This window comes from Shewanella subflava (assembly GCF_025971955.1).
Lineage (GTDB): Bacteria > Pseudomonadota > Gammaproteobacteria > Enterobacterales > Shewanellaceae > Shewanella > Shewanella subflava.
Genome location: NZ_JAPDMX010000005.1, coordinates 57,672 through 115,342, shown reverse-complemented (window position 1 = coordinate 115,342; position 57,671 = coordinate 57,672). Strand labels below are relative to the sequence as shown.

At 41.4% G+C, this 57,671-nt stretch carries 52 protein-coding genes, 6 tRNA genes and 1 riboswitch (2 of these 59 cut by a window edge); of the genes, 47 read left to right on the top strand and 11 right to left on the bottom strand.

What is annotated here, in order from left to right; all coding sequences use genetic code 11:
- From htpX to OHT75_RS04545, 16 genes are all read left to right on the top strand, one after another.
- Window positions 1-483, top strand: the 3' portion of a protein-coding gene (gene htpX / locus OHT75_RS04620; protein WP_264725300.1) for a protease HtpX. 381 nt of this gene lie to the left of the window's left edge; only the last 483 of its 864 coding nucleotides appear in the window; its start codon lies beyond the left edge, outside the window; the stop codon is at window positions 481-483.
- Between the two features lie 321 nt (window positions 484-804).
- Window positions 805-1,140: a tetraheme c-type cytochrome CctA gene (gene cctA, locus OHT75_RS04615; protein ID WP_264725280.1), complete on the top strand. Its 336-nt coding sequence runs from the start codon at window positions 805-807 to the stop codon at window positions 1,138-1,140.
- A gap of 290 nt (window positions 1,141-1,430) precedes the next feature.
- A complete protein-coding gene (locus OHT75_RS04610) occupies window positions 1,431-4,244 on the top strand; it encodes a nitrate reductase (protein WP_264725279.1) in 2,814 nt (937 codons plus the stop codon).
- Window positions 4,244-5,134 (top strand): uroporphyrinogen-III C-methyltransferase, encoded by an 891-nt coding sequence (gene cobA, locus OHT75_RS04605; RefSeq protein ID WP_264725278.1) that lies wholly within the window; start codon window positions 4,244-4,246, stop codon window positions 5,132-5,134. The genes OHT75_RS04610 and cobA overlap by 1 nt, the downstream gene beginning before the upstream one ends.
- Complete coding sequence (locus OHT75_RS04600; protein ID WP_264725276.1) at window positions 5,127-6,326, top strand: glycosyl transferase; 1,200 nt, start codon at window positions 5,127-5,129, stop codon at window positions 6,324-6,326. The genes cobA and OHT75_RS04600 overlap by 8 nt, the downstream gene beginning before the upstream one ends.
- Window positions 6,314-6,997, top strand: coding sequence for an ANTAR domain-containing response regulator (locus OHT75_RS04595; protein ID WP_264725274.1), 684 nt, complete (start codon window positions 6,314-6,316; stop codon window positions 6,995-6,997). Before OHT75_RS04600 ends, OHT75_RS04595 begins: the two co-directional genes overlap by 13 nt.
- A 201-nt stretch (window positions 6,998-7,198) precedes the next feature.
- The gene (nirB, locus tag OHT75_RS04590) at window positions 7,199-9,805 is read left to right on the top strand and encodes a nitrite reductase large subunit NirB (RefSeq protein WP_264725273.1); all 2,607 of its coding nucleotides are present in this window, start codon (window positions 7,199-7,201) and stop codon (window positions 9,803-9,805) included.
- Window positions 9,802-10,128, top strand: coding sequence for a nitrite reductase small subunit NirD (gene nirD, locus OHT75_RS04585; protein WP_264725272.1), 327 nt, complete (start codon window positions 9,802-9,804; stop codon window positions 10,126-10,128). Before nirB ends, nirD begins: the two co-directional genes overlap by 4 nt.
- Window positions 10,129-10,142: 14 nt before the next feature.
- Complete coding sequence (locus OHT75_RS04580; protein WP_264725270.1) at window positions 10,143-11,609, top strand: NarK family nitrate/nitrite MFS transporter; 1,467 nt, start codon at window positions 10,143-10,145, stop codon at window positions 11,607-11,609.
- Between the two features lie 132 nt (window positions 11,610-11,741).
- Window positions 11,742-13,550, top strand: coding sequence for a bifunctional protein-serine/threonine kinase/phosphatase (locus tag OHT75_RS04575; protein ID WP_264725269.1), 1,809 nt, complete (start codon window positions 11,742-11,744; stop codon window positions 13,548-13,550).
- A 376-nt stretch (window positions 13,551-13,926) separates the two neighbouring features.
- Window positions 13,927-14,463, top strand: a complete 537-nt coding sequence (locus tag OHT75_RS04570) for a curlin (protein ID WP_264725268.1) — start codon at window positions 13,927-13,929, stop codon at window positions 14,461-14,463.
- Window positions 14,464-14,483: 20 nt separating this feature from the next.
- Window positions 14,484-16,145 (top strand): beta strand repeat-containing protein, encoded by a 1,662-nt coding sequence (locus OHT75_RS04565; RefSeq protein ID WP_264725266.1) that lies wholly within the window; start codon window positions 14,484-14,486, stop codon window positions 16,143-16,145.
- A 132-nt stretch (window positions 16,146-16,277) separates the two neighbouring features.
- Entirely contained in the window at window positions 16,278-16,910 is a 633-nt protein-coding gene (locus OHT75_RS04560; protein WP_264725265.1) for a LuxR C-terminal-related transcriptional regulator, read from the top strand.
- Window positions 16,907-17,485 carry a curli production assembly/transport protein CsgE gene (locus OHT75_RS04555; RefSeq protein WP_264725264.1) on the top strand — a complete coding sequence of 193 codons (579 nt, stop codon included), beginning with the start codon at window positions 16,907-16,909 and terminating at the stop codon, window positions 17,483-17,485. Before OHT75_RS04560 ends, OHT75_RS04555 begins: the two co-directional genes overlap by 4 nt.
- A 12-nt stretch (window positions 17,486-17,497) precedes the next feature.
- Window positions 17,498-17,902 carry a curli assembly protein CsgF gene (locus OHT75_RS04550; RefSeq protein ID WP_264725263.1) on the top strand — a complete coding sequence of 135 codons (405 nt, stop codon included), beginning with the start codon at window positions 17,498-17,500 and terminating at the stop codon, window positions 17,900-17,902.
- 2 nt (window positions 17,903-17,904) lie between these two features.
- Window positions 17,905-18,756, top strand: a complete 852-nt coding sequence (locus OHT75_RS04545; RefSeq protein WP_264725299.1) for a CsgG/HfaB family protein — start codon at window positions 17,905-17,907, stop codon at window positions 18,754-18,756.
- A gap of 183 nt (window positions 18,757-18,939) precedes the next feature.
- Here the strand turns inward: OHT75_RS04545 and OHT75_RS04540 are convergent, their stop codons facing one another.
- On the bottom strand, window positions 18,940-20,700 hold the full coding sequence (locus OHT75_RS04540; protein ID WP_264725298.1) for a M61 family metallopeptidase: 1,761 nt from the start codon (window positions 20,698-20,700) through the stop codon (window positions 18,940-18,942).
- A gap of 217 nt (window positions 20,701-20,917) precedes the next feature.
- Here OHT75_RS04540 and hinT point away from each other — a divergent pair, with 217 nt between their 5' ends.
- The 10 genes from hinT to OHT75_RS04490 all read left to right on the top strand — a co-directional run bounded on the left by hinT (window position 20,918) and on the right by OHT75_RS04490 (window position 28,657).
- Complete coding sequence (hinT, locus tag OHT75_RS04535) at window positions 20,918-21,271, top strand: purine nucleoside phosphoramidase (RefSeq protein WP_264725261.1); 354 nt, start codon at window positions 20,918-20,920, stop codon at window positions 21,269-21,271.
- Complete coding sequence (locus tag OHT75_RS04530) at window positions 21,271-21,783, top strand: PaaI family thioesterase (RefSeq protein WP_261299608.1); 513 nt, start codon at window positions 21,271-21,273, stop codon at window positions 21,781-21,783. Before hinT ends, OHT75_RS04530 begins: the two co-directional genes overlap by 1 nt.
- A complete protein-coding gene (locus tag OHT75_RS04525) occupies window positions 21,776-22,252 on the top strand; it encodes a PaaI family thioesterase (RefSeq protein ID WP_264725260.1) in 477 nt (158 codons plus the stop codon). Before OHT75_RS04530 ends, OHT75_RS04525 begins: the two co-directional genes overlap by 8 nt.
- 22 nt (window positions 22,253-22,274) lie before the next feature.
- Window positions 22,275-22,670: a YcfL family protein gene (locus OHT75_RS04520; protein ID WP_264725259.1), complete on the top strand. Its 396-nt coding sequence runs from the start codon at window positions 22,275-22,277 to the stop codon at window positions 22,668-22,670.
- Window positions 22,671-22,772: 102 nt separating this feature from the next.
- Window positions 22,773-22,899: riboswitch (TPP riboswitch) on the top strand.
- A gap of 59 nt (window positions 22,900-22,958) precedes the next feature.
- Entirely contained in the window at window positions 22,959-25,160 is a 2,202-nt protein-coding gene (locus OHT75_RS04515) for a TonB-dependent receptor (RefSeq protein WP_264725257.1), read from the top strand.
- Between the two features lie 79 nt (window positions 25,161-25,239).
- Window positions 25,240-25,500, top strand: a complete 261-nt coding sequence (locus tag OHT75_RS04510; RefSeq protein ID WP_264725297.1) for a YkoF family thiamine/hydroxymethylpyrimidine-binding protein — start codon at window positions 25,240-25,242, stop codon at window positions 25,498-25,500.
- A 6-nt stretch (window positions 25,501-25,506) separates the two neighbouring features.
- On the top strand, window positions 25,507-26,175 hold the full coding sequence (gene pnuC / locus OHT75_RS04505) for a nicotinamide riboside transporter PnuC (RefSeq protein ID WP_264725256.1): 669 nt from the start codon (window positions 25,507-25,509) through the stop codon (window positions 26,173-26,175).
- Window positions 26,168-27,211 (top strand): phosphotransferase, encoded by a 1,044-nt coding sequence (locus OHT75_RS04500; RefSeq protein ID WP_264725254.1) that lies wholly within the window; start codon window positions 26,168-26,170, stop codon window positions 27,209-27,211. The genes pnuC and OHT75_RS04500 overlap by 8 nt, the downstream gene beginning before the upstream one ends.
- 200 nt (window positions 27,212-27,411) lie before the next feature.
- Window positions 27,412-28,014, top strand: a complete 603-nt coding sequence (locus OHT75_RS04495; protein WP_264725253.1) for an HvfX family Cu-binding RiPP maturation protein — start codon at window positions 27,412-27,414, stop codon at window positions 28,012-28,014.
- Window positions 28,015-28,108: 94 nt separating this feature from the next.
- Window positions 28,109-28,657: an NAD(P)H nitroreductase gene (locus OHT75_RS04490; RefSeq protein WP_264725252.1), complete on the top strand. Its 549-nt coding sequence runs from the start codon at window positions 28,109-28,111 to the stop codon at window positions 28,655-28,657.
- Between the two features lie 513 nt (window positions 28,658-29,170).
- Here OHT75_RS04490 and OHT75_RS04485 read toward each other — a convergent pair.
- Window positions 29,171-29,839, bottom strand: coding sequence for a glutathione S-transferase (locus OHT75_RS04485; RefSeq protein WP_264725295.1), 669 nt, complete (start codon window positions 29,837-29,839; stop codon window positions 29,171-29,173).
- A gap of 303 nt (window positions 29,840-30,142) precedes the next feature.
- Between OHT75_RS04485 and trhO the strand changes: the two genes are divergently transcribed.
- Entirely contained in the window at window positions 30,143-31,171 is a 1,029-nt protein-coding gene (gene trhO / locus OHT75_RS04480) for an oxygen-dependent tRNA uridine(34) hydroxylase TrhO (RefSeq protein ID WP_264725250.1), read from the top strand.
- 226 nt (window positions 31,172-31,397) lie between these two features.
- Here trhO and OHT75_RS04475 read toward each other — a convergent pair whose 3' ends face one another.
- Complete coding sequence (locus OHT75_RS04475) at window positions 31,398-32,180, bottom strand: hypothetical protein (protein ID WP_264725249.1); 783 nt, start codon at window positions 32,178-32,180, stop codon at window positions 31,398-31,400.
- A gap of 435 nt (window positions 32,181-32,615) precedes the next feature.
- Between OHT75_RS04475 and cysB the strand changes: the two genes are divergently transcribed.
- On the top strand, window positions 32,616-33,590 hold the full coding sequence (gene cysB / locus OHT75_RS04470) for an HTH-type transcriptional regulator CysB (RefSeq protein WP_264725248.1): 975 nt from the start codon (window positions 32,616-32,618) through the stop codon (window positions 33,588-33,590).
- Window positions 33,591-33,677: 87 nt separating this feature from the next.
- Here the strand turns inward: cysB and purN are convergent, their stop codons facing one another.
- On the bottom strand, window positions 33,678-34,322 hold the full coding sequence (gene purN / locus OHT75_RS04465; protein ID WP_264725247.1) for a phosphoribosylglycinamide formyltransferase: 645 nt from the start codon (window positions 34,320-34,322) through the stop codon (window positions 33,678-33,680).
- Complete coding sequence (purM, locus tag OHT75_RS04460; protein ID WP_264725246.1) at window positions 34,322-35,359, bottom strand: phosphoribosylformylglycinamidine cyclo-ligase; 1,038 nt, start codon at window positions 35,357-35,359, stop codon at window positions 34,322-34,324. Before purM ends, purN begins: the two co-directional genes overlap by 1 nt.
- A gap of 238 nt (window positions 35,360-35,597) precedes the next feature.
- On the opposite strand from purM, the gene upp reads away from it, so the two are divergent.
- The gene (gene upp / locus OHT75_RS04455; RefSeq protein WP_264725245.1) at window positions 35,598-36,224 is read left to right on the top strand and encodes a uracil phosphoribosyltransferase; all 627 of its coding nucleotides are present in this window, start codon (window positions 35,598-35,600) and stop codon (window positions 36,222-36,224) included.
- A gap of 106 nt (window positions 36,225-36,330) precedes the next feature.
- On the opposite strand, the gene OHT75_RS04450 is transcribed toward upp, so the two are convergent.
- Complete coding sequence (locus tag OHT75_RS04450) at window positions 36,331-37,656, bottom strand: Na+/H+ antiporter family protein (protein ID WP_264725244.1); 1,326 nt, start codon at window positions 37,654-37,656, stop codon at window positions 36,331-36,333.
- Window positions 37,657-38,029: 373 nt separating this feature from the next.
- Between OHT75_RS04450 and OHT75_RS04445 the strand changes: the two genes are divergently transcribed.
- Entirely contained in the window at window positions 38,030-38,635 is a 606-nt protein-coding gene (locus OHT75_RS04445) for a peroxiredoxin (RefSeq protein WP_261299624.1), read from the top strand.
- A gap of 87 nt (window positions 38,636-38,722) precedes the next feature.
- On the opposite strand, the gene rnt is transcribed toward OHT75_RS04445, so the two are convergent.
- Entirely contained in the window at window positions 38,723-39,409 is a 687-nt protein-coding gene (gene rnt / locus OHT75_RS04440; RefSeq protein ID WP_264725243.1) for a ribonuclease T, read from the bottom strand.
- A gap of 188 nt (window positions 39,410-39,597) precedes the next feature.
- On the opposite strand from rnt, the gene OHT75_RS04435 reads away from it, so the two are divergent.
- From OHT75_RS04435 to OHT75_RS04365, 15 genes are all read left to right on the top strand, one after another.
- Entirely contained in the window at window positions 39,598-40,467 is an 870-nt protein-coding gene (locus OHT75_RS04435; RefSeq protein ID WP_264725242.1) for a flagellar protein MotY, read from the top strand.
- Between the two features lie 1,188 nt (window positions 40,468-41,655).
- Complete coding sequence (gene ybgC, locus OHT75_RS04430) at window positions 41,656-42,057, top strand: tol-pal system-associated acyl-CoA thioesterase (protein WP_264725241.1); 402 nt, start codon at window positions 41,656-41,658, stop codon at window positions 42,055-42,057.
- Window positions 42,047-42,736, top strand: a complete 690-nt coding sequence (gene tolQ / locus OHT75_RS04425) for a protein TolQ (RefSeq protein WP_188839346.1) — start codon at window positions 42,047-42,049, stop codon at window positions 42,734-42,736. Before ybgC ends, tolQ begins: the two co-directional genes overlap by 11 nt.
- Entirely contained in the window at window positions 42,736-43,164 is a 429-nt protein-coding gene (gene tolR, locus OHT75_RS04420; protein WP_264725240.1) for a protein TolR, read from the top strand. The genes tolQ and tolR overlap by 1 nt, the downstream gene beginning before the upstream one ends.
- A complete protein-coding gene (gene tolA, locus OHT75_RS04415) occupies window positions 43,165-44,136 on the top strand; it encodes a cell envelope integrity protein TolA (RefSeq protein WP_264725238.1) in 972 nt (323 codons plus the stop codon). It begins immediately after the preceding gene.
- A gap of 42 nt (window positions 44,137-44,178) precedes the next feature.
- Complete coding sequence (gene tolB, locus OHT75_RS04410) at window positions 44,179-45,507, top strand: Tol-Pal system beta propeller repeat protein TolB (protein WP_264725237.1); 1,329 nt, start codon at window positions 44,179-44,181, stop codon at window positions 45,505-45,507.
- Window positions 45,508-45,532: 25 nt separating this feature from the next.
- Window positions 45,533-46,072, top strand: coding sequence for a peptidoglycan-associated lipoprotein Pal (gene pal, locus OHT75_RS04405; protein ID WP_264725236.1), 540 nt, complete (start codon window positions 45,533-45,535; stop codon window positions 46,070-46,072).
- A 51-nt stretch (window positions 46,073-46,123) separates the two neighbouring features.
- Window positions 46,124-46,864, top strand: a complete 741-nt coding sequence (gene ybgF / locus OHT75_RS04400; protein WP_264725235.1) for a tol-pal system protein YbgF — start codon at window positions 46,124-46,126, stop codon at window positions 46,862-46,864.
- Window positions 46,865-47,209: 345 nt separating this feature from the next.
- Window positions 47,210-47,285: transfer RNA gene (locus tag OHT75_RS04395), tRNA-Lys, on the top strand.
- A gap of 124 nt (window positions 47,286-47,409) precedes the next feature.
- Window positions 47,410-47,485: transfer RNA gene (locus OHT75_RS04390), tRNA-Lys, on the top strand.
- Between the two features lie 207 nt (window positions 47,486-47,692).
- A tRNA-Lys gene (locus OHT75_RS04385) sits at window positions 47,693-47,768 on the top strand.
- 207 nt (window positions 47,769-47,975) lie between these two features.
- Window positions 47,976-48,051 (top strand) — tRNA-Lys (locus OHT75_RS04380).
- Between the two features lie 206 nt (window positions 48,052-48,257).
- A tRNA-Lys gene (locus OHT75_RS04375) sits at window positions 48,258-48,333 on the top strand.
- A 124-nt stretch (window positions 48,334-48,457) separates the two neighbouring features.
- Window positions 48,458-48,533 (top strand) — tRNA-Lys (locus tag OHT75_RS04370).
- 349 nt (window positions 48,534-48,882) lie between these two features.
- Window positions 48,883-50,037, top strand: a complete 1,155-nt coding sequence (locus OHT75_RS04365; protein WP_264725234.1) for a DcaP family trimeric outer membrane transporter — start codon at window positions 48,883-48,885, stop codon at window positions 50,035-50,037.
- A 75-nt stretch (window positions 50,038-50,112) separates the two neighbouring features.
- On the opposite strand, the gene OHT75_RS04360 is transcribed toward OHT75_RS04365, so the two are convergent.
- From OHT75_RS04360 to OHT75_RS04350, 3 genes are all read right to left on the bottom strand, one after another.
- Complete coding sequence (locus OHT75_RS04360) at window positions 50,113-50,373, bottom strand: GrxA family glutaredoxin (protein ID WP_264725233.1); 261 nt, start codon at window positions 50,371-50,373, stop codon at window positions 50,113-50,115.
- A gap of 240 nt (window positions 50,374-50,613) precedes the next feature.
- A complete protein-coding gene (locus OHT75_RS04355; RefSeq protein ID WP_264725231.1) occupies window positions 50,614-52,401 on the bottom strand; it encodes a DEAD/DEAH box helicase in 1,788 nt (595 codons plus the stop codon).
- 49 nt (window positions 52,402-52,450) lie between these two features.
- Window positions 52,451-53,302 (bottom strand): LytTR family transcriptional regulator, encoded by an 852-nt coding sequence (locus tag OHT75_RS04350; RefSeq protein ID WP_264725230.1) that lies wholly within the window; start codon window positions 53,300-53,302, stop codon window positions 52,451-52,453.
- A gap of 189 nt (window positions 53,303-53,491) precedes the next feature.
- On the opposite strand from OHT75_RS04350, the gene OHT75_RS04345 reads away from it, so the two are divergent.
- Both OHT75_RS04345 and OHT75_RS04340 read left to right on the top strand, forming a co-directional pair.
- Window positions 53,492-54,010: a DUF2141 domain-containing protein gene (locus OHT75_RS04345; protein ID WP_264725229.1), complete on the top strand. Its 519-nt coding sequence runs from the start codon at window positions 53,492-53,494 to the stop codon at window positions 54,008-54,010.
- Window positions 54,011-54,060: 50 nt separating this feature from the next.
- The gene (locus tag OHT75_RS04340; protein ID WP_264725228.1) at window positions 54,061-55,575 is read left to right on the top strand and encodes a carotenoid oxygenase family protein; all 1,515 of its coding nucleotides are present in this window, start codon (window positions 54,061-54,063) and stop codon (window positions 55,573-55,575) included.
- 266 nt (window positions 55,576-55,841) lie between these two features.
- Here the strand turns inward: OHT75_RS04340 and acs are convergent, their stop codons facing one another.
- A protein-coding gene (gene acs, locus OHT75_RS04335) for an acetate--CoA ligase (RefSeq protein ID WP_264725226.1) crosses the window boundary here: on the bottom strand, window positions 55,842-57,671 show its 3' portion. It continues 123 nt past the right edge of the window; only the last 1,830 of its 1,953 coding nucleotides appear in the window; its start codon lies beyond the right edge, outside the window; the stop codon is at window positions 55,842-55,844.

Here is a 57,671-nt window from a genome sequence, read left to right as displayed (position 1 = left end):
ATGACTCAAGATGAAATTGAAGGCGTACTTGCTCATGAAGTTAGCCACGTAGCTAACGGTGATATGGTAACCCTGACGTTAATTCAAGGTGTGGTTAATACCTTTGTTATTTTTGCGGCACGTGTTGTCGCTGGCATTATTAATAATGTGGTTTCAAACAACAGCGAGGACGGTGAAGGATTAGGCACGTTTGCTTATATGGGTGTGGTATTTGTACTCGATATGCTATTTGGTATTTTAGCGTCGATGATCGTTGCTTACTTCTCTCGTATTCGCGAGTTCAGAGCCGATGAAGGTGCTGCACGCTTGGCTGGCAAAAACAAAATGATTGCTGCGCTTGAACGATTGAAGCACGGTCCTGAAACCGGTGCGATGCCAGCGCAAATGTCAGCATTAGGTATTAATGGTAAGCGTTCAATGGCTGAGTTTCTAATGAGTCACCCACCATTAGAAAAACGTATCGCAGCATTGAAAAACAGCTAATTTAAATTGCCTTAATTAAAAATGCTAAAAAACTGGAGCCATGTGCTCCAGTTTTTTTTGCTTTTGTTAAATGTAGCGCTAATTGAGTTAGTTCTCATTTTCGGGTTTATCAGCATGATAAAGTGTTGTTATAGTGTAAATCGTTGTTTAAAAACTATGGGTTAATCCATTGGCGCTAAGTGGAACACTGTTAACACGACGCCACTAAGCTTAGAGCAACACGACTGGCTTTTAAAATAACAATGCCAAGGATAATAATGAGTGTGAAAATGAGCGCCATCATTGTTAGTCAACTTTATACCCTGGTTAAGGTGGAGTGATATGAAAAATCAATACTTATACGCAATATTAGCTGCTTGTCTGATGGCGTTAATATTTTCAGCTGCAACATGGGCTGAAGGCGAAAATCTAGCAGATTATCATGCGGGTATGAATGGCTGTGAAAGTTGTCATGCCAATGAAGAGCCCTCAGCGGATGGCGCCTATGAGTTTGAACAATGTCAAAGCTGCCATGGTTCGTTAGCTGAAATGGACGATAATCATAAGCCCCATGAAGGGATGCTGATGTGTGCAGATTGCCACGCGGTACATGATGTGAATGTGGGTGATAAGCCTACCTGTGAAGCCTGCCATGATGATGGCCGTATTGCTAAATAATCGTCACCCAAATGAAATAGCCACAATGCTGACATGATGGTCAGCATTGTCATTTTTTAGGATAAAAAATTTACTTACTTAAATAAAGTATACCTCTAAAGTGGTATTTAAATTTGTTTTATTTCAATAAGATGCGCAAATTTGGTGCGATTACTTGCACTTGTGTTGCACAAATCTAAACTCTTTTTATTGCTCTATCTATAAAACTCCTTAAATTTCAATTCGATAAATATTTGGCACATATGTTGCGATATTAAAAGCAATTAATGGGTGAACAAATAGGTATAGAAATGGCGGAAATTCAATCAAGTTGTGCATATTGTGGGGTGGGTTGTGGGCTGACCATAAGCCATCATTCTTCACAGACACTTGCTGAATCCAATCTATCTCTCACCCTCAAAGGCGATAGCTCACATCCTGCTAACTTTGGTCGTTTATGTGCCAAAGGTGAAAAGCTTTTACTGAGTCTTAACCAACCCAATACCCTACGTTATCCCAAATTACGTTCGGGCAAACCGCTTGAGTGGGATGTCGCAACACGATTAATTGCCGACAAATTTCAACAAACAATTGCACAACATGGTCCTAACTCCGTCGCCCTGTATTTGTCAGGTCAGTTACTTACGGAAGATTATTATGTCGCCAATAAATTTGCTAAAGGCTATTTAAAAACAGCCAATGTGGATACCAATTCACGCTTGTGTATGTCATCTGCAGTCAGTGCAATGCAACGGGCCTTTGGTGAAGATGTGGTGCCTGGATGCTATCAAGATTTTGAACAAGCAGAAGTTATCGTGTTAATCGGTGCCAACACTGCATGGACTCATCCGGTGTTGTTCCAGCGAATGCTTGCTGCAAAGCAAACCCATGGCTGTAAATTAGTGGTGATCGACCCGATCTCGACCGCAACCGCAAAACAAGCAGATTTACATCTTGCAGTCAGTCCAGGTGCCGATTTAAGTTTATTTGTTGGATTACTAGGGTATCTAGCTGATAACCAATGTCTTAATGATGAATATATTAAAAACCATACTGAAGGATTTGAAACTGTTATTGAACATGCCCAAAGAGTCAGTGGTAATTTAGCCGCACTGGCTAACACTGTGGGTGTATCAGCTGTTGATCTCACAGCGTTTTATCATTTATTTAGCTCACATACAAAAGTGGTTACCGCATCGTGTCAGGGGGTTAACCAGTCAGTAATCGGTACAGATACCACTAATGCCATCATTAATTGCCACCTTGCGCTAGGGCAAATAGGCCAAGCAGGCGCGGGATTCTTTTCGTTGACCGGACAGCCAAATGCCATGGGAGGGCGAGAAGTCGGGGGGCTTGCTACACAATTAGCCAGTCACATGGGGTTTTCTGAGCAAGAGCAAGCGTTGCTTGCTGACTTTTGGCAATGCGACCATGTTGCTACTAAGCCTGGATTAGCAGCGGTTGAGATGTTTGATGCACTCGCCAAGGGCAATATAAAAGCGATTTGGATAATGGGAACCAATCCGGTTGTGTCTTTACCCGAAAGTGACAAAATTGCCAAAGCACTTGCCGATTGCCCCTTTGTGGTGGTTTCAGAGGTGAGCCCCGACTCCGATACGGCAAAACTGGCAGATGTGCTATTGCCTGCTCAGGGCTGGTCAGAGAAATGCGGCACTGTGACCAACAGTGAAAGATGCATTACCCGCCAACGAGGATTCATTGCGGCAAAAGGTCAGGCTAAACCCGATTGGTGGGCGCTATCTCAAGTTGCCATCAACATGGGTTTTAGTGGTTTTGAGTACCAAGATAATGCCGCAATTTTTTCTGAATATGCTTTATTGAGTCAAACAGTTAATCATGCATTTCCGCATAAGCGATTTAATCTAGGAGGTTTGGCTGGGCTGACAAAAGCACAATACGATACATTACCTCCGACACAATGGCCTGTGGCAACCCAGCAACAAATTGGTCAACAGCATCAAAGGGTGTTTACTGATGCTCAATTTTCGACCCCCAGCGGTAAAGCGCAATTTATAGCACCGGCGAAAAAGATTGAGGTGTTAAATCATCACCAAGGGGATTCACTTGATCAACAACCGTTAACCTTGTTACTTAATAGTGGTCGCAGTCGTGATCAATGGCATACCATGACCCGAACTGGGCATATTGCTAGTTTGCGTGCAAATGTACCTGAGCCAACGCTGAGTTTACATTCTCGTTTGCTTAAACCATTTGATTTAGTGGCAGGTGAACTTGCACAGATCCAATCGGCTACTGACACATCATTTACCCTTGCTCGGGTGACGGTTGATGATGATTTGCCCCTGAGTCTCGCCAATATGTCGATGCATTGGTCTGAACAGTTTTCACTGGGCAAAGGGGTCAATCAGGCTATTGATAATCGATTTGATCCTGTTTCAAAACAACCTGGTTTTAAATGTCAGCCAGTGAGATTATTTCCCGTTAAGCTGGCTTTACAAGGTGTCGTATTTGGTGATCATGATGCACAAGCTCAAGGACTAACTTGGCAGGTTGCACAAACACTGACGACAGGGATTTGTTATCACCTTGGTTTTGCTGATCAGCAAGAGGGGTTTGCGTATCAGGCTTCGCCATTTTCGTTGAAATGGACTGTGATGCTTGATGCTAACACCGGAAAAAGCCAGCAATTACACATCCAATGCAATACCGATAAAGGCCGATTAATTGCACTTAAAGTCCTATCAAATCAACCGGTAAATATCGCGTTAGAAACGATGAACGCGCTTATTGGTCAAACGTTAACCCCCAAATTGCTAAACCAACTACACCAACAGCTAAAAGCCGGAAATAGTCCCGTTATTTGCAGTTGCACTGGGATAACCGATGCAGCGATTGGCGATGAGGTTAATCGTCAATTTAATCAACAAGTACTGCTTAAGGGCATAAAGCATGTTCAATTTGAGCAGATTTTAGATGCCACACAATCAAGCTTAGGGTGTGGTCGAAAGTGTGGCAGCTGTAATAGTGAAGTAAGGCAATGTGCTCAAAAACATTGGGAGGAGGCGTTAACATTTGCTCCCTCAATTGATGAGTCAGAAGTTGGACATGAATATGCTAAACCCATTAAAGAGGATGTCGCTTAATGAATAACGTCGATGCAATGATTAATCATTCCCCCGTGACATTTGGTCAAACAGATGCCTTTAACGCTGGCGATGTTGCGATAGTCGGTGCGGGCTGCGGTCAATTAGACTTGATGACCATTAAAGCGGCGCGCATTGTGGCTCAGGCAGATGCTTTGGTATTTGATAGCCTTGTTAGCAGTGACATTTTGACCTTAGTTAGTCCTCAATGTCAGCGACACTTTGTGGGTAAACGATGCGGTCAACCCAGCGTTAAACAAGATGATATTAACCAGCTATTAGCAAAATTAGCGCGACAAGGGTTAAAAGTCGTGCGTTTAAAAGGCGGTGACCCGCATATTTTTGGCCGAGGTTGTGAAGAGGCTTTATACCTTGCAAAGCGGGGCATTCGTTCGCAGTTTTTTGCCGGTGTGACCGCAGCATTAGGATGTGCATCAAGTACGGGGATCCCGCTAACCTTTCGCGGAATGGCGCGCAGTGTCACTTTAATCACAGGCACAAGAATGACTGATGGGGCTAACGCCAGTGCCCCTAAGCAGTGGCATGCATTATTAGCGGCGCAATCGACTTTAGTTTTTTACATGGGAAAAGAACAAGCAGCCTCGATTTCATCAGGCTTAATGGCAGCTAAATGCACGACTCAGCTTCCAGTGGCATTTGTGACTAATGGCGGTCGCAGCAATCAATTAATTACTTATTCAAACATCGCTGATATGGGCGCTGATGCGTTAACCATTAAAGATTCAGGGCCAACCTTGATCATCATTGGTGAAGTGGTTGCTGTCGGTCAGCAACTGAGTCAACTGTTAGCCAGTATTGAGCATGGGCAAGACAAATGTATCGGTGCTCAGCAAGATGAAAGCTATTTGAATGAGGTGCGTTATGCCTAAAGCGGAATTTGAGTTAGCTCCTGTAGACGAATTTGATTTTAGATTATTCATTAAGGCATTAGGGAAAGGAGAAAAAGGTGCTCGTACTTTAACATTTGCAGAATCAAGTTTGCTTATTCAAGGGTTTGCCAAAGGCAAAGTGACGCAAGCTCAAATGGCCAGTGCCATGATGCTAATGCGAGTGAGAGGCGAGACAGCAGCTGAGGTTGCTGGGGTCGTTAGCGGATTAAAACACACCATAGATGCTCGCTGGCAAGCAATACAGGTTGATGTTGATTGGCCTGTATATGCAGGCAAACGTGAGCAATTGCCCTGGTTGCTGCTGGTGGCAAAAGTGTTGGCCACAAAAGGTTTACGGGTGATGTTGCATGGCGATAGCTTGGCATTACCGCATCGCCGTCATGTTGAGTCGTGTATTGAAGCGCTTAATATTGCCAGTGCTAAAACCGTCATGGAAGCCGAACAAGCATTGCAAGCTAACGGTATCGTTTATGTGCATGCAGGTGTTCTTGCCCCTGTACTTGATGATTGCCGTTTATTACACCAAGAACTAGGGTTACGCAGCCTTATTCAAACGGCATCCCGGTGCATGAACCCAGCCAATGCAGTACTCAGTTTAAGGAGCTATTTTCATCCAGGTTTAGATGACTTGCACCAAAGCATTGCAGAAATGCTTTTTGCCGAAGGTGATTACCAACAGGGGACTATTGCTATTTTTAAAGGGCTGCAGGGGGAAACCGAAGTTAATCCCCGCGTGACAACCGATGTGCGTTTTATTAAAAAATCATCAGGTAGTAAGTTGCAATTTAGTGCATGTGCTTTACCCACGGTATTAGAAGGCTTTAGTGGTGCAAAAGTGGGCCAGTCTGAATTAGCTGCCCAGAGTCTTGCCCACCTTTGGCACACCATTTTGCCTTTTGAATCATCCATATTGGCAGATGAAATGACCGACTCCATGATTGATCAAGCCCTTAGCAGTGTAGAAGCAACCTTATGTTTAGTCTTATGTTTACAGCAAGTATCGTCTTCAAAGCCGCTCGATGTAAAAGAGAACCTATTATTGGCACAACAATGCTGGTCTGAAAGACTTTCTTTTACCGCGCCTAATCGTATTGAACGTGTCAACAGATTGCTAAAACATTCCCCTGATGATGCATCTTTCGATGCTAAGGATAGAGTATGCGCAGTTTAATATTATATGACGCTACCTTTCTAAAACTTAATGACGCAGCTTTGCGCCTAGAACAGTATCAGGCGGTGTTAAATTCAATGGGCGAAGTTGATCATATTGGTTCTATTAGCACAGCAGAAAAAAACTATCAGCAGTCAAATTATGACATGATTTTAGTCTTGGTTGACACATTAACACACCCAATGCAGGGGTTTATACAACGCGCTTTAACGGTTAAACCGAGCGTATTTATTGTCAACGCTAACCATTGGCATTTACAACAACTGACTGAATTACTGGCTTGTGGCAGACTGACTTTTGTTCCTGAAAGCTTGGCAGCCAGTAGGTTAAGCGATTTAGTCCGCTTGGCAAAAGTGCGTTTTGTGGCGGCGAATAACACCAGAAATGAATTTAAAAAACTAACCGATGAAATGAAGCAATTGAAACTCATCGCACAAGCCAAATTGATCGTAATGCATCAAGGTTTTACTGAAGATAAAGCGCACCAAATTATTCAACAACAAGCGATGCAAAAAGGGCTGACGATAGCGCAGATGTCGGCCCAAATTGTTGCCCTGATGACGCCACAAACGGTTCAACACGCTTCGAGAGATTCGGCCGTGTCTGAAAGTGGTGCGCCTCATTTTGGTGCGAGTGCGCATAAGGAGAGCGCGGTCTGTGCGGGCATGTAACTGAATTTGATTTAAGTTACTGTTTTTATGATGTTAATTATTTTTATATTAGATGGGTTTTGTGGCATGTTGCCTGCAATGACACCATTAGCATTAAAAGTCTAAATTAAAATCTGGTTTGTATTAGGCAATGGCGCCAACTCTTTAAGTGGAGTTGGCGCTTTTTTGTTTTTTGCATCCATGGCATGAAGGAGCCGAAAAATGGCAGTCACAAAACCCAAGTTAATGGTCGTCGGTAATGGCATGGTTGGCCATCACTTTATTGAGCAATTGTGTAGCCTTGGGCTAAATAAGTTGTTTGATGTGCACGTGTTTGGCGAAGAGCCTCGTCCAGCCTATGACAGAGTGCAATTATCGAAATATTTTGAGACTAACAGCGCTGACTCTTTAATGTTAACCAGTGCACAAGATTATGCCGATTGGAGCATCACGCTGCACTTAAATACCCAAATTACCGCCATAGATACCAAAACCAAAACGCTCACCAGCGCGCAGGGTGATGTGTATGACTATGCGCGTTTAGTGCTATCAACGGGCTCATTTCCTTTTGTGCCGCCAATTAGTGGTAATAACCGCGCTCAATGCCTGGTGTATCGCACCATTGAAGATTTAGAAGCCATTCAAGCCTCTGCCCTGAATAGTAAAATAGGTGTTGTGGTTGGTGGTGGGTTACTAGGATTGGAAGCTGCCAATGCCATGCAACAATTGGGTGTGAAAACTCATGTTGTTGAATTTGCCCCGCAATTGATGCCCGTTCAGCTAAATGATAAAGCCGGCGAATTACTGTGCCATAAAATTGAGCAGCTAGGGGTGAGCGTACATACATCAAAAGCCACCACCGCCATTATTGATGGTGAAACCGCCTTACATCGCATGACATTTAGTGATGAATCGTACCTTGAAACCGACATGATTGTGTTTTCAGCAGGGATCCGCCCACAAGATGCGTTAGCTAGAGTGTCTGATATTAATATTGGCGAGCGCGGTGGCATTGTTATCGATGATTACTGCTTAACTTCTGCTGCCGATGTTTACGCCATTGGTGAGTGTGCGTTATGGGATCAAAAGATTTTTGGTTTAGTGGCGCCCGGTTACCAGATGGCCCGTGTTGCGGCGTCGCATATTGCTTCAGCGGTGTCAGACGTTACCCCAATGGCTTTTAAAGGTGCCGATATGAGTACCAAATTGAAATTATTAGGGGTTGATGTTGCCGCTATTGGCGCGAGTCGCGGCTTCGATAATGCTCAATTTGTTGAGTTATCAGATAACCAAGCCGGTATTTATAAAAAATTGTGGCTTGATGAAAGCGGTAAGTTTTTAAAAGGTGCGGTGTTAATCGGTGACAACAGCGATTATAGCCGTTTACTGGATACGTATTTATCGCAAGATGAAATTCAAGGCTCTGCAGTGGAATTATTGCTGGCGGGAGCAGAGTCTGAATCGGACTTGAAAGACACTTCTATTGTGTGCTCATGCCATCAGGTAACTAAGGGCGATATTGTTGACGCGGTTAAAGCGGGTAATCACAAAATGGCTGAAATTAAGTCATGCACCCGTGCGGCGTCGGGTTGTGGTGGTTGTGCGCCATTAGTACAAAAGATTATTGATCAAACCTTGCAAGCTGAGGGGTTAGATTTTAATAGCGGTATTTGTGCTCACTTTGATCATAATCGTCAGGCCTTGTACCACATATGCCAAGTGGAATACATTCATGACTTTGAAACCTTAATTCGTCAGCATGGTAAGCCTTCTGCTGATGGTCATCATTATGGTTGCGATATTTGTAAACCTGCTGCGGCCTCTATTTTTGCCAGCCTAACAAATCACTATGTCTTAGATCACGATAAAGGCCATGTGCAACTGCAAGACACTAATGATGCTTACTTAGGTAACCTGCAAAAAGACGGTACCTACTCAGTTGTTCCGCGTGTTGCTGGTGGTGAAATTACCCCTAAAAAATTAATCGCCATGGGAGAGATTGCACAAGAATATGACCTTTACACCAAAATTACCGGAGGGCAGCGCATTGATATGTTTGGCGCCAAGTTATCGCAATTACCTGAAATTTGGCGAAAGCTAATCGATGCTGGTTTTGAAACGGGTCATGCTTACGGTAAATCTTTACGCACGGTGAAATCCTGTGTTGGCAGTACATGGTGTCGTTATGGTGTGCAAGATTCTGTTGGTTTAGCTATTGATTTAGAGAACCGTTACAAAGGCTTGCGCAGCCCTCATAAAATTAAGTTTGCGGTATCGGGTTGTACCCGAGAATGCGCTGAAGCCCAAAGTAAAGATATTGGTGTGATAGCCAGTGATAAGGGCTGGAACTTATATGTTGCAGGCAATGGCGGTATGCGTCCACGCCATGGTGATTTATTTGCTACCGACTTGTCGACACAAGATTTGTATAAATACATAGATAGAATTTTGATGTTTTACATCAAAACGGCTGACAAGTTACAACGCACGTCTACTTGGATGGAATCGCTTGAAGGCGGGCTCCCTTACTTACAATCGGTTGTGGTTGACGATGCTTTAGCCATCAATGCTGAGTTGGAAAAACAAATGGCTCACATCGTCGGTACTTATCAATGTGAATGGAAAACCAGTCTTGAGCGCCCATCATTCTTAGCGCGATTTAACGAGTTTGTGAACCCAGATGCGGCACCTGCGGCAGAGTTTAACGCTTATGAACGTATTCGAGAGCAGCGTTTTCCTGCATTAAGCAAAAATGCAGGAGCCGGCACAATTGCCATCAAAGATGTCACAGATGAACTAGAAACTGCCACAGAGGAGGTTGGAGTATGAGTTGGGTCAATGTATGTGATGAAACAAGTTTGCCTCAAAATACTGGGGTTGCTGCCTGGGTTGCGGGTAAGGCTGTGGCGATTTTTAATTTAGGAAAACATGGACTATTTGCGATAGATAATGTCGACCCTGCTACTGGTGTGAGTTTATTAGCCCGTGGGTTGATTTGTGAAATGGAAGGTCAACTTTGCGTTGCATCGCCTTTATATAAGCAGCATTACTGCTTAAAAACCGGTGTGTGTATAGAAGATCCACAATTGGTTGCTAGCCCGTTTGCGATAAAAACTGAGCAAGGCAAAGTGTTTGTTATGGCCAAAGGATAAGGATGGGATTAATCATGAGCGCACAAAAATTTAAGCTATTTTCTTTTTCTGGAAAAATGAAAGTTTTACACCTGAGCTGGATGGCATTTTTTATCACCTTCGTTGTGTGGTTTAACGCCGCACCTTTGGTGAGTGTCATTGCAGATAGCTTAGGGTTAACAAAGGATCAAATTAAAACCTTACTGATTTTAAACGTGGCTTTAACCATTCCCGCCAGGATTATTATCGGAATGGTAACCGACAAATATGGCCCTAAGGTCACTTATTCTGCCTTGCTGGCCATCTGTTCTATTCCGTGTTTTATGTTTGCAGTTGCCGATTCTTTTGAACAACTTGCGCTAGCGCGATTTTTAATTGGTTTCATTGGTGCAGGTTTTGTTATTGGAATTCGAGTTGTCAGCGAATGGTTTCCGGCTAAAGAGTTAGGCACAGCAGAAGGCATATATGGTGGTTGGGGCAACTTTGGTTCGGCCGCTGCCGCATTTACTTTACCCGCTGTTGCTTTAGCTTTTGGTGGCGAAAATGGTTGGCGTTTTGCCATTGGTTTAACTGGATTGATGAGTTTAGCATTTTCCTTTGTGTACTATTTCAACATCACTGACACACCAAAAGGCTCTACCTATTTTAAACCTAAAAAAGCGGGTGGATTAGAAGTTACCAGTAAAAAAGATTTTGTGTTGTTAATCATCATGAAAATACCGATGTACGCTACATTGGCTTTGCTGGCATGGAAGCTTTCACCTGCTGGTGTCAGTATGTTTACTCAAAATGTCACCGAACTGATTTATGGCTTATTAGTGTTGGTCTTTATTGTCGACTTTTATCAAACTTATCAGGTAAACAAGCATATATTTATTCGCGAGGTACCTGAGTTTGAACGTTATGAGTTTAAGCAAGTTGCGGTATTGAATGTACTGTATTTCACCACCTTTGGTTCAGAGCTTGCTGTGGTGTCGATGTTGCCATTATTTTTTGCCGAAACCTTCGGATTAGGTATGGCGCAAGCGGGTATGGTGGCTTCAAGTTATGCTTTCATGAACCTCATGTCTCGCCCTGGGGGTGGGTGGCTAAGTGATAAGTTTGGCCGTAAATCTACCTTATTAATTTTAACGGCAGGATTAGCTATCGGATACTTTTCGGTTGCGCAAATTGACTCAAGCTGGAGCTTACCGATCGCCGTGGTCGTGGTGATGGCGTGCTCGTTCTTTGTCCAAGGCGGTGAAGGTGCAGTATTTGCCGCAGTGCCATTAATTAAACGCCGATTAACGGGACAAATTGCTGGTATGACAGGAGCTTATGGAAATGTGGGCGCGGTATTCTTTTTAACAGTTTATTCAATGGTTTCCACTCAAATGTTTTTTTACGTGATTGCTACCAGTGCCGTGTTTGGCTTTATTACTCTGCTGTTTATGAGTGAGCCTAAAGGACACATTGCTGAGGTGAATGAACAAGGTGAAGTCACCTTAATTAGCGTGAGTTAGTGATAGGGCAGATGTTGCCGCGAGGAGTGTCATGGCTCGCGGCTATTTGTTGATGGTTGATAATACGGTTGAGCATTATGGAACCAACGAGATATTGTCAATCAATATCGCTAATCACCAGAGTAAAAAAGTATGCATAAACAAGTGGATAATCAGGTTGATAGCATGAATGTAGAGTCAAGCGGTGATGATGTATTGCCTACACTGCAATCTAATCAGTTAAATATTCATGTCGGTCAGACCTCAGACAAAGGAGTTAAAGCATCGAATGAGGATGCCGTTGGCATTCGTATTCCATCTGGATTAATGCTAACAACTAAAGGCATTGTTACCGTGATCAGCGATGGGGTGAGTACGGCTGAAAATGGCGCACAAGCTTCATCGATTAGTGTCAGTAACTTTATTAGTGATTATTACTCCACTCCAGACACCTGGAGTGTGCAAACATCAAGTAATAAAGTATTAACATCCTTAAACCGCTGGTTGTATGGACTAGGGCAAGATTATAGGGATGCCCGCAGAGGTTATGTGTGTACCTTTTCTGCATTGGTGTTTAAGTCCTGCACCGCACATATGCTCCATGTTGGTGATTCTCGAGTGTATCGTTTTAGAGCCGGAGAGCTAGCCAAATTAAGTCGAGACCACAGTACCAGTGTCAGTGAAACTCGGCATTATTTGACCCGAGCATTAGGGATGGATGTGAATTTAGAGGTTGATTACAAAGCCATTTCGTTACAAGAGGGCGATGTATTTTTACTGACAACCGATGGTGTACATGATGTGCTGACCGATCATGAAATGAGCCAGTTTTTACTTGGATTTATGAGTAAACATCCTCAGTTATCCGATCAACAATGTCAGCAATTTTGCGATCAACTAGTACATAAAGCCCTGCAATTACAGAGTCAAGACAACCTCAGTGTTCAGCTATTGTATGTTGCAGGTTTGCCGAATCAAGCCATTGATGATGTTTATCAACGCCTAGCCAGTAAGCCGTTTCCGCCGCCGCTGGATGTAGGAATGAAACTTGATGGTTACCAAGTGACACATATTGTGCATCAATCGCAGCGAAGTCAGGTATATCGCGTGGTTAACCAAGATGGCAAAGCTTTTTGTATGAAAACGCCGTCGGTTAATTATCTTGACGACGCAGCTTACATAGAACGTTTTATGCTAGAAAGTTGGGTCGGTAATCGTATAAACAGCCATTATGTGGTCAGTATTGCTGAGCAACAGCAAGCTAAATCTGCTTTATATTATCTCACTGAATTTTTAGATGGGCTGAGTTTAGCCGAGTGGCTTGTTCATCATAAAAAAGCGCCGGTGGAAGATGTACTCAAATTAGTGCGACAAATTGAGTTGGGTGTAAGGGCATTTCATCGTAAAGAGACACTTCATCAAGATTTAAAACCCGATAATATTTTTGTTACTCGGCAAAATACCGTAAAAATTATTGATTTTGGTTCTTGTTACATTAAAGGTATCGCTGAAATCAGTACGCCGCTTATTAGAGATCAAATACTTGGCACTGCAGATTACACCGCACCTGAAGTGATACTGGGTTATCAAGCCGATGGCCGAGCTGATTTATTTTCAATTGCTGTGATTGCTTTTGAAATGCTAGCGGGAGCGTTACCCTTTAAAGGTCAACTGAGAAAGTGCCGTACTCGACAAGATTTTTTGAAATTAGAATATGTTTGCGTACATACACTTAACCCTATGGTGCCCGAATGGATGGATAAAGTGCTTAAGCAAGCGATGAATATTGAACCCACATTTAGACAGGCTGATACCTGTGAGTTTATTCACCAACTGAGTACGCCAAAACAGGAGGGAGCGACAAAAGTCAGTGTGCCGCTTATTGATCGAAATCCACTTAAATTTTGGCAGATCACGTCAATTATTTTATTTATATCTTTGGTTATTTCTCTGGTTAATTAATGCAATTTAGTATTATTCAGCTTTTGTTACTGGCTTGAAAACTTCTGTCTATGAATTAGGACGTTAGGTTCTAAAACTCCCACATCATCTGTGCCTTCAGATCTTTAATCTGCTTGTTTCTCACATCGTTATATATATTTTACATATCTTAACATTATGATTTTTAGATAATTACGTCTACTTACTAGTAATAAAGTGGGGGGGTGTAAAGCTCATTTAGTCTGAAGGTCTATGGTGCTTTCATACTGTGGGGGGACTCATTGTGGTTCATGCAGCGTCATAATATTGACACTACCGATAGCACAAGGCTCAGAAATAAATTGTCTGAGAGTGCTAAAGAATAACGGATTAAATGAATACCCTAGGGGCAGGAAGCATGACCTTGATTAAGCGTCAAACAACAGGTGGCATAAGAATAAACGCAGGTTTGTTAGCGTTGATAATGTGTTTTTTTTCCTTCCCAGGTCTGAGCCAAGACATTAGTGATATTGATGAGTTAGCTGTAAGAGGAAATCGAGCCAATGTTGTACAGCTTGGCGATGACCTTAACGTTAACCTCAATCAACAGGGGGCAGATAATCATTTTATTTCAACTCAATCAGGATTTGGTAATCAACTTTCTACCACCCAGCAAGGTACAAATAATCATACCATTGCGAATCAGTCAGGAAGCGATATCGAAGCCAATATTTTGCAATCCGGTTTTAACAACGTGGCGTTAGTTAATCAAGTGGGTGTAAGCCTGATGGCTGATTTAACACAAATTGGTATTGATAACGTTGCGATTGTGAATCAAACCGGTAGTGAGAATGCGATTTGGATCCAGCAGTATGGCTCCGGAAATGCTGTAGGTGTAACTCAATGGGGTACATCACAACATGTTGTTGTGACCCAAGGTAATTTATCTAACTAAGAGTATAGGGAAAGACAAAGATGAAACATTCTAAATTAGCGATATTAGTTTCGACAGCTCTATTTGCATCAGCGGGTGCTTATGCAAGTGATGGAAATGAAGCGGATGTTACTCAAAATGGTTCTAGCAACGTTGTAGAAGTAACCCAGTCAGTAAATAGTAATAATAACGACGCCACGGTTTCGCAAGATGGCACATCAAACGAAGCATATGTCACTCAATCTGACACTTCAGATACCCATGCATTTATCACCCAAGCAGGTGAATTAAACGAAGGTACAATTACACAGCGTAATGCGACTCAAACCGCTGTAGCCACCATTGATACCGATGGTGTAGACAACAGTGCGTTTATCGACCAAAAATTCAATAATGGTGACAACGCGGCTGCAGATATTAATCAAGTCGGTGATCGCAATGATGCAACCATTTTACAAGATAATGCAGATGCCGCTAATTCGACCATCAATCAAAATGGGTCAGATGATATCGCAGAAATTAAAAACCATTGGTCAGATTTTGCCGATGCAACCATTACTCAAAATGTAGGTGGTGGTAATAACGCATATATTGAACAGGACTCTGCAGATGCAGCTTCAGCTAGTTTGACACAAACCGGCGCTGGTAACAATGGCGATATCATACAAGCGACAGCTAATTTTGGTTATAGTGCAACAGCCGATGATACCGTGGCATCATTAACCCAAACAGGTGATGATAACCGTGGTTATATTTCTCAAACGGCAAACTCAAGCGATGCAACAGTTAGCCAAGTAGGCGACTTTAATGAAGCTGAAGTTTATCAAAGTGGTGTAAACAATACCGCTAATGTACAGCAGTCGGGTAATAGTGATGATGCATTTGTGTATCAAACTGGTCAAGATGGTAATGTTAGCGTCAACCAAAGTGGTAACACAGACAGTCTTGCAACTGTTAATCAAAGTGGTTTCAGTAATGATGCCATGATTGACCAAGAAGGAACTAACTTAACCGCAACTGTGACCCAATCTGATTATGATAACGTGGCTGATATTGACCAATCTAATTTGGGTAATACAGCGACTGTAACTCAAAGTGGTTCTGCAGTGGGATTGGGTAACCTTGCGACAGTGATGCAAAATGGTGAAAGTGATATTGCTACTGTGATTCAAACTGGTGACGATAATACTGCATATGTAGATCAAGATGACTCAAGCAATGCAAATACAATTGCTATTTCTCAGTTGGGTAACACTAACTACGCAGGTGCAGCATCTGATTTAGGCGGCGGCAATACAATTACCATTAATCAAACGGGTGATCGCAACTTTGTAGGTAATACAGCTTCAGGTTCGGCTAACTATTATGGCACAGCAATTGGTGCTGGTACGTTTGGTGCAGAAAACACTGTATTGATTACACAAACAGGTAGTGATAACAAAGCTTATGCTGACTCTGCTGATTATTCTTCAGAGGTAGATATTTCACAAACTGGTGAATTAAACAATGCGATAGCTGAATCTTGGGCAGGAACTGACAATGACATTACTATTGCACAAACGGGTACATTGCATAATGCAGATGTTTATGTAAATGGAGCAGGTAACAACACTGTTTCTATCACGCAAACGGACGCTAGTAACACTGCTAATGTCACCTCAATGGGGTTGGGAAACACTGTCACTGTATTACAAGGTATGTAGTACAAAAGTCTAACAAAGGGTGCGCAAGCACCCTTTTGGCTAATTGTGATACCGTAAAAGCATTGTTAAGCTTGCAAAGTATTGCTACTGGTTTTTTATCAATTCTTGCAAACAGAACACATGGAGTGTCAGATGTTTAAAATCGTAAATTGGATGATTGTTTCACGATCGCAGTTACTGATAGATTTACTTGATTGCCGCTGGCCACAAGAGTTTTTGGTAAAGCTTGCTAAAGCCCAGCCAAGTAACATGGTGAAAATGCTAACGGTGCAAGATAATTCGTTAGTCATATTTGATTTATCAACGATAGATCTTCAGCAAGCTTATCAACTTCAGCGCGTCATTGAACGTGAACATAATGGTATTCACACCGTTTTTATCAACTTTCCTAGGCAAATGGATGCTAAGTTTTTAGTTCATCCCGCCACGACTTCTGGCGTGTTTTATTCTGATGCGACACTTGCTGAACTGAGCAATGGATTCAATGAAATCCTCAAAGGTCGCAGTATTATTCCACAAGATTTACATCAATCTATGCTGAATCTAGACAACGAGGACGACAGTGAGCAACTCACTATACGTGAACGTGAAGTGCTACAAGCTTTATTGTCAGGCAGTACTAATTTAGATATTGCCAATCAATTGTTTGTGAGTGAGTCAACAATCAAAACCCATTTATACCGCGCATTTAGAAAAATAGGGGTATCGAGTCGTGGCCAAGCTATTGCGTGGGCACAAACTCACATTCATGAGGTTAGAGTGTGACCAACAATACCATGATTTTCGCACTAGCATGTTTATCTTTGTTAGTGATGAATAACGGGTATGCAGATGAAAAAAGCGCCAGTGAGGTCAATGTCGCTGAGTTTACCCAAGCTGAAATTGCTTCAAATCCTGATGATGTCATTCCTGAATCAAAGGCATCGATTGCTCAAGAAAATTCGCTTAAACAGTCTGTTGATAAATTGGTTGATGTTAGTGATGCTAAGCCTCAGCGTGAAACCGATTTAGTTGATGGGCTTATATTGAATCGAGCCATGACTCGATTTGGACACAGATTTTATCGAGAATTTGTCAGTGCTTATCGTGATATCAATGGTATGAGTGAACATAGCGGCTTAACCATTGTCGAGCAGGCAACCGCAAGAAGCGGCAGTAAAATTTTAGTTCTACATAATAGAAAACCTATTTTTGTTACGTTTGTGTCTCCAGCCTCACGCAACTTAGACGAACAAGCCGATATGGCAGCAAAAAGAGTGAATGTTTCTCTACTGCAATATCAACAACAAGCACAATGGAATGCATTTTCAGATCCTGATCTTGCATCCGATGAGTTTTAGCAGGGAAAGCAAATGAAAAAGTTAATCCTATCTTTGGCTATTTCAGCCTTAAGTTTACCCATTAGTGCCACAGAGTTAGTTTATACCCCCGTTAATCCGTCATTTGGTGGCAGTTATCTTAATGGCGGCTACCTTTTAGCGAATGCATCAGCTCAAAATAAGCATCAAGGTGGATCCAGTTATACTCCACCAACCGCATTGGAGCGTTTAGCTGGCTCGTTACAATCTAGACTGATGAGTCAGTTATTTAATGATGCGGCCAATGGTGGCGAAGGATATTTAAAAACCGATGATTTTGAAATTAATGTGGTAAATGAAGATGGTGCTCTTATTGTCCATATCACTGATTTGTTGTCTGGTGAGACGACAATCATTGAAGTCGGCGGCATTGTCGGCAATGGCACAGTAGGGGGTTAATGATGAAACGGATATTTGTCGGTTTGTTAATGCTTTCACTTACTGCGTGCTCATCAATTGAAAGTGAGTTTGATAATATTCAAGCGTCCACCAGTTTGATGCCAAAAGGTGAGACTTACTACGATCTAGTGAGTTTACCACCGCCACAGGGGAGCATGGTTGCTGCCGTTTATGATTTTAGAGATCAAACGGGTCAATATAAGCCTATCCCATCGAGCAACTTTTCAACCGCAGTTCCGCAAAGTGGCACGGCTTTTTTAGCTCAGGCATTAAATGACTCAAGCTGGTTTATTCCGGTTGAGCGAGAAGGGTTACAAAACCTACTGACTGAGCGCAAAATTGTCAGAGCGGGATTAAATGGTGATGCGGGGAAGCTCCCCCAATTAAATAGCGCACAGGTTTTAATGGAAGGTGGGATTGTGGCCTATGATACTAATATTAAAACAGGTGGTGCAGGTGCCAGATATTTGGGCATTGGGGCTTCAGGCCAATATCGAGTGGATAGCATTACGGTGAATTTACGGGCGGTGGATATTCGTTCAGGACGTTTACTTAGTAGTGTAACAACCACTAAATCAGTGGTGTCGATAGAAATTACCGCTGGGGTATTTAAATTTCTTGATGCTCAAGAGTTACTTGAAGCTGAAGCGGGTTACACCTCAAATGAACCTGTGAGTTTATGCATTGCCGCCGCAATAGAAAGTGCCGTAGTGCATTTAATTGCTGATGGTATTTGGAAAGGCTCTTGGAATTTGTTGGATCAATCCTCTGGTGTTAAAAATCCAACACTGCAAAAGTATTGGTTAGAGGCCCATAGTGAACAACAGGTCAGCGCACGTATAAAACAAAGTTAGCAAAATGAATTATTTTTAGATTCTTATTAACAGGCATCCACATTGGATGCCTGTTTGCTTTATTTGAGCAACTACATCTGAATGAGTAAACCTGAGCTATTTAAACTCAGCACTCAATCTTTGTTTGTTTATTTAATTTAATGTCGCTAGCTTTGTAAAGCTCGCTAAATTTTTATCTACTGCTCAACCTAACCATATTCTTGCTAGTTGTTTATCTTTTAAATTCAAGGTCACAGTGTCTTTTATAGCGGCCTGAATGATTAACTCACCTTGCATTAACTCATCGCGTCTAAACCAGTGCAGTTTAATGGTTTCACCGACCTTGTAATGCTGCAGTAATTGTTCAAATTGCCCATTAACTTGCAAGTTATCAGCGGCAATCAGTAGGTCTCCTGCACTGAGTCCAGCTTGATGGGCTGGACTGTGCTGATTAACCGAGAGCACTTTTAACCCAATTCCTTCAGATTTTACTTTTGCTCCAAAACCAATATTAAAGCCTGCTGCTTTACCACCACCGTTATCGTTAGCGCCTTCACTGCTTCTAAATTGCATTTCAACCCCGACTTTAGCCAATAATGGGGCCAAGGGAAGGTCGTTGGTGTGATATAAAAAGCTGAAAAGCTCATCACAATTGCGATTCAGCAGTGATTCAACGATGCGTTGATGACTTTGATTGTCTGTGCCGATACCGGTTAAACCATACTCTTGCCAGAGTGTGCGCATGACATCATCTAAACTTTTTTGTCCCTCGGTTTCTAACCTGATGGTTAAGTCTAGCAGCAGCGCAAATAACGCACCTTTAGTGTAATAACTGACAATGGCATTCGCAGCATTTTCATCCTGTTTATAAAATTTTGTCCAGGCATTAAAACTGGAAGACGCTAAACTTTGTTTAAAGCGCCCTTGACTGCGGTAAACCCTGGTCATGGTTTCACTGAGTAGGGTTAAATAACTGTCTTGATCTATGCAGCCACTGCGGTAAGTAATGAAATCATCAAAGTATGACGTGATCCCCTCATACGCCCATAGTTGCTCTGTATAACTTTCTTTGGATAAATCAAATGGCGTAAATTGAGCCGGTTTGATGCGTTTAACATTCCAACTGTGGAAATATTCGTGACTACAGAGTGACAAGTAAGTGCGATAACCTTTATCAACTTCACCATGCTCATTTTGGGGTAAATCGTTGCGAGAACACATTAACGCAGTAGAAGATTTATGCTCTAATCCGCCAAAGCCATTATCTAATACCGTAGTCATAAAAACGTAGCGTTCAAATGGCGCTGGGGTGTTAAAAAAGTGAATTTGATACTCGCAAATGGCTTTTAAGTCTTGCTTTAAACGGGCCATATTTGCGCGGTGCTTACCACTTAAAACGATATCATGTGGGACGCCAGCGGCGATGAATGTGTCAATGGTTAAGTCACCCATCTCAACGGGGTGGTCAATTAAATCATCGTAATTTTCAGCACTGAATTCACCAAAGCCAAATTGTTCACCAGATACTCGTGACATGCTGGTGGCTATTTTCCAGTGCGCCAATTCGCCTAATGCAGGAGGCGCAATAGTGACATGCTGTATCTCTTGCTCTAACCCTTTTGCCGCAAGAAACACCGAGCTGCCATTGAAAAAGCCATGGTTGGTGTCTAAATGAGCGGTACGAACGGATAAATCCCATGCATAAACTTGATAACGCAGGGTGATTGCCCCAGTTTGATTAGCCACCTGCCAAGTTTGTTTATCTAATTGTTCAAATGGAATGGCAAGATTGTTTTCATCAAAAAATTGAATATCTGTGATGTTTTTAGCGAAATCTCGGATCATATAACTGCCGGGAAGCCAGGCGGGTAAACTGAATATTTGATTGCTTTGGGCATTGTTTAACGTGGCTGTTATGGCGAATAAATGGGCTTTGGGATCGATGGCATGAATATGATGATGCATAGGAAATCCAGTCACTAGAAACGATAAAGAAGACATGCTGCCAAAATTGGCGCGTTTACGCAAACAAGCATGATGAAAAACCACCATTAGCGGTTATCTTTATTGAAAAATACGATAAACTTAACCCATCGGTACCTTGGTATACACACTACGGCACCTCAAATATGTATTTCAAATTGCGTTGTATAGATGCAATCATTGCAAAAAGGACAAGCAAATGGCCGAAGAAACCATTTTTAGTAAAATTATTCGTCGTGAAATTCCTGCCGATATTCTTTACCAAGACGAGTTAGTTACTGCGTTTCGGGATATCGCTCCCCAAGCTCCTACGCATATTTTGATTATCCCGAATCATTTGATTGCAACGGCGAATGATGTAAAAGCGTCAGATGAATTAGCACTGGGTAGGATGATGACGGTTGCGGCAAAATTGGCTGAAGAAGCCGGCATTGCTGAAGACGGTTATCGATTAATCATGAATTGCAATAAACATGGTGGCCAAGAGGTTTACCATATTCATTTGCATTTAGTGGGTGGTAAGCCCCTTGGTCCAATGCTGAGCCGTGGCTAATGAAAATTAATTCTGATTTTTTCCCATTAACGGAAGTTGCTACTCGATTTGTTAATCAGTTAGCACAATGTCGCCGCTTAGGATTGTCTGTACAGGAAGCGAGTGAACATCATGTATTGATCAAACTGCCTTATAGCCAAGATATTATTGGTTATCCTGATACTGGCGTGATTCATGGCGGCGTGATCACCACGTTAATTGATACCACGTGTGGTACTGCTGTAGTGTGCGCCATTTTAAAAAAATATCAGTCATTAGAAATCTCTCCCACACTCGATTTACGAGTTGATTACATGAAGCCTGCTGAGCCACATAAAGCGGTGTATGCTTTTGCTGAATGTTATCGATTATCATCAAGTGTGGCGTTTACCCGTGCCATCGCTTATCAAGATAGTATCGACGAGCCGATAGCCCATGCTGTGGGAACATTTATGCGGATCAGCCCTGAAATGGTTGGTGAAGATTTTCGACAAGCATTAATGGGTAATTTGCCAGAGGTGAAAAATGACTGAGATTAATAAGCCTTCTGAGCCTGTAGATTGTCCTTCTCTTGATGTGCAGGATGTGGTGAAAAGAGCCATTGAACTTAATGATTATAGTTACTTGCTCGCACAGGTGCCTTATTCGCAATTTATTGGTATGTCGGTAGCGCGTTTTGGGGATGAAATGGTGTTTAAGCTCCCCGCCAAAGATGACAATATTGGTAACCCAGTATTACCGGCTATTCACGGCGGCGTGATTGCTGGATTTATGGAAATGTCTGCCATTGTGCAATTAATGGTATTCATGCAAGCCAAAAAAGTGCCTAAAATAGTTGATTTTTCAATTGATTATTTACGTGCTGGTTTACATCAGGATACCTTTGCAGAGTGTAAAATCACTCGGCAAGGTCGACGTGTTGCCAATGTGAATATCAACTGTTGGCAAAATAATCGTAAGCAGTTAATTGCCACCGCTAGAGCCCACTTTTTGATTGATTGAGTCAACTGATAAAGGAATGAATATGAAACACATTAGCTATTTTATAATATTGTCCATTGGCTTATTCCTAAGCGCCTGCGCCAATCACACCTCCGGTATTTCGGCCAATTCTCAGGGTGAGGTCAGGGTAGATAACAGTACGTTTAGTCGTGAAGTCTCGGTTTCAAATATCACTTCTCGTCAGTCCGCAGATTTAATTCAGGCCGCAGCGCAAATTAATAGCTTAGTGGCCACCGATCTCCGTTTGCAATACAAGTTTACCTGGTTTGATGCCAACGGCTTTACCATAGAAGATGAAGCAACAAGCTGGAAATCGTTAAAATTGCACGGAAAACAACAAATTCAAGTCAATGCCGTTGCGCCGAATGCAACCGCTAGCCGATTTGAAGTGTATGTACGTAAAGCATTTTCCAATTAGAAATTGATTCACTCTCCAATAAAGCCTGATTATCGGGCTTTATCTTTAGTGATAAAAAAGTACGAGTTTTGTCTGTTACCTTGTTAAATTTAAGATATAATCCCTGACGCCAAGGGGTGTTTTCTGATAGTCCATCATTGACTGCAATAAGAAAACTGAGATATCGCAAGATGAACCCTTAGAACCTGATCCGGCTAATACCGGCGTAGGAATGGGCCACTTCGATGTCATGGATGTGCACTTCTTTATCGCTATCTGCCGGATCTCAAAATACATATTTGAGGTCCTATGCTCCCTGTAAACACAAAATCTTTGCTTAAATCACCATTAACATTGGCAGTTTTGTCTGCACTTTATGCTGGTAATCTTTTAGCCGCAACTGAGTCAATTGAACGTGTGGCGCCTGAATCCGAAAAAATGGAAGTGATTGTCGTTAACGCTGATTTTAGTCATGTTAGCTTAGATAAAATGCCTTCAAGCGTAACGGTTATTGATGCACAACAACTGGCAGATGAAGGCGCGCAGCATTTTGAGGATGTGTTAAATTCTATTGCCAACTTTAACTGGTCAGGTGGTAGCTCTCGTCCTAAATACTTTCAAATTCGTGGTGTGGGTGAGCAAGAGCAATACCAAGGCGCTCCTAATTCCTCTGTAGGATTCATTGTTGATGATATCGACTTGTCAGGACTTGGCATGGTGTCAAGCATGTATGATATGCAACAGGTTGAAGTGTTACGAGGCCCGCAAGGAACACAATATGGCGCTAATGCACTAGCGGGTTTGATTTACCTTAAAAGTAATGACCCCACAGACACGTTTGAACACGGCGTTAAAGTGAGTTTAGGTGATGATGACTTACAGACATTTTCGGGCTTTAGTTCAGGGCCGGTGACCGATTCGGGCAAGCTGTTATATCGTGTATCGGTAGAAAAACATGATCAAAATGGATTTAAAAATAACACTTATTTAGACCGTGATGATACAAACAAGCGGGATGAATTGAGTGCGCGTGCTAAATTACGTTGGTATGCGACTGATGATTTTCAAGCGGATTTAACCTTTATATACGCCGATTTTGACAATGGTTATGATGCCTGGACATTGGACAATAATGGCACAAACACCTTAACCGATAAGCCTGGTGTTGATAATCAAAAAACCACGGGTGCTGGACTCAAGCTATCCTATACAGGTGCGAAATATTTCGAGCTGACATCGTTAACATCATTTGCAAATACTGATCATCAACATGCTTATGATGGCGATTGGGCTAACCCTGAATATTGGGCCAGTAAGCAATGTACGGCATATGATAGTGATTGGAATGAGTCAGGCACAGAGCCATGTGTTTATGATTATATTTGGGATAAAACCGGTAAGCGCAAAACAATATCACAGGAGTTTCGTTTATCTTCAAATCAAGCTGGCCGTATTTTTAATCAATCGACCGATTGGTTAGTGGGCGTATATGCCATGAACTTAAAAGAAGATAACGACTTATATTCAGAATATAACACTTGGCCAGATGAAGTCTTACAATCTGATTACGAAGCAACAAATTACGCCGTTTTTGGTCAACTAGACACTCACTTAGGTGATGACTATTTATTATCCACAGGTTTACGATTTGAGCGCCGTGACAGTGAATATTCGGACACCAATCAAGATAACTTCAAACCCTCTGAAGATATGTGGGGCGGCCATATTGCTTTGTCAAAAGCCTTAAATGATTCCCATAATGCCTATGCAAAAGTGGCCCGTGGATATAAAGCCGGTGGGTTTAATATGACCTTGCCAGCGGAATTAGCCGATAAAAAAGAATTCGATACCGAAATCTTGTATAACTACGAAATCGGTCTTAAGTCAGTGTGGTTTGATGGCGCATTAGACAGTAATTTTGCCCTGTTCTTTATGGACAGAGAAGACCAGCAAGTGGCGGCATCATTACAAGATCCTGAAAATCCTCAGCGATTTGTATTATTTACCGAAAATGCAGGCAGCTCCAACAATTATGGTGCCGAGCTTGATATTAATTGGTACGCCACTGAAAACTTACAAGTGTATGGTAGTTTGGGCTGGTTAGAGACCGAGTATGGCGATTACCGTTATCAAGACAAATATGGTAGTACCATCGATTTATCCGGTCGTGAGTTAGCTCATTCACCTAATGTGACTTACAGCGCGGGGATAACTTATCTGGCTGACTCAGGTTGGTTTGCTAATATCAATACCAGTGGTAAAAGTGAGTTTTACTACTCAGATAGTAATGAATCTAAATCGGATCCCTATAATATTATCAATGCGCGTTTAGGTTATGAAACCCAAACTTGGTCAGCTTATCTTTGGGGCCGTAATTTGTTTGATGAAAAATATGGCGTGCGTGGCTTCTATTTTGGTAATGAGCCTGATTTAGATTGGGCTGACAAGCAGTACATTCGTTATGGTGATCCCCGTCAGGTAGGTGTGACGTTCGACTATAAGTTTATGTAATTGAATGAATGGCTTGCTGAAGTAGCAAGCCTTTTTGACACCTGTTGTGGGTGTCGTAGATGTATTTTAAGGTGTAATGATGAAATTAACTGCAGAAATAAGCATGTATCCATTTAATGAAAACTATTTGGATCCCATTAAGTGGTTTATTGGCCGGGTTGACAGCTATAGCAATATTGAACGTGTGACAAATGCCATGGCAACGCAAATATGTGGTGAATATTCTGATGTTATGTCGATGTTGGCTATTGAAATGCAGGCTGCCCATGAAAAGTGGGGCAAAGCGGTTTTTGTGTGTAAATTTATTGGTGGTGAACTTAATTTAGCCCACAGCGAGTAGCAATAAATGTCCGAAATTAGCCAGTCTATTAGCCAAATCATCAGTGAAGCGGGAGTGATGACAGCCTGGGAAGCGATTGCTGTGTTATTGGCCATTGTCTATTTAGTATTGGCTATGCGAACGAATATTTGGTGTTGGGCAGCGGCATTTATCAGCACAGCAATATACACAGTGCTTTTCTGGAAAGTTTCATTGCTAATGGAGTCTGTGCTCAATGTTTATTATATGGCAATGGCGCTTTACGGTTATTGGATGTGGATGCAGCAACCAGACAATGGAGAAGCACATCATATCGATGATAAAGGCTCACCGATCATTAGCTGGCCTGTGAGCACGCATTTTCTACTAATATCCATTACGTTACTTGTTTCTTTGGTTGTAGGGTATTTGATGGCCAATTATACCCAAGCTTCCTTCCCATATTTAGATTCAGCGACAACTTGCTTTGCGGTAATGACCACCTATCTAGTGGCCAAAAAAGTGCTGGAAAATTGGTTTTACTGGATGGTGATTAACACAGTATCTATCTATTTATATTTCAGTAAAGGACTTATGCTCACCACGGCATTGTTTGTCGTTTATGTGTTTATGGCGATAGCAGGATATTTCATGTGGCGCAAAATTTGGGTGATGGATCTTCAATCAGATGCTCAGCTTGCTCATCAGCATGGCTAGTCTCACTCCTGGGTTAAAATGTTCTGCATTAGCTGAATTACCTGCAAAGGTGATGCAGCTTTTGGTTGAGCGACTGCCTGCAGATAAATTAAGTCAGCTAAGTAAAGGTTGTAGCCATGTAGACCTGCTTTCTGCCGGTTTAAGTAATCAAAATTTTGTGCTAAAAAGCCAGACTAAGTATGGCGAACAAGCGCAAGTGTTGAGGATTAATCATGCAGAGGCAATGTGGTGTAGCCGTGTTGATGAGGTCACCAGCTGGCGAGCCGCACAGTCGATTGGTTTAGCCCCCAAATTATATTATTGTGGTGTTAATAATGAGCTTTATCTCAGTGAGTTTATCAGTGAGTCCGAACCTTGGAGTCAATTTTATTGCCAACACGGCGCTAACACGCCCCGTCGACAACAAATCAACATTGATGGTTCGACTACCGAACCGGTAAAACAATTATTAACTGTCTTACAAAGTCTTGCGACGCTTCCTTTACCGAGCAAACAGGTAAGTATGTTGCAGCAATGGCAAGAATATCAGTTACAATTAGTGACCGATAAAATACCTTCGAAGCAATGGCAATCCTGTTTGCTGCAAATTAACCAGCTAACAGATAAAGTGCTGCAGTGGTTTGATGCATTAGACAAATGTTTGATCACACCGTCGTTTTGTCATCGTGATTTATCCCCTTTCAATCTTCTTTTAAAAACTGATAAAAATGCGATAACAGCTGAAAGCCATTCAACGCTAATGTGTATTGACTTCGAGTATGCGGCAACCAGTCATCCACTTTTTGATTTAGCCTCAATATTGGCTACCCATGATTTATCTTCAATGCAATATGAATCGTTACTTGATGATTATTTTCAATGGCAAGCAGCGTTGAGTCCACCTTATCTGAATGAAAAGGCAAAACAATGTGTTGGTCATGCGATTAATTGTTATTGGTTATTTTGTGCAATGTGGGCATTAATTATGGCCAAATCTGAGCCTGAGAAATTTTTAGGTTATTTTCAGCAGTATTTTGCATTAATCGATAGCAATTAATGTTTTGCCTGTCGCTCCCCCAGTGAATGAGTTGGCAGTGTTGAAATGTTTTCCTGATATGTCAGGTCTTATTCGCTACTACTTTATAAACGTACATTTCTTCGATGATGTTAATGTTAGTCTTAAATTTAGCCAATAGACTAGATCAAATTGCATTTTGAAGTTTGTCAGTGAATAAATCATTTCATAAAGGAATTAGCATGCAAGCACTCTTTGCCATGTATCAAAATCTACTTCATAAATTGTCTTATTTAGAAGGGTTAGCACCGTTAGCGCTGCGTATTTACCTCGCGCCCGTGTTAATGCAAGCTGGCTATAACAAATTATCTTATTTTGATGACACTGTTGCTTGGTTTGGCAACCCTGATTGGGGACTGGGTTTACCTATGCCTGAAGTGATGACAGCATTAGCTGCTGGATCTGAATTTTTTGGCGGATTGTTATTATTGATAGGGCTTGCAACCCGGTTTATTGCGCTGCCGCTGATGATTACCATGCTTGTGGCGGCATTTGCGGTGCATTGGTCAAATGGTTGGTTAGCCATTGCTGATACGAGCTCGTGGTTAGCCAGTGACAAAGTGGCAGAGACTGGTGAAAAACTGGCTGCGGCCAAATCTATTTTACAACAGCATGGCAATTACGAATGGCTTACAAGTTCAGGTAATTTTGTGATTTTGAACAATGGTATCGAATTTGCGATAACCTATTTTATTATGTTGCTCGCATTACTCTTTACAGGCGGAGGTCGTTATTTTAGCCTAGATTATTATATTAATCGTTATCTGGGCCAGCTCCATCATTAAGCTGGTATTATTTGTCATCATTTTGCAAATACTCGAACAAAAACGGGGATATTTGATATGATATATCGCATTAAAAATCAATAGGATAAACACTTTGAAAGCATCTGAATTATTGTTAACTCGTCAATCTTCTCCAAGATTAGAGGCCCCTGCACCGTCAGCTGAACAACTCGAATTTATTCTTAACGCTGCAGCTAGAGTGCCTGATCATGGGGCATTAACACCTTGGGAGTTCATCATTGCTCAAGATGAGGGATTGAGTCGCTTGGCTAAGGTGTTTGTTTTTGCCGCAGAGCAATCCAATGCTGATGAAGCTTTTATCCAAAAAGCAGCAAAAATGCCATTTCGTGCACCTATGGTCATTACTGTCGTTGCCAAAACACAAGACCATCCCAAAGTGCCCGTTTTAGAGCAACATATTGCTGCAGGATGCGCGACCATGGCGATGCAACAAGCCGCCTTTTCGTTAGGTCTTGGTGCGGTTTGGCGGACAGGTGATTTTGCCTTTGATAGCAATGTACATCAACAACTAGGATTAGCAGAGCAAGATCAGATTATTGGTTTTCTGTATATAGGCACACCTTCGGTACAAGCCCCGATAAAGCCTTTGAAAGAAGGGCGTCAATTCGCCAGATTTTTATAAGCAATGTGCTCATGCTTTAATGAAAAAGGCATGAGCAATTTAATCATTGGCTTTGTGATAGTTACTCAAGGGCGTCTAACGGTAATAAGTTTTGAAAAATGTAAAACCCTAAAGGTCCCAAAAACAAACTTAACCCGCACCAAAGTCCACGTTTAAAGTTGCTGATATGCGCTTTGGACGTCATTGCGTTATAGCAAAATAGAATATGTAACAGTATGACTGCAGTGACTAAAAAAATCAGTGTTATATCCATTGTATTCATGTCATGTTTTCCTTTGCTTTGTCGCAATGACTCTTTTAAGCATAATCGATAATTGAATATCTGCTCAAATAATAAAAATCCCTCTTATTATTTAACGTCAATTAATGATTAGATTTTATTGATATTGACCATAAATTTACGTGAATTTTACAGTGTTTAAAAGTGATTTATGGATTAATCATATAAATTGATTACATTTTTTTAAATATTGTCTTTTAGGCTCCTATACGGTTTAGATTTTAATCTCGCTGTCACTTTAGATGGATTGTTGCTTTGTCATCTAGCCATAATGGGTATTTTGTCATGACCTGCTTAAATAGCTCGCTTTCAATTAACGAGTTTAACCAAACACGCACTCTGGGGTATGGGCAAGATGCGAACCAGATGCTGTCAACGCCTGCAAATTGTCTGATGAAAGGGAATATTGCGTAGTCGGCAAAAGTAGGGTGATTAGCAAATAGAAAGGCATCTTGACTGAGTTGTTGTTCAAGGCTAGCGAGAAATAGCTCCGCCTGTTGTCGATAGGCGAGTTGGGACATTTCTGGATGCCTATCGGCATATTTATACTTATCTAACCAAGGTTTAAATACAACATCGTTTTGTTGAATCAGTGTTTTAGCGTCTATTGAATCGAGACTTTCAATCAAAGTGTGGTATTGCGCGTTAAGTAAATATGGGCCGTTTGATTGTGGGAACTGTTTTAATGCAAATTGGAATATATCTAAGCTTTCTGCGATCACTTGCTCTTCATAAACCAATACCGGCACTGTGCCTTTAGGTGAAATGGCAAGCATTTCAGCTGGTTTATTTTTTAAAATGATTTCCCTCACTTCTGGGTTTAGATGGCTCAAGTGCAAGCTTATTCTAGCTCTCATAGCATAGGGGCAGCGACGAAAAGAGTATAAATAATTCATGATTATGGCCTGTAATATCTGCAGTGATTGAATGATGGATAAACTTTGCCTGAAGTATCATGCCATTAAAGAAAAAAACGGGGCGATAAACTCAATATACAAAGCCATATATATCAGTAAAGTGGAGATGATTTTACCGTAAAAATCATTCGGATTGATAAAAAAGGGTATTTTAAAACCCCATTGAGAGATTAAAAACTGTTATTTGGGTGTGATTTAGTTATAATTTCGGCCGTTTTTTTAGCTATAGCTCACATTTGTGCGCCAGTAATATGCACTGGAAATTAAGTTCCAGCCAGCGGAGAGATCATGTTAACCAACACATCAATACCTTCAGATTTATCAACACCAACCACTTTTGTCGTATGTGCACTGTATAAGTTTGTTGCCCTACCAAATTTTGAAGCAATCCGACAGCCGTTACTTAACGTGATGGAACAGCATGAGGTTAAAGGTACCTTGTTACTGGCGAGTGAAGGCATAAATGGCACCGTAGCCAGCAGCAAAGCGGGTATAGAGGCATTATTAGCTTGGTTGGATAACCAGCCAGGTTTAGACCATATTGTCACTAAATTATCTTTTGACGATGAAATGCCATTTTATCGCACCAAAGTGAAGCTGAAAAAAGAAATTGTGACTATGGGCGTTGAGGGTATCGATCCACGTAAAGTGGTAGGTACCTACGTTAAGCCTAAAGATTGGAATGCGTTAATTTCTGATCCCGATGTGTTATTAGTCGATACTCGTAACGATTATGAAGTGCAAATTGGTACATTTGAACATGCGGTAAACCCTGTTACTGAGACATTTCGTGAGTTTCCTGAGTACGTGAAACAAAATTTGGATCCTGCCAAACACAAAAAAGTGGCCATGTTTTGCACCGGCGGTATTCGTTGTGAGAAATCAACAGCCTATCTAAAAGAACAGGGTTTTGAAGAGGTTTACCATTTAGAGGGCGGTATTCTTAAATACTTAGAAGAAGTTCAGCCTGAAGAGAGCTTGTGGAAAGGGGAATGTTTCGTATTTGACAATCGAGTTGCAGTCAATCACGCATTAGAAAAAGGTCAGTACGATCAGTGTAATGCTTGTCGTATGCCCATTACTGAAGCGGAAAAAAGTTCGACAGCATATGTGCAGGGGATCAGCTGTCCACACTGTATTGACAAAATATCTGACGAACAACGCCAGCGATTTATTGAACGTGAACGTCAGGTGCAACTTGCTCTGCAACGTGGTGAAGCTCATATTGGTAGTGACGTGAATCAAGTGATTGAACAACGCAGACAAAAGAAAGAAGCATTAAAAAAAGCGCAAGAAGCGAAAAATCACAAGTCATAAAACCTATCACAGTAAATAAGTGTTCAGAAAGAGTGAAGGGTAAGTTGATAATAAAGAATATTTTTGTGAGTAGTTATTCTGCAATCTAAACATTCAACGCCGTATTGCTTATTTTACAAGTTAGCATGAGCCATTATTTAGAACGATTGGTATCATATTGACTCGGTAAGCCGTGAATAAAAAAGCCTCAACAATTGAGGCTTTTTTATGTTGCAAACATAACCCATTACCACTTCTTCTTGGGTTGGAACAACATATCAAGATCGTCTTCTTCATTTTTCTTCGGCTGAGGAACACTGGGGCCAGAGCTTTTTTGTGCCCCCATTATTTCATCGAGTAATTGTTTTGCCTCATCCACTTTACGAGTAATGAAAGGGTCATTAGGTGTCTGTGCTTTGATTAAATGCAAGGTAGATAGAGCTTTAGTTACCATTTGTTTACTCGAACCATATTGCTTCATATAACATGCGGCTCTAGCTCGGGAGATCATTGATTCTACATTTATACGTTGCTGTAAACTATCGATACGGCTTTCTTCGCTACTGAAAATAACCGAGTCTACCTTTCCCTTATTGTGCTCGGCACGTAAAATGGCTTTAAGTTTTTTCAGGGTTTTGACTAACTCTAATACTTGACGGTCATTGTCAGGTAAACGAAAGTTTTCAACCGATGGCACCTGCGCAGGCGCCCCCATCATATTACTAATTTGTGCGTTTAAGTCCCCTAGACGGCGTTGATAATCATTAAGCACCTGTCCAGAAGAAAAGGATATTGATTGTTCTAGCGCTTCTTGAATACGTTTATATAAAATTAAAGTGATATGACTAGAGCATGAAGCCATAGCCGTATTAGCTAATACGGCTTCCGTTTCATCAATAATGGCTCTTTGACGTGATGCTTCCAGTCTGCGTTCTGCTTCAGCGCGTTCTTTTTGTTGCTGAATAATGCTGAAGCCGATTATTAGCAGTAACAAAGCGCCAATCAGCAGTAATATGAGAATTAAGGACATAGGTTTTCCGTATGGTCATAGTCATTGCAGGTGTCGCATTAAAAAATAATGCCCAGCAACACAAGCTTATTTCGGTTTTATCATCATTTTTTAATTATAGGTGAATAGCGAAACCAAAATTACTTTATATCTTAGCGTAAGTTATGTCGACTGTCGTTGAAAACTAAGTCATTTTAATGAGAAAAATAATGTGAGTAATAACACTGAGTATAATTCAGTTGGTATTTTTCTTATTCTATCAACAAGTCTGCTCTTTCCTGCTGTGCATTCACCGATCTGAAAGCGATTAACGTTAATTGTTTTCACTTGTTATATATTCCATATTGGGCTACATTTGCAGTTATGTATAACAATTAGTTATAGATATACAGTGGTTAAACACCGCTTTGTACCATTGATGTTAACTTCTCAATTTAAAGCGCAAGGAAATATACCATGAAGCTACAGCAACTTAGATACATTGCCGAAGTGGTAAAACATAATCTGAACGTGTCGACCACGGCTGAAAACTTATATACCTCACAACCAGGTATTAGTAAACAGGTGAGGATGCTTGAAGATGAGCTCGGTATTCAAATATTTGGTCGTAGTGGTAAACACCTTACCCATGTTACTCCTGCGGGGCAACAGGTTATCGAAATCGCTAATGATATTTTGAGTAAAGTTGAGAGTATTAAAAAAGTTTCGGAAGAGTATACCAAACCGAATCAAGGTGAATTAAATATTGCCACGACTGATACTCAAGCACGTTATGCATTGCCCAATATCATTCAAGAATTTATTAAGCGCTACCCAAAAGTTAACTTGCACATGCACCAGGGAACGCCAAGCCAGATCAGTGAGCAAGCTGCACGGGGGTATGCTGACTTCGCGATTGCAACAGAAGCGATGCACCTCTATACAGATTTAATTATGTTGCCATGTTATCACTGGAATCGTTCGATTGTTGTGACTCGAAATCATCCTTTAGCCAACATCGTCAAACCGAGTATTGAAGAGCTTGCCAAGTATCCATTAGTGACTTATGTGTTTGGTTTTGATAAAGCGTCAGAGATTGAAAAGTCATTTAACCGTGCAAACTTAGATCCTCGAGTTGTGTTTAGTGCCACAAGTGCTGATGTTTTAAAAACCTATGTGCGTTTGGGCTTAGGGGTAGGGGTTATAGCGTCGATGGCCATAGATGCCAATATTGATAAAGATCTAGTTGCAATTGATGCAAGCCATTTATTTGCGCATAGCACCACAAAAATAGGATTTAGACGTGGTAGTTTTTTACGTGGTTATATGTATGATTTTATGCTGCATTTTGCGCCACATTTAACCCGAACGGTTGTTGAAAATGCTGTGGCTTTACGTGATCAGCAGCTTATTGATGAAATGTTTGCTGACATGAAATTACCGGTGCGCTGATTTTTGTTTATATTCAAATAAAAAATCACGCCTCGGCGTGATTTCTATTATCGATATTTGGTAATCGAATTATGCTTTTAGATAAAATTAATCAGGAGCATAACCGCTTTCGCCAATGACTTCACCATCCAGAAAGGCTTGATTTCTGTTCATTGATAATCGCCCCAAGCTGAACCATTTTACAACTAATGGATAGATAGCATGTTCTTGTTCATGCACTCTTTCCGCCAAGGTTTCGGCATCATCTTCAGGATAAACAGGCACTTTGGCCTGTAAAATAACTGGACCAGCATCTAACTCAGGGATCACAAAATGCACACTGGCACCGTGCTCTGTATCTTGAGCATCAATTGCGCGTTGATGAGTATTTAGCCCTGTATACTTTGGTAATAATGATGGGTGAATATTGATCATTTTACCTAAATATTTGCTAACAAAGTTATCGGATAAAATCCGCATGAATCCCGCTAGCACAATTAAATCCGGTTGATACTTTTCAATCGCAATGCTCAAACGAGCATCATACTCTTCACGTGACTCACCTTTGTGGGCAATTACACAACTGGTGTCAACTTCACTATGATGAGCACGAATTAAGCCATAAGCGTCAGGTTTGTTACTGATAACGCCAACGACTTCAGCGTTTAGGTTGTCATCGCAACCGTCTAAAATCGCTTGAAGATTACTACCGTTACCTGAAATTAACACCACTACGCGACAGCTTGCAGACATTAGATGATCTCCACTTGCTCTTCATCGTTACTGCGCTGTGCAATTTGACCAATTAACCAAGCATTTTCGCCTTCAGCCGATAATAGCGCTAATGCTGCATCAACTTTGTCTGAAGGAAGTGCGATAACCATTCCCACACCGCAGTTAAAGGTGAGGTACATTTCACGCTTTGCAATATTACCGTTGGTCATCAACCAATCGAATACCACTGGCCAGTTCCAAGAATCGCCGTTAACGACCGCTTTACAGTTTTCAGGTAATACACGAGGAATATTTTCCCAGAAACCACCGCCTGTGATATGTGCCATTGCATGTACTTCAGTTTGCTCAAGCAACTTAAGTAATGACTTTACATAAATCTTAGTTGGCTCAAGTAAGTGGTCGATTAATGGCTTACCATTCAGATCTTGTTTAGGATCGGCTTTACTGACTTCTAATACTTTACGGATCAGTGAATAACCATTTGAGTGTGGGCCACTTGAACCAAGGGCAATTAACGAGTCACCTGCTTTTACTTTTGTACCATCAATGATGTCAGCTTTTTCAGCAACGCCCACGCAGAAGCCTGCAAGATCGTAATCTTCGCCTTCGTACATGCCTGGCATTTCTGCAGTTTCGCCACCAATTAACGCGCAACCAGATTGAAAACACCCTTCAGCAATGCCGTTTACGACTGAGGTTGCTGTTTCAACATCTAACTTGCCTGTGGCGTAATAATCTAAGAAGAATAAAGGTTCTGCACCCGAAACAATTAAATCATTAACACACATAGCCACTAGGTCTATACCGACAGTGTCATGTTTTTTATGATCAATCGCCAGTCTAAGTTTGGTGCCAACACCGTCAGTACCAGAAACAAGTACAGGGTGTTTATATTTAGTTGGTAATTCACATAATGCGCCAAAACCACCCAGATTGCCCATAACTTCAGGGCGGCGGGTGCGTTTTACTGCAGACTTTATGTTATTAACTAATGCGTTACCTGCATCGATATCAACGCCGGCGTCTTTGTAACTTAATGGTGTAGGAGTGCTCACGGAGGATCCTCTCGGGTACATCGTTTAAGGAATTTTATGCGGCGCTATTCTACCAGCTTGTGCCGTTTGTCGAAAGCCATGATTTGGCTTTATCCGCCAGATAAAACACCAAATTGTGCTATTTTTATTGGGTTAGCTCACGATTTACAGCATTTATGAAACTTTATGTTTTATAGAGGGGATAAATGCACTAACATTTGTTAAATTTGGCTGTAAATAGACAAAGCTGGGAGAGAAAATGAAAGTCGTTGAAGTAAAACACCCTCTAATTCGTCATAAAGTAGGATTGATGCGCGAAGCTGATATCAGTACTAAACGTTTTCGTGAATTGGCGACAGAAGTTGGCAGTTTGTTAACCTATGAAGCCACTGCTGACTTTGAAACTGAAAAAGTCACTATTGATGGCTGGAATGGCCCAGTAGAAGTTGATCAAATCAAAGGTAAAAAGGTCACAGTAGTACCCATTTTACGTGCAGGTTTAGGCATGATGGACGGCGTCCTTGAGCATATTCCAAGTGCGCGCATTTCTGTTGTCGGTATTTACCGTGACGAGAAAACGCTTGAGCCAGTACCCTACTTTGAGAAGCTGGTGAGTAATGTTGATGAGCGAATTGCCTTAGTGGTTGACCCAATGTTGGCAACGGGCGGTTCAATGATCTCTACCATCGACCTATTAAAAGCGCGGGGTTGTACCTCAATTAAGGCATTGGTGCTTGTCGCTGCGCCTGAAGGGATTAAAGCATTAGAAGCGGCTCACCCAGATATTGAACTGTACACCGCTGCCATTGATAAATGCTTGAACGATCAAGGGTATATTTTACCTGGTTTAGGCGATGCGGGTGATAAAATTTTTGGTACTAAATAATGTAGTTACCAACATTTGAACAGTCATAAAAATGGGAACCTAAGTTCCCATTTTTATTGTTAGTTTTTTATCACGTTCATCAATTAAATCGCTTCACTAAATGAGATTACAGCACCATTGCCGCTATCCAACCAAAGCCTAGCAAGGGAATGTTGTAATGCATAAATGTTGGGATAACACTGTCACGAATATGATCATGTTGTCCATCAGCATTTAAGCCTGCAGTAGGCCCTAAGGTTGAATCCGATGCGGGTGAACCTGCATCCCCCAATGCCGCTGCAGTACCCACAAGGGCAATAGTGGCAGGAATTGAGAATCCAAAACTTAACGCTAACGGTACGTATATTGTGGCAATAATTGGAATGGTCGAGAACGACGACCCAATGCCCATGGTGATCAGTAATCCCACTACCAGCATCAATATTGCCGCTAGGGCTTTATTGTCACCAATAATATCGCCCAAAGATGCCACTAAGGTACTGACTTCACCCGTTGACTTTAATACTGCGGCAAACCCCGCGGCTGCGATCATAATAAAACCAATATTGGCCATCATATGCACACCTTGATTAAACAAATCCTGCCCAATGCTGCGCTTGATGATTCCGGAAAAGCGGAAAATGATAAAACCGGCTAACGCGCCAAAAATCATTGAATTGGTTTGAAGTTGCACTATTAAAGTCGCCAAAATGGCGATGATAGAAATGACAATACTTTTGCGGTTTATTCCGTGTTCAGCTGTTTCATGATTGACTTGCTCAGCGATGATTTGATATTCACGAGGTTTACGGTAACTCACAAACATCGCAAACAGTAAACCACACACCATGCCAAGCGCTGGAAGCAACATGGCTTTGGGGATTTGGCTATGCACAGCGGCTAAGCCATTATTATTTAAATTGGCTAGCAAGATGTCGTTCAAAAAAATTCCACCAAAACCAATTGGCAAAATCATATAAGTTGTGACTAAACCGAAGGTCAGCAAACAAGCAATAAGTCTTCGATCAATTTTTAACGTCGACAATACATGTAATAGTGGCGGAATAAGAATGGGAATGAATGCAATATGAATAGGGAGCACGTTTTGTGAAGAAATCGCCATCGCAAGTATCGTTAGTAATAACATCCATCTCACCACATTGGTATTGGTGCTGTTTGGCTCTTTACCAAGCTTTTTGATGATGGAATGAGAGATTAACGTAGTCAACCCTGAGTGAGATAACGCTGCAGCAAAGGCACCGAGCAAAGCATAACTTAATGCGATTTGAGCTCCACCACCCAGACCATCATTAAAAGCCGCAATGGTTTGGTTTAAATCAAGCCCACCGACTATGCCCGCGACTAATGCACTGATCGTCAGTGCGATAACTACATTGATTCGAGCAAAACTTAATGCAAGCATCAAGCAAACTGCAATAACAACAGCATTCATATTAAAATCATTCTATTTGTATTTCTAAGGCGTTTATTTATGACGTTATTTGCTTGTCTTGTCCAGTAATGCATATAGTTTTGCACTTTTTTATGGATCACAAAAGCGGATGTAATAGCCGTTTTTCTTTATTGTATAATCCGGTGTAACGAGTTTGTGTTATGGCACTAACATTCCACTCAATTTGTTTTGGTATGCAAAATCCTTATAAACAGTAAGGCTGCAATGCAGGGTTTTTCAGCAGGTAAAACAAATTTCATTCAAAAACGCTTATCTCCAACACAAATAAAAGGTATGGTATAGCACATTACGGAATGATGGTGCCCAGCACCTTAACCTTATGTTTTAATCAAGCCATTAATGGAGATATAAAATGAGCGTATTAGTAGGCCGTCCAGCCCCAGATTTTACCGCAGCAGCTGTTTTAGGTTCTGGTGAAATTGTTGATAACTTTAATCTTGCAACTGCGATTAAAGGCAAGCCAACAGTGATCTTTTTCTATCCTTTAGATTTTACATTTGTATGTCCATCTGAGCTAATTGCTTTTGATCACCGCATGGAAGAGTTCACTAAGCGTGGTGTGGAAGTGATTGGTGTGTCTATTGACTCACAGTTTACCCACAACGCATGGCGTAATACCCCAGTTGAAAAGGGTGGTATTGGCCAAGTTAAATACACTTTGGTTGCTGACGTTAAGCATGAGATTTGTAAAGCTTATGATGTTGAGCATCCAGAAGCGGGCGTTGCATTCCGTGGCTCTTTCCTTGTAGACAAAGAAGGTCAAGTTCGTCACCAAGTAGTTAACGATTTACCATTAGGCCGTAACGTAGACGAAATGCTACGTATGATCGATGCGCTTCAATTCCACGAAGAGCACGGTGAAGTATGTCCTGCTGGTTGGTCTAAAGGTGATAAAGGTATGACTGCAAGCACAGATGGTGTTGCTGCATACTTAAAAGATAACTCTGACAAGCTGTAATTCGACTTGTTAATAAAAAAGCTGCCTAGGCAGCTTTTTTTGTATGTGTTTTACCCATCGGAAAATTTAGCAGCAAGAAAATCGAGCTTATTCTGAATCGGTTTGTTCCAAATGAGCATCCTGCACGTCGTTTTCTTCCATTGATGGAATTGGCCATCCACCTAACGCTTTCCAGCGATTGACAATATAACAAAATAATTCAGCCGTTCTTTCTGTGTCGTACAAAGCAGAATGGGCTTCTTTATTATCAAAGTCGATGCCTGCCATTTTGCATGCTTTAGCCAATACCGTATGGCCAATCGCTAAACCCGCTAGTGAAGCCGTATCGAAGCTTGCAAAAGGGTGAAAAGGTGAACGTTTCAGTCCATTACGTTCAATACACTGATTGACAAAGCCAAGATCAAAGGCTGCATTATGCGCAACCACAATACTTCTATGACAACCAACTGCTTTTTGTGCTTTTTTCACTTCTTTAAATATTTCTAAGAACGCACTTTTTTCATCAACAGCACCACGCAACGGATTTGTGGGATCAATTCCATTGAAAGCTAGTGCTTCTGGCTCAAGGTTCGCACCTTCAAAAGGTTCTATATTAAAGTGTAACGTTTTATCTAAACTCAAATAACCTTGGTCATCCATTTTTAGCATGGTGACCGCTATTTCTAACAAGGCATCTGTATTGGCATTAAAACCTGCCGTTTCAACGTCGATAACAACGGGAAAGTAACCACGGAAACGATGTTTAAATTTGTTGCTGTCACAAATGTCACTCATGTAATTCTATTACCCTGTTTAACTTGACTACTGCTGCAATTGTAAAAATGAAAATAAAACCCTAGCAGCTTTTAGGCCGAGTATTATACCCAATCGGCATCAAGATGCTCGTTTCCTCGCTAAATTAAGCTCAAGAAAATTTTTCTAATGCCGATATAGAGAACAGGTTAGATTTATTAGGTGTCATCATGTGGCGTAATTTGTTGTTAATATCAAGTTTGTGCATCAGCACCTCAGTGAGTGCTGATTTGCGTCATTATGTCGCCTCTCTAGACAACTCTGCATGGCGCGTGGGTGAAAACTCTCCCATCGAGTGTCGCTTAGAACACGATATACCTGATTATGGCAAAGCGATTTTTTCAAGCAAAGCAGGAAAGAATTTAAATCTATTATTTACCCTTGATATGTGGGCCAAGCCTGATGCCGTGACGAATGCAAAATTAATCAGTCGCGCGCCTCAATGGCGGCCAGGTGATGCAGCAAAAGAAATTACCGTACTCAAATATCAAAAACAATTTAATGGTGAAGTGCCTAAAAAAGCGGCTTGGCGCATGCTGAATGAATTAAGTCAGGGAAGGGAGCCAACCTTTTATTATTCAGATTGGTACGATGCATCACAAAAGGTTGCTGTTGGCATTTCTGCAGCAAATTTTGCTGGCAAATATAGAGAGTTTCGTTCATGTCTTGCTAATTTACTTCCCTACAGTTTTGATGACATTGCCTTTACGGTATTGAACTATCAAGATGGCGGCACAGAGCTAACACGCTTCTCAAAGTATCAACTGAAAAAAGTTCAAGAATACTTGTCATTTGATCCTGAGGTCGAATTGGTTGTCGTCAATGCTTATACAGATAGTTATGGTGGTCGTTCAATTAATCAAAAGGTATCCGATAAGCGTGCTGATTCTGTAAAAGACTTATTGGTTGCTAGCGGTATCGCTCAAGATAGAATTATTACTGAAGGTCATGGTGAAAAACGTCATGTGACGGGTAATGATTTGGCTTCAGAGCGTCAGGTTAACCGTAGGGTTGTTATCAAGATCACCAAACCAATATAAACATGCAATAGATGCTGCAAAAAGCCTGAATTTTATTCAGGCTTTTGTTTTTAGGATAAAAAAAACCCACTCAAACCGAGTGGGCTAAATAATTTGCAATCAACAAATTGAAGGAAGGAAGTCAAGCATAAGAACTGGGATAAATTAATGTTTCACAAACACTAATTAGAAGTTCATTGTTTTCTACATCAAACTGATGTCCTGAAAACAACGCTATAATAGATTTTATGTTCTAGATTAACAAACTAAAAAAATTTCGATTAATGATTAGTTTTTCTAATGAATCTGTTCGGTTTATAAATGTTGAAAGTGACTCTTAACCACTGTTACGAGTGCTTTCAGGCAATATGTGATATTTTTATGCATAAATACTCGGATAAGTTGCATTGCTGCGCAAATTTAATTGTTAATAAACGTCGATACTCTATTCATAAGCTTATTTAATGGCTCAAGTGTAATAATTATTTTCACTTTTATTTGGCTTAAAACAGCTCGTAATATCTTAAAATACATAAACTGCGAACACCAACTTGCGTTCTAGAGGGGACAGCTAATCATGTGTACGCTTTTTGCAATGGGTTCCAATGGGCGCGGAAGTAGACATTTTGTGAAACCAAAGCTAAGACCTGCTATTGACCCACAAAGTTAACTTATCCTTACAACAGTATCTTGCTAGGTTTTATTGAAGACATATATGCATGGCAGGCTTCAAATGATTCACTCTGATAAATGTCTAGGCAACGATATACAACGTGGTGGAATTGTCGGTAGGCTATTTTTGCGTGATATTAGCGTGAATAGTGTTAATTATTGACGATATTATTCGATTTCATTGCACTTTTGTGATGAATTCAATTTCTACTAGGCTGGCACTCTTTTAACAAACTCATCTTGTACGATTGATTTTCTGTTTTATTCATTCATTTACATGAGAAAAACGGACAATTAAGCTCATCAAAAAATGACAATTTTAAGGTTAAATATGTTGTTTTACTCAAGGGCGTCTTCAGCGTTATTGTTCGGAAAACATTAAAAAATCTTCATTTATCCTAATTTAAGCCATGATTAAGTCGTTTTAGGGTATTTTAGTGAAAATAAAGTCGGTTTTTAGGGTGTGAGATGATTCACAACTGACTTGCTACTCGGTATAGTAAGCGAAATTTTGTCAGCTGAAAAAAGAGTCATCTAATGACGTTTAATTGGCCAATAACTGTGTATTATGAAGACACCGATGCTGGTGGGGTTGTCTACCATTCAAATTACTTGAATTTCTTCGAAAGAGCACGGACAGAATGGTTAAAATCGATAGGTGTTAGCCAAACTAAACTACTGGCAGATGACATTGCGTTTGTAGTAAAACGTGCGGAGTTAGATTTTGTACGCGCAGCTAGGTTTGAGCAAGATTTAACGATTGAATCTTGTATTACATCATTAAAAAAAGCGTCGTTGGTGTTCCAACAGCGTTTAGTTGATGAGTTCGGAGCATGCTATTGTGAGGCATCGGTGATTGTCGCTTGTGTGTCTTTATCTAAAATGCGTCCCAGAGCCATCCCAGAGTTTATAGTTCAGGAGTTTGAAAGTGCACGCTGATATGTCTTTTATTGGTTTGTTTTTACAAGCCAGTGTGTTGGTAAAATTGGTTATGTTGACCTTGCTAGGCCTCTCGATTGCGTCATGGGCGGTAATCATCCAACGCCGAAAAATGCTTAATTCAGCAAGGCTTAAGTCGGCACGTTTTGAAGATACTTTTTGGTCAGGTGTCGATTTAAATCGTTTATACAAAGAACTTACCGCAAGAGGTGAAAGTGTTGCTGGTTTAGAAGCGATGTTTGTTGCTGGTTTTAAAGAATACTCAAGGTTAATCAAAGTTAACAGTAAATCACCTGATGCGGTGATGGAAGGAACATCAAGAGCAATGCGAGTGAGTTTGTCTCGTGAAATGGAAAAGCTTGAAAATAACTTACCTATGTTAGCGACCATTGGTTCAACCAGTCCTTATATTGGTCTATTTGGTACAGTATGGGGAATTATGAATTCATTCATTGCCCTCGGAACCGTTGAAAATGCCACATTAGCGATGGTTGCTCCAGGTATTGCTGAAGCATTAATCGCGACTGCGATGGGCTTATTTGCCGCGATCCCTGCAGTTGTTGCTTATAACCGTTTTGCAACCCAAGCTGAAAAACTCGAGATGGCATACGCAAACTTTATGGAAGAGTTTTCTAATATTTTACAGCGCCAAGCCTATAGTGAAAAGGAAGCGGTGTAATGTACCAACGTAAGCGTAAGCGTCCAATTGCGGAAATTAACGTTGTACCTTATATCGACGTTATGCTGGTACTACTGATCATTTTTATGGTTACGGCGCCAATCGTTTCGCAGGGTGTTAAAGTTGAATTGCCGCAGGGCAAAGCAGAGGCTTTACCACCAGACAGTAAACCGCCTATAGTTGCTTCAATAGATGCAGCTGGTGAGTATTATTTAAACGTGGGTTCAGGCTCAAATAGCGAGCCATTAGACCTAGAAGAGATTTCAGTGCAAGTGGGTGCAATGATTCAGCTTGAGCCGTTAAGGCCCGTTGTGGTTAAGGCGGATAGAAGCATAGCATATGAAAATGTCATTCAATTGATGGTGAGCTTGCAGCAAGCAGGTGTTCCCGCAGTTGGTTTGATGACAGATTCCCCCAAGGAGAAATAGGTGGCAGATCAATCTAATATAAAAATACCGTTGGCGATATCTGGCGGTATTCACATTGGGGCGATAATCATCCTTGCAATAGGCCTAAGCTTTGATGATAAACCGAAAAATATGCCGTCGGCACCTAGCGCGCCAGCAATTCAAGCCGTGATGGTTGATCAACAGAAGATTAGCCAACATGTCGAGAAACTGAAGCAACAAAAGCAAGAGGCTGAAAATAAAGAGAAGGCGCGACAAGCAGAGTTAGAGCGTAAAGCTCTTGAAGCACGCAAAAATCGTGAGCTTGAACAGCAACGAATTAAAAATTTAGAAATTGAACGTAAGCAAAAAGAAATTGAAACACAAAAAGCGAACGACGCGGCTAAAGCAGCACAGATAAAAGTGCAGCAAGAAAAAGAGCGCGCACAAAAAGCTGAAGCTGTTCGTAAGCAAAAAGAACAAGAGCAAAAGGCTTCGGAAGAAGCAGCCCAAAAGGCCGCTGAGAAACGTAAGCAAGAAGAAGCTGCAGCGAAAAAGGCTGAGGAAGAGCGAAAACGTAAGGCTGAAGAAGATGAACGCAAACGTAAAGCCGAAGCCGAACGTCAACGCAAGGCGAAAGCCGAAGCTGATGCGAAAGCACGTCAAGAGCAAGAAATGGCTGATGCATTAGCAGATGAACAAGCTGCACTATCACAAACGCGTAATAAACAAGTTATGTCTGAAGTTGATAGGTTTAGGGCTATGATCAGTGCAACCATTCAACGCAACTTGGTGGTGGATGAATCTATGCGGGGTAAAAGTTGTCGGGTGTTTATTAGATTGGCACAAGATGGTTTCGTTACTTCAAGCCAGACCTTAGACGGCGATCAAGTCGTTTGTCGTGCAGCCAAGGCGGCAATCAATAAAGCTGGACGTTTACCTGTTTCAACCGAAGCCGGTGTATATGACAAATTAAAAGAAATTAATTTAACGGTTTCACCTGAATTTAATTAATTTCTTACTGCATTAATAATGCGAAGGGTATAAAGGAGTCTCATGAAAAATTTGGTTAAATGGTTCGCACTGGCGTGTATCGTGTTAACGACCCCAGTGCGTGCAGCATTAGATATTGTGATTACTGAAGGGGTTGACCAAGCACGCCCTATCGCAGTTGTGCCGTTTGTTTGGTTAGGTGAGGGGCCTGCTCCAGCATCAATTTCAGACGTGGTTATGTCTGATTTAGCGCGTAGCGGTACTTTTAAACCACTGGTTGCGCGTGCATTACCTCAAGTCAATATTCACACAGCAAGCCAGTTCACTGCAGATAGTTGGCGAAATATTTCAGCCGATGGTTTAGTGGTAGGTTCCATTAAGCCGTATGGTGCAGGTCAATATTTGGTTAGCTTTGAATTGATTGATTTGGTAAAAGCTCAGTTACAAGCTGGCAAAGGCCCTGTAGCGGCAAGCGAGCTTTTATTAGAAAGTCGTGAAACCGTTATTAGTGCTAATCAATTTAGACAATATGGTCACCGTATTAGTGATGTTGTATATGAAAAACTCACAGGTATTCGTGGTGCGTTCTTAACTCGTATTGCTTATGTTGTAGTGAAACAAGATCAAAAATCGCCATACCATCTAATGATTGCCGACTATGATGGTTACAACGAGCAAATGTTATTACGTTCTCCAGAGCCTTTGATGTCACCGACATGGTCACCCGATGGCCGTCGTTTAGCTTATGTGAGTTTTGAAAATCGTAAAGCAGAGATCTTTGTACAGGATATCTATACTCAAGCTCGGGTATTAGTGAGCAGCTTCGATGGTATTAATGGTGCGCCATCGTTTTCACCTGATGGTAAAAAACTTGCTGTGACGCTATCCAAAGATGGTCAGCCAGAAATTTATACTATTGATATTGCAACTAAAGCGATTAAACGTATTACAGATCATTATGCTATTGATACTGAACCATCATGGTTTCCTGATGGTAAATCTCTTCTATTTACTTCAGAACGAGGTGGAAGACCACAGTTATACCGTGTAAGTTTGGAAACAAACAAAGTCAGTCGAATGACTTTTGAAGGCGAATGGAATTTAGGTGGTTCAATTACCCCTGATGGTCGCAGCATGATTTTTGTGAATCGTACAAATGGACGTTTCAATATTGCCAGAATGGACTTGGCAACACGCTTTATGCAGGTGTTATCGTCAACCCGTTTAGATGAATCACCAAGTGTCGCACCTAATGGCACTATGGTTATTTACGGTACGACTCACGAAGGTAAACAAGTATTGGCAGCGGTTTCTACCGATGGCCGCTTTAAGGCAAGATTGCCTGTCGGACAAGGCGAGGTGAAATCACCTGCCTGGTCTCCATTTCTTTAATTTAAGATATTGATAAGGATTTAACATGGATCTGAATAAGTTGTTCAAAGCTATGATGGTTGCAGTTCCGCTTATGGCACTGGGTGCTTGTAGCTCAACTTCAGACTCTGAAACAGATGCAAGCGGTTCTACTTCTGGTTCATCTAGCAGCCAATATGGCAATGGTGGAATTGAAACTGGTGGTGCAGGTGCAGTTTTAAGCCCTGCTGAACAGCAACGTTTAAAGGAGCAAGAGTTACGTCGTCAAAATATTATTTATTTCGACTTCGATCGCAGTGAAGTGCAAACTGAAAATGCGGAAATTTTGCTAGCTCATGGTAATTACCTCGTTGAACATCCAAATGTTCGCGTGTTAATTGAAGGCCATGCTGACGAACGTGGTACCCCTGAGTACAACATTGCGTTAGGTGAACGTCGTGCTAAAGCGATTGCGAAATACCTTCAAGGTATGGGTGTACAACCTAGCCAAATGAGCATAGTTAGCTATGGCGAAGAAAAACCATTAGACTTTTCTCGTTCTGATTCAGGTTTTGCTAAAAACCGTCGTGGTGTTTTAGTTTACTAAACATTATTGAAGGAAGGTCAATCAGATTGATTGGCCTGTTAGGAGTTTACAATGAAACATGCCGTATTAGTTGCGGCAATGTTCTTAGGTATGGGAGCTGCAATTGCCGCTCCTGCACCAGTAGAGGATATTGCTAGTGGTTCAAGTGACGAACGTATTGCACGTTTAGAGCGCATTTTAAAAGCGAAACAACAAGGTGAATTTGAAATGCAACGTCGTGTTGATGCATTACAAAGAGAAGTGTTGGATTTGCGAGGTATTACTGAACAACAAAATTATCAGTTAAACCAGGTTCTACAACGTCAACGTCAACTTTACGAAGACATAGCCAATTTATCTTCTAAACCCTCTCCAGCTGCTAGTTCAACTGTTGCAAATGATCCTGTTGCTGTAGCTGCCTCTAGCACGACATTAGGCGAAACGGCAAGTTATGAAGCCGCTGTGAATCTAGTGTTGAAAGACCGTAAGTATGATGATGCGATTCCTGCGTTTCGTAATTTTATTAAACAGTATCCACAATCAAGTTATGCCGCGAATGCTAATTATTGGTTAGGTCAGTTGTTATTTAATAAAGGCGAAAATGCTGAAGCCAAAGCCGCATTTAGTACCGTAGTGAGTCAGTTTGCCGATTCGAATAAGCGTGGTGATAGTTTAGTTAAGCTAGGGATGATTGCCGAAAAAGATAATGATATCCCAGGTGCAAAAGCACTCTATCAGAAAGTATTGAAAGATTATCCTAATAGCGCATCAGCTCGCCTTGCTCAGCAGCAATTATCAGCACTTAATGGCTAATAGAGACAAAAAACAGCCTCTTAGTCTGTTTTTCATGCAAACAACAAGAAATTGGAAAATTGCACTTGCATGAGAAAATGAAAACGGTATTATAGGCGCCCTCAGAACGGCATAGCCTTCTGGGGGATGTTTTAAGACTATTTATGACATTCTCGGAACATTAATACACACTAATTGAAAGTAAATTTGTTTGTATTAGCTCCTTCTAACTATAATCAGTTAGCCTTGTTCCAATTAACCGTAAAGGTTAATAACACAAAGATGGGTCGTTAGATCAGCGGGTCTTGAAATAGAGACAGTTGGCTTTTGTTCCAATTAACACTAAAGCGTTAATAAAACCAAGATGGGTCGTTAGCTCAGTCGGTAGAGCAGTTGGCTTTTAACCAATTGGTCGAAGGTTCGAATCCTTCACGACCCACCACTTTCTTGATAGTGGTTAAATAATCAAAATTGTAACACCAAGATGGATCGTCAGCTCAGCGGGTCTTGAAATAGAGACAGTTGGCTTTTGTTCCAGTTAACCATAAGGTTAATAAAACCAAGTTGGGTCGTTAGCTCAGTCGGTAGAGCAGTTGGCTTTTAACCAATTGGTCGAAGGTTCGAATCCTTCACGACCCACCACTTTCTTGATAGTGGTTAAATAATTAAAATTGTAACACCAATTTGGGGCGTTAGCTCAGCGGTTTTGAAATAGAGACAGTTGGCTTTTGTTCCAGTTAACCATAACAGGTTAATAAAACCAAGATGGGTCGTTAGCTCAGTCAGTCTTGAAACATAGACAGTTGGCTTTCGTTCCAGTTAACCATAACAGGTTAATAAAACCATGATGGGTCGTTAGCTCAGTCGGTAGAGCAGTTGGCTTTTAACCAATTGGTCGAAGGTTCGAATCCTTCACGACCCACCACTTTCTTGATAGTGGTTAAATAATTAAAATTGTAACAACAAAACGGGTAATTAGCTCAGCGGTTTTGAAATAGAGACAGTTGGTTTTTGTTCCAGTTAGCCATAACAGGTTAATAAAACCAAGATGGGTCGTTAGTTCAGCGTGTCTTGAAATAGAGACAGTTGGCTTTTGTTCCAGTTAACCATAACAGATTAATAAAACCAAGATGGGTCGTTAGCTCAGTCGGTAGAGCAGTTGGCTTTTAACCAATTGGTCGAAGGTTCGAATCCTTCACGACCCACCACTTTTATTAAATAGTGGCTAAATAATTTAAACGTAATATCAGATAGATCATTAGCTAAGCGGGTCATGAAATAGAGACAGTGGCTTTTGTTCCAGTTAACATTAAAACGTTAATGAAACCAAGATGGGTCGTTAGCTTAGCGGGTCTTGAAATAGAGACAGTTGGCTTTGTTCCAGTTAACATTAAAACGTTAATAAAACCAAAATGGGTCGTTAGCTCAGTCGGTAGAGCAGTTGGCTTTTAACCAATTGGTCGAAGGTTCGAATCCTTCACGACCCACCACTTTTTTGATAGTGGTTAAATAATTAAAATTGTAACAACAAGATGGGTAATTAGCTCAGCGGGTCTTGAAATAGAGACAGTTGGCTTTTGTTCCAGTTAACCATAAGGTTAATAAAACCAAGATGGGTCGTTAGCTCAGTCGGTAGAGCAGTTGGCTTTTAACCAATTGGTCGAAGGTTCGAATCCTTCACGACCCACCACTTCTCTATATCACATATGTCATATTGAGCATCAGTCGCTATAATCTCCTAAATCTCCTAAATCATTTTTAATCCCTTACTCAATTTTTATCAATTCTAATATTCATCGTACATCTTTGCTCTATCTTAAAAGCAACTCATTGCTTGCCTTGATATCCATAGACTTAACAAGTTATTCACTTTGATGCAAATGCACTTAATTTCAGCGTAATGATGAAAGTGGATACGTTCTTTGTCCTAGTTTAGCTTTTGCTTCTCTACTTTTGTCTTATAGACCTATTGCTAATGTTTCATTTTTGTTAATTGAGACATATTGCTCAAGATTAAAACAATAATTTGGAGAGCACGGATGAAACATCTTAAACTTGCAGCATTGATTTCTGGGGCGATGCTGGCTATGACAGGTACTGCGTATGCTAAAACTGACATGACTTTTGGCGGCTATATTAAAGCGGACGTTATGTTCAGTGATTATGGTAATGGCGCACCGGATTCAGGCAGTTTATCTCGTCAGTTTTATGTTCCTGGTACTATTTACGGTGAAAAAGGTAATGGTAAACAGGTTGTCGACTTTCAAGCCCGAGAATCACGTTTCAACTTTAAAACCGTCACAGATTTAGAGGGTGGTCACTCATTAACAGGGTTTATTGAGTTAGATTTTATGACTCATACCGATGGCAATGAACGTGTATCAAACAGTTATTCACCTCGAATTCGTCACGCTTTTGTCACTTATGACAATTGGACTGTTGGCCAAACCTGGACAACATTTCAAAATCCCGGTGCATTACCTGAAAACTTAGATTTTGTTGGTGCGGCAGATGGTACGCCTTTTGTTCGACAAGCATTAATTAAATACACCAGCGGTAATTTTCAAATCGCATTAGAAAACCCTGAAACCACGCTAACTCCTCACACTGGTGGTGCTCGTATTACCAGTGGTAGCGGTGTTGTACCTGATGTGATCGCACGTTACAACTTCTCTCAAGAAGGTGGCGCTGCGTATTCATTAGCGGGTATTGTTCGCCAATTGAATGTTGAAGAACTACAAGGTACAACACAGCTGGATTCTACAGATGTGGGTTACGGTGTTAGCTTCGCAGGTGTGATCCCGGTTGGTAAAGATGATTTTAAATTTACGGCAACTTATGGTGAAGGCTTAGGTCGTTATATGGCCTTAAACTACGCCAATGCTGGTGTGCTAGACAGTAATAATGAAATTCAAACCATTACTTCGTATGGTGGGTTTGTTTCTTATCGACATTGGTGGAGCGAACAATGGCGTTCAAGCTTAACACTATCAGGCTTCTCTGCCGATAATGATGTCAATTTAACGGGCGGAAGTGTCAATAAAGAAGCATATTCTGGATATGTAAACTTACTGTATTCTCCGTCTAAGCCATTAACCTTTGGTGTTGAATTCATGCATGCGTTGAATGAAAGAGAAGATGGTGTTGATGGCGATTTAAATCGCATTATGTTCTCGGCTAAATATGTTCTTTAATCCCTTGGGGAACGCTTTAAAGTAATAAAAAAGGACCCTAATACTGTTAGAGTCCTTTTTTACTATCAATCAGTCTTAATCAAGTAAGCCATGTTGACGAACATATTGATCAAAATCCGTGTATCCGCCAATTGGCACTTCATCAACAAAAATTTGTGGTACCGTTTCAACCGTTTTACCGACACTTTTCGATAAATCCGCTTTTGAAATCCCTTCGGCGTGAATATCCACATACTTAAATTTAAAATCTTCACGATGTGCAGTTAATTTCTCTGATAATTCAACGGCACGAACACAGTATGGACACCCTGGGCGGCCAAAAATAACAACAAACATAATCACTCCTACTTTTCGATTTGTTGTGTTTATAGCACAACTATTTTCCAATTCATAACGTGATGAAAGGAATTTAGGTTAACTTTCTGACTAGACAGGTTAAACATGATCATAAAAACGACAATCAACCTAAATTTAGATTGAGTGGGTATTGCTCAGTCGATGATCTTTTTGAACAGATTTACAACTAACGTCAACCGTTGTTTTTTTATCAATAACTCCAATTAAAGCGGTTTATCGTTAACTAAAATCGGTTTTATATTTACCTTGATAATCAAAAAATAGATCAACTAATTTCCAATGATGCTTTTGTTTTTTCAGTAATATTAAATCAGGCTGTCTGAATCTTAGTTGATCGGCTAAAACCTGTTCAACATGATTATATTTAGGATGAGGCATCCCAGGAGTGCGAGTGTGATTAAGCACAAATGCGGCATAAAATGCTTTTTTTTGTGGTAAGGTGTCAAATTTAAAATGCTGTTTAAAATCATTTCCTTCAATATCGATATATTGAATAACTAGGCGATTACTCTCTTGGTGTAATAGCATTTGCTCACACTTAAATAAATGATGGTGCTGAGATTGTAAAACTTGTTTAAGCCGTTTGTCTGGATCGATTAAGGTCGAGTTACAGGTTTGGCATATTCTGGCGGCAATATCATTTTCAGCACCGCAATCAGGACAAGATTTTGAACGAAAGCGAAAGTCGCATTGTATTTCTTGGTTGGCGTTATCTGTGATCAATCCTTGGCAACGCCTTCCAAAATGCTCAACGATATCGCCATCGCTATCCACCAGCCCCCAAAAAGTGTTGGCAAACTGGCAGGCTGGACAATGTACCTGTACTGGCACTGATTTACTGTTGGGCTTTAACTGACCCACTTCTGGAAAATATAAATCGAAACCATTAGCCGCATAATCAATGACCAGGCAATCAGCCTTCTCAGGCGCTAAACGCAGCCCACGCCCCACCATTTGCTGAAATAAGCTAACCGATGCCGTAGGTCTTAAAATGGCAATCAGGTCCACATGGGGCGCGTCAAAGCCTGTTGTCAGTACGGCAACATTCACAATGTACTTGATTTGCTGTGTTTTGAAGGCATCAATCACTGCGTCGCGTTCACTCTGGGGAGTGGCTGCCGTGATTAATGCCGCCTTGATTGGTGAGGTGGTGTTGTCGATAAGCGTGTTTAATAAGCCGATAATTTCCTGCGCATGACGTACGGTTGCGGCAAAAATAATTACCCCTTTGCGGGTGTCTGCCAGTTGGACGATTTGTTTGACTATCGCCGTTGTGGCACGGCCTTGATGATTGAGTATCGATTCGACTTCTTGCTGGCTAAACTCGCCGTTTTCTGTGGGGGCAAGTTGGCTAAAATCATATTGGGCACTGAGGCCATCAAATAACTTAGGCGCAGTTAAAAAGCCTTGCTTGATAAGCGGGCGCATGGGTAACTCAAAAATACATTTATCAAACACAGCATTGTCGGGATTGCCAATCTTACCGTGATAGTGGTGATGATATATCCAGCCAATGCCTAGACGATAAGGGGTGGCAGTGAGTCCTAAAACTTTAATATCAGGATTTTGCTTTTTTAGGTGAAGCAGTATTTGTTGATACTGACTGGTTTTTTCATTACTGACACGGTGGCATTCATCAATAATCACCAGCGAAAAAGACTGGTTGAATTTATCTAATGCCCGCGCTGCTGACTGTACGCTGGCCACCACCGTTTTACCGTTGGCTTTTTTCTGGTTTAATCCGGCGGAGTAAATATTGGCAGCTTGGGTGAGTAAACCGACTTTTTCAGCATTTTGCGCCACTAATTCTTTTACGTGGGTTAGCACTAATACATTGCCGTTGGCGATGCGGGCCAGTTCAGCAATAACAATGCTTTTACCTGCGCCCGTTGGCAAAGCCAGTACTGCCGATTGTTGGCTGCTGCGAAAGTGTTTTATGGCAGCGTTAACCGAGTCTTGCTGGTAATCACGCAGTTGCAAAGCAGGTTTGTCAGTAGAAGCTTTCAAATATTAGGTTCAACATATTTTGGGTAACTATGACCGGATAATATCATGGTTATAGGGCTAAGTTTGCTTTAACCGCCTCGGCAAAGGTTCGAGAAACCGGCACTTCGAGATGATTACTTAACAACAATGACATTTTTCTATTTTCTTTATTAACTGACACCACAGCCTGGTTTGCCACCCACCATGATCTATGTGTTTGTAAACCTGGAAACCCTTCTAGCTGCAGCAAAGCATCTTTTAAGCGCATTAACAGCATGTGCTGGCCTTTGTCTGTGTACACTTTTAAATAGTGGTCATCCATTTCTAAACACAGCAATTGCCCGCGCTTTTCTAGCGGTAATAGCGCCATAAACTGATCCATTTGAATGCTATTGATGTCTTGACTTTGTTGATGCTGTTCAATGACCTTTTGCGATTGCTCAATAACCAGTTTTGACTGCTCAAGTTGCTGCTTTTGATTATGAAGATGGTTTTGTAACATGCTGACAAAGGTAATAATGCTACCTATCACTAAGGTGTCGGGCAGTGCGAGTAAAAAAAGATGACTTAATAATAGTGTGTGGTTAAAAAATGCCCAACCAATAAGAGGCACCATTAGGCTCATTAATACGCTGGCAAATAGTGATGATATGGCTACCCGATGCCAAGGCTTGGTTACGCTGTTTGCGAGGTATTTATGGCCTAAAATGATCAGCGGCATATAAATTAAGTAGCCACAAATGCAGGTAAACACCCAATAGCTCATCGACAATAATAGGGTGTATTGATCCATACCAAAGGGGCGCATAAAGCCAATAAATAGCCCAATTAATACCACTACAAGCAGTTGCTGTAGTAATTTGCGTTTAGTCTTTTTAGGTTTTAGTTGTTGATTATTTAGGGGTATTTCACGATTCGTCAAAGGTACACATTCCTTTTTAGTTACATTTCACGAAGTTTTTGAGTCACTTTACGAAAAGCCACTTTGATTTTTTATCGCTCCATTCTATCGTCTTTTCAACACGAAGCAATGGCGAGATTTGCTCGTCTTATGTCGGCACTAACCAGCCATTGCAATAACACTTTCATCATAGACGATAGGCATACAACAATGACTAAATTTACTACAAAATTGATTCATGCATCTACCCATAAAGCAGCGACTCGATTAACTCAAACCAAGTGTAACAAAATGGGTAAATCATCATTATTAGCGGTTTCAGTGTTATTTGCATCAATGTGGGTTAATTCATCCACTTTTGCCGCAGATATTAAGATTGAGATTGAAGGGGTAAATAGCCAGCCAAGTAAGATTTATGTGCAGCTATTTAGCGGTGAAGCTAATTACTTAAATGGCAATGCGCTAAGTGCGACTTATATTCAGTCCAAAGCGGGCAATAATATTGTGACTTTTAGCAATGTACCTGCGGGTAAATATGCGGTGCGCTTTTTTCAGGACGAGAATAATAACGGCACCTTAGATACCAATTTATTTGGCATGCCGTCAGAAGGTTATGGTTTTTCAAGTAATGCCAAACCGAATTATGGCCCGGTAGCTTATCAGGACGCCGCTTTCAGCATCACCGAAGACGCATCAACACAGATTAACCACACGCAAATCATTTATTAATCGACCAATTTTGAGATAACAATTTTAAGATGACAACTTTGGAGATGAGCATGCAACGCAGACATTTTTTAAAAGGTATGGGAATAATAGGGGCATCAAGCATGTTGCCCGGTGCAGTGAATGCGTTGGCATCTTCTGCCCCTACAGTGGTTAATATTAAGCAGCAATTTAATCAGGCGCTGGCACAGCATCCTGAGTTAATTGGTTTTGCTAATGTTGAAGCTAATTTTGAGCCGCAAACTCTGACAATTGAAGGGCGTATTCCAGCAGATTTACAGGGTGTTCTTTATCGTAACGGCCCAGCAAAATATGAGCGTGATGATAATCGCTATTTACACGCCTTTGAAGGCGACGGTATGTTGCAGCGCTTTGACATTAGCAGCCCAAAAATAGTCCACCGTGGGCAATTTATTAACACGCCGAAGTTTGCTAAAGAGCAGCAGGCACAGCAATTTGTCTATTCAGGGCCTGATACCAAAATAGCCGATGCTTTACCTGTGACTAGCAGTGATACGGTGAATACCGCCAATACCAATATTATTGCCGTGGGTGATGATCTTTGGGCGCTTTGGGAGGCAGGATCACCGACCCAAATTGACCGAGATTCAATGCAATATACTCAGCAGGTTAATTTGGGCGCGGGGTCAAAATATGAAAACAGCTTAAAAGGATTACCTTTTTCAGCGCACCCTAAAATTGACCCTAATGGGGATATTTGGAATTTTGGTTTGCACCCATCAGGTCAGGTGGTGATTTATCAATTAGCGGCTAATGGCAAAGTTAAAAATGTGGGGCTAGTTAACAGCCAATACCGTGGCGGTATGCTGCATGACTTTTTGATTACCGATAAGAGCGTGTTGATCATTTTGCCGTCACTGTTTGTTGATAAAGCGATTGAAGGTAATTTTGCCCGTACCCAATTTAATGGCGATATTCCGATGAGTGTGTTGGTGATCAATAAGCAGTCATTTAAATTGACCAAACGCTTTGAGTTACCGCCTGGATTTGCTTTTCATTATGGTAATGCCTGGGAAGAAGCTAACGGCACCATTCACTTTGATGCTAGCTTGTACCCTAATGTTGATGTGCTGCATAAGCTGGCGAATGTGATGCAAGGTAAAATGTCGCAGGCAAGTGTGAAAGCGCAAACCGCCTTGTTTAGCCTGTATATCGATGGCACTTATCATATGCAAACGGTGGGCGACAGCAGTGAGTTTCCGCGGGTGTGTGATCATCTTGTTGGCCTGAAAAATCAGTATTTGTATCACTTGTCGGCTAAAACGAGCAGCTTGTGGAGCGATACCTTGTCGTCTTTGCATATTGATACCGGCGCTACGCAGCATTATCATTTTGGTGATGATTACCTGGTAGAAGAGCATGTGAGTGTTTGCCCTAAAGGCGTTGAAGGCAGTGGCTACTTAATGGGGACTGCGTTGCATGTTCCCACAAAACGCACTTGCTTGAATATTTTTGCGGCGAATGATTTAGCATCAGGACCATTAGCCAGAGCCTGGTTACCTTATCATTTACCACTTGGGTTTCACGGTAATTTTGTTGCGGGTTAATCAAGTGACATATGTGAGGCCATTGAAAAAGGTAGATCTGCAATACTGTAGGTGTAGGAAATACACTGGTTATCAATCAGTGGTTATCAATAGATTAGGCAAATAAGCACGGGAATAAAAAAAGCCCCTCATAATGAGGGGCGAAAAAGAGAAACTGGTTAGTATTTCTCTAGGGTGGATGGAAATAACATAATGAAAATAAGTCGCTTATGATGAAGCGAGTCAAAGCGTTGAGCAGCGGTGTCTCTGCTCAACTCAGTTTGTTGTTACTCGGTTTTGTTTAAACGAGTTTCAATTAAAGTATCAATCACCGCTGGATCAGCCAATGTTGAAGAGTCGCCTAAATTGGTTACCTCGTTAGCAGCAATCTTACGTAAAAAACGACGCATAATTTTGCCCGAACGGGTTTTAGGTAATCCTGTCGCCCACTGAATTAAATCAGGAGTAGCCAATGCGCCAATTTCTTTGCGAACCCATAAACGAAGCTCTTGACGTAATTCTTCAGTCGGTTCGACATCACGCGTTAAGGTGACATAGGCATAAATACCTTGACCCTTAATGTCATGTGGATATCCCACTACCGCCGCTTCTGCTACTAGCTCATGGGCAACGAGGGCGCTTTCAACTTCAGCGGTACCTAAACGGTGACCAGATACGTTAATAACGTCATCTACACGACCTGTAATCCAGTAATAGCCGTCCTCGTCACGACGAGCACCGTCACCTGTGAAGTACATACCACGGAAGGTTTTAAAGTAAGTCAAAGCAAAACGGTCATGGTCGCCATAAATGGTTCGCATTTGCCCTGGCCATGAATCTAAAATAACTAAGTTACCTTCAGTTGCACCGTCAACAATGTTACCCATATTATCGACAAGGGCAGGTTGCACACCAAAGAAAGGACGGGTTGCAGAACCAGGCTTAGTATCAGTCGCACCCGGTAATGGGCTAATCAAAATGCCGCCTGTTTCAGTTTGCCACCAAGTATCCACAATCGGGCATTGCTCATGTCCAATTACTTCATGGTACCAGCGCCATGCTTCAGGGTTAATGGGTTCACCTACTGAGCCCATAATGCGCAGCGAATCACCTTTGTATTCACTGAATTGTTCTTTACCTTCAGCCATTAATGCACGAATTAACGTTGGTGCTGTGTAAAGAATATTCACTTTATGGCGGTCAATCATTTCACCTAAGCGAGAAGGCGTTGGCGAATTAGGTACACCTTCATGAATGAGTACAGTGGCGCCATTAGCAAGTGGGCCATAAACCATATAGGAGTGGCCAGTAATCCAACCTACATCGGCAGTACACCAGTAAACATCACCTGGTTTATAATCAAATACATACTCATGGGTCATTGATGCATAAACCATGTAACCACCTGTGGTGTGTAACACACCTTTAGGGTTACCGGTTGAACCTGAGGTATACAGCAAAAATAGTGGGTCTTCAGCCCCCATTTCTTCATATTGGCAATGTTCTGATGCGACATCCATTAATGCATTCCACCAGATGTCTCGGCCTTCAACCCAATCGATATTGCCGCCAGTTCGGTTAAGTACAATAACCTTTTCAACACAGTTCACATCGGGATGTGCAATGGCTTCATCGACACTGCGTTTAAGTGGGATTTTACGTCCACCACGAATACCTTCATCGGCTGTGATGATCACTTTTGACTTACCGTCAATCACGCGAGAGGCAATAGAGTCAGGGGAGAAACCACCAAATACGACCGAATGAATAGCACCAATGCGGGCACAGGCTAGCATTGCTACTGCAGCTTCTGGCACCATAGGCATGTACATGGTGACTACATCACCTTTAGTTACACCTTGGCTTCTTAAGGCGTTAGCGAACTTACAAACATCGGCATGCAGTTCAGCATAGGTAATTTTACGTTGCTCGGAGGCATCATCGCCTTCCCAGATAATCGCAACAGTGTCACCATTTTTTTCAAGATGACGGTCTAAACAGTTGGCTGATGCGTTTAATGTGCCATCATAAAACCAGTTGATGGATAAATTGTGATCATCAAACGAGGTTTTTTTCACTTTAGTGTAAGGCTTGATCCAATCAATGCGCTTACCGTG

Excerpts from the sequence above, each read along its gene's own strand:
- cctA (WP_264725280.1), top strand. The coding sequence starts at position 805 with ATGAAAAATCAATACTTATACGCAATATTAGCTGCTTGTCTGATGGCG.
- OHT75_RS04610 (WP_264725279.1), top strand. The coding sequence starts at position 1,431 with ATGGCGGAAATTCAATCAAGTTGTGCATATTGTGGGGTGGGTTGTGGG.
- cobA (WP_264725278.1), top strand. The coding sequence starts at position 4,244 with ATGAATAACGTCGATGCAATGATTAATCATTCCCCCGTGACATTTGGT.
- OHT75_RS04600 (WP_264725276.1), top strand. The coding sequence starts at position 5,127 with ATGCCTAAAGCGGAATTTGAGTTAGCTCCTGTAGACGAATTTGATTTT.
- OHT75_RS04595 (WP_264725274.1), top strand. The coding sequence starts at position 6,314 with ATGCGCAGTTTAATATTATATGACGCTACCTTTCTAAAACTTAATGAC.
- nirB (WP_264725273.1), top strand. The coding sequence starts at position 7,199 with ATGGCAGTCACAAAACCCAAGTTAATGGTCGTCGGTAATGGCATGGTT.
- nirD (WP_264725272.1), top strand. The coding sequence starts at position 9,802 with ATGAGTTGGGTCAATGTATGTGATGAAACAAGTTTGCCTCAAAATACT.
- OHT75_RS04580 (WP_264725270.1), top strand. The coding sequence starts at position 10,143 with ATGAGCGCACAAAAATTTAAGCTATTTTCTTTTTCTGGAAAAATGAAA.
- OHT75_RS04575 (WP_264725269.1), top strand. The coding sequence starts at position 11,742 with ATGCATAAACAAGTGGATAATCAGGTTGATAGCATGAATGTAGAGTCA.
- OHT75_RS04570 (WP_264725268.1), top strand. The coding sequence starts at position 13,927 with ATGACCTTGATTAAGCGTCAAACAACAGGTGGCATAAGAATAAACGCA.
- OHT75_RS04565 (WP_264725266.1), top strand. The coding sequence starts at position 14,484 with ATGAAACATTCTAAATTAGCGATATTAGTTTCGACAGCTCTATTTGCA.
- OHT75_RS04560 (WP_264725265.1), top strand. The coding sequence starts at position 16,278 with ATGTTTAAAATCGTAAATTGGATGATTGTTTCACGATCGCAGTTACTG.
- OHT75_RS04550 (WP_264725263.1), top strand. The coding sequence starts at position 17,498 with ATGAAAAAGTTAATCCTATCTTTGGCTATTTCAGCCTTAAGTTTACCC.
- OHT75_RS04545 (WP_264725299.1), top strand. The coding sequence starts at position 17,905 with ATGAAACGGATATTTGTCGGTTTGTTAATGCTTTCACTTACTGCGTGC.
- OHT75_RS04540 (WP_264725298.1), bottom strand. The coding sequence starts at position 20,700 with ATGCATCATCATATTCATGCCATCGATCCCAAAGCCCATTTATTCGCC.
- hinT (WP_264725261.1), top strand. The coding sequence starts at position 20,918 with ATGGCCGAAGAAACCATTTTTAGTAAAATTATTCGTCGTGAAATTCCT.
- OHT75_RS04530 (WP_261299608.1), top strand. The coding sequence starts at position 21,271 with ATGAAAATTAATTCTGATTTTTTCCCATTAACGGAAGTTGCTACTCGA.
- OHT75_RS04525 (WP_264725260.1), top strand. The coding sequence starts at position 21,776 with ATGACTGAGATTAATAAGCCTTCTGAGCCTGTAGATTGTCCTTCTCTT.
- OHT75_RS04520 (WP_264725259.1), top strand. The coding sequence starts at position 22,275 with ATGAAACACATTAGCTATTTTATAATATTGTCCATTGGCTTATTCCTA.
- OHT75_RS04515 (WP_264725257.1), top strand. The coding sequence starts at position 22,959 with ATGCTCCCTGTAAACACAAAATCTTTGCTTAAATCACCATTAACATTG.
- OHT75_RS04510 (WP_264725297.1), top strand. The coding sequence starts at position 25,240 with ATGAAATTAACTGCAGAAATAAGCATGTATCCATTTAATGAAAACTAT.
- pnuC (WP_264725256.1), top strand. The coding sequence starts at position 25,507 with ATGTCCGAAATTAGCCAGTCTATTAGCCAAATCATCAGTGAAGCGGGA.
- OHT75_RS04500 (WP_264725254.1), top strand. The coding sequence starts at position 26,168 with ATGGCTAGTCTCACTCCTGGGTTAAAATGTTCTGCATTAGCTGAATTA.
- OHT75_RS04495 (WP_264725253.1), top strand. The coding sequence starts at position 27,412 with ATGCAAGCACTCTTTGCCATGTATCAAAATCTACTTCATAAATTGTCT.
- trhO (WP_264725250.1), top strand. The coding sequence starts at position 30,143 with ATGTTAACCAACACATCAATACCTTCAGATTTATCAACACCAACCACT.
- OHT75_RS04475 (WP_264725249.1), bottom strand. The coding sequence starts at position 32,180 with ATGTCCTTAATTCTCATATTACTGCTGATTGGCGCTTTGTTACTGCTA.
- cysB (WP_264725248.1), top strand. The coding sequence starts at position 32,616 with ATGAAGCTACAGCAACTTAGATACATTGCCGAAGTGGTAAAACATAAT.
- purN (WP_264725247.1), bottom strand. The coding sequence starts at position 34,322 with ATGTCTGCAAGCTGTCGCGTAGTGGTGTTAATTTCAGGTAACGGTAGT.
- upp (WP_264725245.1), top strand. The coding sequence starts at position 35,598 with ATGAAAGTCGTTGAAGTAAAACACCCTCTAATTCGTCATAAAGTAGGA.
- OHT75_RS04450 (WP_264725244.1), bottom strand. The coding sequence starts at position 37,656 with ATGAATGCTGTTGTTATTGCAGTTTGCTTGATGCTTGCATTAAGTTTT.
- OHT75_RS04445 (WP_261299624.1), top strand. The coding sequence starts at position 38,030 with ATGAGCGTATTAGTAGGCCGTCCAGCCCCAGATTTTACCGCAGCAGCT.
- rnt (WP_264725243.1), bottom strand. The coding sequence starts at position 39,409 with ATGAGTGACATTTGTGACAGCAACAAATTTAAACATCGTTTCCGTGGT.
- OHT75_RS04435 (WP_264725242.1), top strand. The coding sequence starts at position 39,598 with ATGTGGCGTAATTTGTTGTTAATATCAAGTTTGTGCATCAGCACCTCA.
- ybgC (WP_264725241.1), top strand. The coding sequence starts at position 41,656 with ATGACGTTTAATTGGCCAATAACTGTGTATTATGAAGACACCGATGCT.
- tolR (WP_264725240.1), top strand. The coding sequence starts at position 42,736 with ATGTACCAACGTAAGCGTAAGCGTCCAATTGCGGAAATTAACGTTGTA.
- tolB (WP_264725237.1), top strand. The coding sequence starts at position 44,179 with ATGAAAAATTTGGTTAAATGGTTCGCACTGGCGTGTATCGTGTTAACG.
- pal (WP_264725236.1), top strand. The coding sequence starts at position 45,533 with ATGGATCTGAATAAGTTGTTCAAAGCTATGATGGTTGCAGTTCCGCTT.
- ybgF (WP_264725235.1), top strand. The coding sequence starts at position 46,124 with ATGAAACATGCCGTATTAGTTGCGGCAATGTTCTTAGGTATGGGAGCT.
- OHT75_RS04365 (WP_264725234.1), top strand. The coding sequence starts at position 48,883 with ATGAAACATCTTAAACTTGCAGCATTGATTTCTGGGGCGATGCTGGCT.
- OHT75_RS04360 (WP_264725233.1), bottom strand. The coding sequence starts at position 50,373 with ATGTTTGTTGTTATTTTTGGCCGCCCAGGGTGTCCATACTGTGTTCGT.
- OHT75_RS04345 (WP_264725229.1), top strand. The coding sequence starts at position 53,492 with ATGACTAAATTTACTACAAAATTGATTCATGCATCTACCCATAAAGCA.
- OHT75_RS04340 (WP_264725228.1), top strand. The coding sequence starts at position 54,061 with ATGCAACGCAGACATTTTTTAAAAGGTATGGGAATAATAGGGGCATCA.